Annotated in this window: 52 protein-coding genes and 1 other annotated feature (1 of these 53 only partly in view); of the genes, 4 read left to right on the top strand and 48 right to left on the bottom strand. The window is 48.4% G+C overall.

Going from position 1 to position 53,971, the window contains the following annotated elements:
* Positions 1-115: 115 nt before the first annotated feature.
* Together ACQ5DJ_RS19395 and ACQ5DJ_RS19390 are read right to left on the bottom strand one after the other, a co-directional pair.
* Positions 116-712 carry an Hsp20/alpha crystallin family protein gene (locus tag ACQ5DJ_RS19395; protein ID WP_429843893.1) on the bottom strand — a complete coding sequence of 199 codons (597 nt, stop codon included), beginning with the start codon at positions 710-712 and terminating at the stop codon, positions 116-118.
* A gap of 84 nt (positions 713-796) precedes the next feature.
* On the bottom strand, positions 797-2,158 hold the full coding sequence (locus ACQ5DJ_RS19390) for an LCP family protein (RefSeq protein WP_429843892.1): 1,362 nt from the start codon (positions 2,156-2,158) through the stop codon (positions 797-799).
* A gap of 237 nt (positions 2,159-2,395) precedes the next feature.
* Here ACQ5DJ_RS19390 and ACQ5DJ_RS19385 point away from each other — a divergent pair, with 237 nt between their 5' ends.
* Both ACQ5DJ_RS19385 and ACQ5DJ_RS19380 read left to right on the top strand, forming a co-directional pair.
* A complete protein-coding gene (locus tag ACQ5DJ_RS19385; protein WP_429843891.1) occupies positions 2,396-3,325 on the top strand; it encodes an NAD(P)/FAD-dependent oxidoreductase in 930 nt (309 codons plus the stop codon).
* A gap of 14 nt (positions 3,326-3,339) precedes the next feature.
* Positions 3,340-3,822: an NUDIX domain-containing protein gene (locus ACQ5DJ_RS19380; RefSeq protein WP_429843890.1), complete on the top strand. Its 483-nt coding sequence runs from the start codon at positions 3,340-3,342 to the stop codon at positions 3,820-3,822.
* A gap of 65 nt (positions 3,823-3,887) precedes the next feature.
* On the opposite strand, the gene ACQ5DJ_RS19375 is transcribed toward ACQ5DJ_RS19380, so the two are convergent.
* The 34 genes from ACQ5DJ_RS19375 to ACQ5DJ_RS19210 form a co-directional block, all read right to left on the bottom strand.
* Positions 3,888-5,261, bottom strand: a complete 1,374-nt coding sequence (locus ACQ5DJ_RS19375; RefSeq protein WP_429843889.1) for an MFS transporter — start codon at positions 5,259-5,261, stop codon at positions 3,888-3,890.
* A gap of 15 nt (positions 5,262-5,276) precedes the next feature.
* Complete coding sequence (locus ACQ5DJ_RS19370; RefSeq protein ID WP_429843888.1) at positions 5,277-6,428, bottom strand: mandelate racemase/muconate lactonizing enzyme family protein; 1,152 nt, start codon at positions 6,426-6,428, stop codon at positions 5,277-5,279.
* On the bottom strand, positions 6,415-7,188 hold the full coding sequence (locus tag ACQ5DJ_RS19365) for a TraR/DksA C4-type zinc finger protein (protein WP_429843887.1): 774 nt from the start codon (positions 7,186-7,188) through the stop codon (positions 6,415-6,417). Before ACQ5DJ_RS19365 ends, ACQ5DJ_RS19370 begins: the two co-directional genes overlap by 14 nt.
* Before the next feature lie 153 nt (positions 7,189-7,341).
* The gene (ileS, locus tag ACQ5DJ_RS19360) at positions 7,342-10,119 is read right to left on the bottom strand and encodes an isoleucine--tRNA ligase (RefSeq protein WP_429843886.1); all 2,778 of its coding nucleotides are present in this window, start codon (positions 10,117-10,119) and stop codon (positions 7,342-7,344) included.
* A 46-nt stretch (positions 10,120-10,165) separates the two neighbouring features.
* Positions 10,166-10,433 (bottom strand) — a binding site (T-box leader).
* Between the two features lie 70 nt (positions 10,434-10,503).
* Entirely contained in the window at positions 10,504-10,995 is a 492-nt protein-coding gene (locus ACQ5DJ_RS19355) for a DivIVA domain-containing protein (RefSeq protein ID WP_144614106.1), read from the bottom strand.
* Between the two features lie 100 nt (positions 10,996-11,095).
* A complete protein-coding gene (locus ACQ5DJ_RS19350) occupies positions 11,096-11,869 on the bottom strand; it encodes an RNA-binding protein (protein ID WP_429843885.1) in 774 nt (257 codons plus the stop codon).
* 12 nt (positions 11,870-11,881) lie between these two features.
* Complete coding sequence (locus ACQ5DJ_RS19345) at positions 11,882-12,145, bottom strand: YggT family protein (RefSeq protein WP_376897558.1); 264 nt, start codon at positions 12,143-12,145, stop codon at positions 11,882-11,884.
* A 31-nt stretch (positions 12,146-12,176) separates the two neighbouring features.
* Positions 12,177-12,602 (bottom strand): cell division protein SepF, encoded by a 426-nt coding sequence (locus tag ACQ5DJ_RS19340; RefSeq protein WP_017249548.1) that lies wholly within the window; start codon positions 12,600-12,602, stop codon positions 12,177-12,179.
* A 42-nt stretch (positions 12,603-12,644) separates the two neighbouring features.
* On the bottom strand, positions 12,645-13,343 hold the full coding sequence (locus tag ACQ5DJ_RS19335; protein WP_429843884.1) for a YggS family pyridoxal phosphate-dependent enzyme: 699 nt from the start codon (positions 13,341-13,343) through the stop codon (positions 12,645-12,647).
* Between the two features lie 20 nt (positions 13,344-13,363).
* Positions 13,364-14,194: a peptidoglycan editing factor PgeF gene (gene pgeF / locus ACQ5DJ_RS19330; RefSeq protein WP_429843883.1), complete on the bottom strand. Its 831-nt coding sequence runs from the start codon at positions 14,192-14,194 to the stop codon at positions 13,364-13,366.
* An 81-nt stretch (positions 14,195-14,275) separates the two neighbouring features.
* Complete coding sequence (locus ACQ5DJ_RS19325) at positions 14,276-14,554, bottom strand: YlmC/YmxH family sporulation protein (RefSeq protein ID WP_017249551.1); 279 nt, start codon at positions 14,552-14,554, stop codon at positions 14,276-14,278.
* A 160-nt stretch (positions 14,555-14,714) separates the two neighbouring features.
* The gene (sigG, locus tag ACQ5DJ_RS19320; RefSeq protein ID WP_007717728.1) at positions 14,715-15,494 is read right to left on the bottom strand and encodes an RNA polymerase sporulation sigma factor SigG; all 780 of its coding nucleotides are present in this window, start codon (positions 15,492-15,494) and stop codon (positions 14,715-14,717) included.
* Positions 15,495-15,643: 149 nt separating this feature from the next.
* On the bottom strand, positions 15,644-16,366 hold the full coding sequence (gene sigE, locus ACQ5DJ_RS19315; RefSeq protein WP_007717727.1) for an RNA polymerase sporulation sigma factor SigE: 723 nt from the start codon (positions 16,364-16,366) through the stop codon (positions 15,644-15,646).
* A gap of 2 nt (positions 16,367-16,368) precedes the next feature.
* Positions 16,369-17,331, bottom strand: a complete 963-nt coding sequence (gene spoIIGA / locus ACQ5DJ_RS19310) for a sigma-E processing peptidase SpoIIGA (protein WP_429843882.1) — start codon at positions 17,329-17,331, stop codon at positions 16,369-16,371.
* Between the two features lie 235 nt (positions 17,332-17,566).
* Positions 17,567-18,715, bottom strand: a complete 1,149-nt coding sequence (gene ftsZ / locus ACQ5DJ_RS19305; protein WP_015892088.1) for a cell division protein FtsZ — start codon at positions 18,713-18,715, stop codon at positions 17,567-17,569.
* A gap of 126 nt (positions 18,716-18,841) precedes the next feature.
* A complete protein-coding gene (gene ftsA / locus ACQ5DJ_RS19300) occupies positions 18,842-20,095 on the bottom strand; it encodes a cell division protein FtsA (RefSeq protein ID WP_429843881.1) in 1,254 nt (417 codons plus the stop codon).
* A 142-nt stretch (positions 20,096-20,237) separates the two neighbouring features.
* Positions 20,238-20,585, bottom strand: coding sequence for a small basic family protein (locus tag ACQ5DJ_RS19295; protein ID WP_007717721.1), 348 nt, complete (start codon positions 20,583-20,585; stop codon positions 20,238-20,240).
* 2 nt (positions 20,586-20,587) lie between these two features.
* A complete protein-coding gene (locus tag ACQ5DJ_RS19290; RefSeq protein WP_144614090.1) occupies positions 20,588-21,334 on the bottom strand; it encodes a DUF881 domain-containing protein in 747 nt (248 codons plus the stop codon).
* A gap of 20 nt (positions 21,335-21,354) precedes the next feature.
* On the bottom strand, positions 21,355-22,065 hold the full coding sequence (locus tag ACQ5DJ_RS19285) for a DUF881 domain-containing protein (protein ID WP_429843880.1): 711 nt from the start codon (positions 22,063-22,065) through the stop codon (positions 21,355-21,357).
* Positions 22,066-22,087: 22 nt separating this feature from the next.
* Positions 22,088-22,873, bottom strand: a complete 786-nt coding sequence (locus ACQ5DJ_RS19280) for a cell division protein FtsQ/DivIB (protein ID WP_429843879.1) — start codon at positions 22,871-22,873, stop codon at positions 22,088-22,090.
* A 132-nt stretch (positions 22,874-23,005) separates the two neighbouring features.
* A complete protein-coding gene (gene murA, locus ACQ5DJ_RS19275; RefSeq protein ID WP_429843878.1) occupies positions 23,006-24,262 on the bottom strand; it encodes a UDP-N-acetylglucosamine 1-carboxyvinyltransferase in 1,257 nt (418 codons plus the stop codon).
* A 15-nt stretch (positions 24,263-24,277) separates the two neighbouring features.
* Positions 24,278-25,183 (bottom strand): UDP-N-acetylmuramate dehydrogenase, encoded by a 906-nt coding sequence (gene murB, locus ACQ5DJ_RS19270; protein WP_144614082.1) that lies wholly within the window; start codon positions 25,181-25,183, stop codon positions 24,278-24,280.
* Positions 25,184-25,285: 102 nt separating this feature from the next.
* Positions 25,286-26,389 carry an undecaprenyldiphospho-muramoylpentapeptide beta-N-acetylglucosaminyltransferase gene (gene murG / locus ACQ5DJ_RS19265; protein ID WP_429843877.1) on the bottom strand — a complete coding sequence of 368 codons (1,104 nt, stop codon included), beginning with the start codon at positions 26,387-26,389 and terminating at the stop codon, positions 25,286-25,288.
* A 79-nt stretch (positions 26,390-26,468) separates the two neighbouring features.
* Positions 26,469-27,563 carry a stage V sporulation protein E gene (gene spoVE, locus ACQ5DJ_RS19260; protein ID WP_429843876.1) on the bottom strand — a complete coding sequence of 365 codons (1,095 nt, stop codon included), beginning with the start codon at positions 27,561-27,563 and terminating at the stop codon, positions 26,469-26,471.
* Between the two features lie 65 nt (positions 27,564-27,628).
* Positions 27,629-28,993 (bottom strand): UDP-N-acetylmuramoyl-L-alanine--D-glutamate ligase, encoded by a 1,365-nt coding sequence (murD, locus tag ACQ5DJ_RS19255; RefSeq protein ID WP_429843875.1) that lies wholly within the window; start codon positions 28,991-28,993, stop codon positions 27,629-27,631.
* Entirely contained in the window at positions 28,990-29,961 is a 972-nt protein-coding gene (gene mraY, locus ACQ5DJ_RS19250; RefSeq protein ID WP_429843874.1) for a phospho-N-acetylmuramoyl-pentapeptide-transferase, read from the bottom strand. Before mraY ends, murD begins: the two co-directional genes overlap by 4 nt.
* A gap of 42 nt (positions 29,962-30,003) precedes the next feature.
* Positions 30,004-31,482: a UDP-N-acetylmuramoyl-L-alanyl-D-glutamate--2,6-diaminopimelate ligase gene (locus ACQ5DJ_RS19245; protein ID WP_429843873.1), complete on the bottom strand. Its 1,479-nt coding sequence runs from the start codon at positions 31,480-31,482 to the stop codon at positions 30,004-30,006.
* 152 nt (positions 31,483-31,634) lie between these two features.
* Positions 31,635-33,563, bottom strand: coding sequence for a stage V sporulation protein D (locus ACQ5DJ_RS19240; protein WP_429843872.1), 1,929 nt, complete (start codon positions 33,561-33,563; stop codon positions 31,635-31,637).
* A gap of 64 nt (positions 33,564-33,627) precedes the next feature.
* Positions 33,628-36,099, bottom strand: a complete 2,472-nt coding sequence (locus ACQ5DJ_RS19235; protein ID WP_429843871.1) for a penicillin-binding transpeptidase domain-containing protein — start codon at positions 36,097-36,099, stop codon at positions 33,628-33,630.
* Between the two features lie 138 nt (positions 36,100-36,237).
* Positions 36,238-36,651 (bottom strand): cell division protein FtsL, encoded by a 414-nt coding sequence (gene ftsL2, locus ACQ5DJ_RS19230; protein WP_429843870.1) that lies wholly within the window; start codon positions 36,649-36,651, stop codon positions 36,238-36,240.
* A gap of 33 nt (positions 36,652-36,684) precedes the next feature.
* On the bottom strand, positions 36,685-37,629 hold the full coding sequence (gene rsmH, locus ACQ5DJ_RS19225; RefSeq protein WP_429843869.1) for a 16S rRNA (cytosine(1402)-N(4))-methyltransferase RsmH: 945 nt from the start codon (positions 37,627-37,629) through the stop codon (positions 36,685-36,687).
* Positions 37,630-37,646: 17 nt separating this feature from the next.
* A complete protein-coding gene (gene mraZ, locus ACQ5DJ_RS19220; RefSeq protein WP_007717680.1) occupies positions 37,647-38,078 on the bottom strand; it encodes a division/cell wall cluster transcriptional repressor MraZ in 432 nt (143 codons plus the stop codon).
* A gap of 151 nt (positions 38,079-38,229) precedes the next feature.
* Entirely contained in the window at positions 38,230-39,489 is a 1,260-nt protein-coding gene (locus ACQ5DJ_RS19215; RefSeq protein ID WP_414852106.1) for an adenosylhomocysteinase, read from the bottom strand.
* A gap of 67 nt (positions 39,490-39,556) precedes the next feature.
* Complete coding sequence (locus tag ACQ5DJ_RS19210; RefSeq protein ID WP_429843868.1) at positions 39,557-40,492, bottom strand: LysR family transcriptional regulator; 936 nt, start codon at positions 40,490-40,492, stop codon at positions 39,557-39,559.
* Between the two features lie 110 nt (positions 40,493-40,602).
* Between ACQ5DJ_RS19210 and ACQ5DJ_RS19205 the strand changes: the two genes are divergently transcribed.
* Positions 40,603-41,865, top strand: a complete 1,263-nt coding sequence (locus ACQ5DJ_RS19205) for an APC family permease (protein ID WP_429843867.1) — start codon at positions 40,603-40,605, stop codon at positions 41,863-41,865.
* A 39-nt stretch (positions 41,866-41,904) separates the two neighbouring features.
* Here the strand turns inward: ACQ5DJ_RS19205 and ACQ5DJ_RS19200 are convergent, their stop codons facing one another.
* The 10 genes from ACQ5DJ_RS19200 to ACQ5DJ_RS19155 all read right to left on the bottom strand — a co-directional run bounded on the left by ACQ5DJ_RS19200 (position 41,905) and on the right by ACQ5DJ_RS19155 (position 51,930).
* Positions 41,905-42,957 (bottom strand): S-layer homology domain-containing protein, encoded by a 1,053-nt coding sequence (locus ACQ5DJ_RS19200; RefSeq protein WP_429843866.1) that lies wholly within the window; start codon positions 42,955-42,957, stop codon positions 41,905-41,907.
* A gap of 161 nt (positions 42,958-43,118) precedes the next feature.
* Positions 43,119-44,741 (bottom strand): bacillithiol biosynthesis cysteine-adding enzyme BshC, encoded by a 1,623-nt coding sequence (bshC, locus tag ACQ5DJ_RS19195; protein WP_429843865.1) that lies wholly within the window; start codon positions 44,739-44,741, stop codon positions 43,119-43,121.
* A gap of 123 nt (positions 44,742-44,864) precedes the next feature.
* On the bottom strand, positions 44,865-45,422 hold the full coding sequence (locus ACQ5DJ_RS19190) for a helix-turn-helix domain-containing protein (protein ID WP_429843864.1): 558 nt from the start codon (positions 45,420-45,422) through the stop codon (positions 44,865-44,867).
* Between the two features lie 52 nt (positions 45,423-45,474).
* Positions 45,475-45,873, bottom strand: coding sequence for a DUF3397 domain-containing protein (locus ACQ5DJ_RS19185; protein ID WP_376897580.1), 399 nt, complete (start codon positions 45,871-45,873; stop codon positions 45,475-45,477).
* Positions 45,870-46,835 (bottom strand): ketopantoate reductase family protein, encoded by a 966-nt coding sequence (locus tag ACQ5DJ_RS19180; protein ID WP_429843863.1) that lies wholly within the window; start codon positions 46,833-46,835, stop codon positions 45,870-45,872. Before ACQ5DJ_RS19180 ends, ACQ5DJ_RS19185 begins: the two co-directional genes overlap by 4 nt.
* Positions 46,836-47,007: 172 nt before the next feature.
* Positions 47,008-48,546, bottom strand: a complete 1,539-nt coding sequence (locus ACQ5DJ_RS19175) for an acyl-CoA carboxylase subunit beta (RefSeq protein ID WP_429843862.1) — start codon at positions 48,544-48,546, stop codon at positions 47,008-47,010.
* 17 nt (positions 48,547-48,563) lie between these two features.
* Complete coding sequence (locus ACQ5DJ_RS19170; RefSeq protein ID WP_429843861.1) at positions 48,564-49,337, bottom strand: enoyl-CoA hydratase-related protein; 774 nt, start codon at positions 49,335-49,337, stop codon at positions 48,564-48,566.
* Between the two features lie 38 nt (positions 49,338-49,375).
* On the bottom strand, positions 49,376-50,275 hold the full coding sequence (locus ACQ5DJ_RS19165; protein WP_429843860.1) for a hydroxymethylglutaryl-CoA lyase: 900 nt from the start codon (positions 50,273-50,275) through the stop codon (positions 49,376-49,378).
* A 51-nt stretch (positions 50,276-50,326) separates the two neighbouring features.
* Positions 50,327-50,539: a biotin/lipoyl-containing protein gene (locus ACQ5DJ_RS19160; protein ID WP_015892116.1), complete on the bottom strand. Its 213-nt coding sequence runs from the start codon at positions 50,537-50,539 to the stop codon at positions 50,327-50,329.
* Between the two features lie 35 nt (positions 50,540-50,574).
* A complete protein-coding gene (locus ACQ5DJ_RS19155) occupies positions 50,575-51,930 on the bottom strand; it encodes an acetyl-CoA carboxylase biotin carboxylase subunit (protein WP_429843859.1) in 1,356 nt (451 codons plus the stop codon).
* 276 nt (positions 51,931-52,206) lie between these two features.
* On the opposite strand from ACQ5DJ_RS19155, the gene ACQ5DJ_RS19150 reads away from it, so the two are divergent.
* Positions 52,207-52,674: an N-acetyltransferase gene (locus tag ACQ5DJ_RS19150; RefSeq protein ID WP_007723302.1), complete on the top strand. Its 468-nt coding sequence runs from the start codon at positions 52,207-52,209 to the stop codon at positions 52,672-52,674.
* Positions 52,675-52,766: 92 nt separating this feature from the next.
* On the opposite strand, the gene ACQ5DJ_RS19145 is transcribed toward ACQ5DJ_RS19150, so the two are convergent.
* Positions 52,767-53,408: an RsfA family transcriptional regulator gene (locus ACQ5DJ_RS19145; RefSeq protein WP_429843858.1), complete on the bottom strand. Its 642-nt coding sequence runs from the start codon at positions 53,406-53,408 to the stop codon at positions 52,767-52,769.
* Positions 53,409-53,542: 134 nt separating this feature from the next.
* A protein-coding gene (locus tag ACQ5DJ_RS19140) for an enoyl-CoA hydratase/isomerase family protein (protein WP_429843857.1) crosses the window boundary here: on the bottom strand, positions 53,543-53,971 show its 3' portion. 339 nt of this gene lie beyond the right edge of the window; only the last 429 of its 768 coding nucleotides appear in the window; the start codon falls outside the window, past its right edge; the stop codon is at positions 53,543-53,545.

Here is a 53,971-nt window from a genome sequence, read left to right as displayed (position 1 = left end):
TAGTGGCCTAACGGCCCGGGTTTTTCTTACTGTCCACTAAACGGGGCCTTGACCAGATATCCAGGTTCTTTTTTGATTTCCCACGAACGAAACTGTCCTGCACACCCATTCTTTTTTACAAACTCGCTTTAAATGTTGTTTTTCGTTCGTTCCCAACTCCATCACGCATCAAAAAGATCTCTAACACCCCATCCTGATACTGGGCCCTCATCCCTCTTGAACTAACGGAAACCGGTAGAGGCAGCTTACGATAAAAAGGGCCGTAGCTTCTTTCCCCTTGTGTACGGAGCCCCTGGTGCCCACTTTCTTTGATGATCCCCTTCACCTCCAGCAACCGTTGGTCGGAGAGAGTAATCTCCAGACTATCGCGATCGAAGCCCGGGAGTTCACAGGAAACAATGACCATTTGCTCTGATTGGAAGATATCCGAGACTGGAGAAAAATGCGAATCGTCTACCTTCCCGAAACGCATCGATTTTTCCTTCGACTTTTTTTTCGCCTTTTTCACGGGTGGTACATTTGGCGCAGCGGCGGAGGCCGTCTTTTGTGCTGCTTGCTTATTGAGCGTCGCGATATTCTCCCAAAAATTCGTATCCAGCACCTGTCCCATCTGACTCAATGCTTTCCACGGATGATCTGGGTCAAAGCCGAGCTTGGACAAGCTTTCAGATGCTTTTTGCAACTGCTTCATGGTCTCTTGTAGGTTTTTCATAAGTTCCGCACTCCCTTCCCAGCAAAGGCAAGACTGTCTATGTATGATAGAATATGTGCTTTTGCCTGGGGGGTGTGCTCAAGATCATCCAGTTTGCCCGATGTCAGCACTATCTGTCGCCGGTGCAGGCGGGGCCAAAATATCGGGTGGTGGCATATTACTATCCGACGGTTCAGGATTAGGTTCGCCGCCATTTCCATCTGGTACAGTCGGCGATGTTACAGGCTGCTGTGTTGGATCTGGAACTGTATTTGGTGGTGGTGTGGCTGGTTTTTTTGTTTTTGGCTGCTCTTTTACACCTGTCGTGGGCTTGGGATTCGGAGCTGGTGTTCTCTTCTCCGCTTTCATTTCGACCTTGGCTACTTCCGCTACCGCTGCATCACTAAGCTGTTCGCCAGGTCCAGCTGCTCCCACTTCTGTTTGCAGGGCAGTTCGAACAGCTTGCATGTTCTCCCTCGGCCATAAGGAATAAGGAGAGCTCCAGATCGCCCCATTATCCAAAGTAACCATGTTGCTTGACGAAAAGCTGGCAAAATCAAGTGCCAAACCTTTTATTTGGTCTTTTGACAGATCGGTTTTGATATGCTGACCAACGGTATCCAGTACGGCTGTCAAACTCGATAATCCATCCATGGACATGCTCTTTTCTGCTACAGCCCGAATCACCTGCTGCTGTCTGCGATTGCGATCAAAGTCGCTCGAGTTGTAAGCGTCTCCACGTCTGTCGATGCGATGACGGACGAAGCCAAGTGCCTGCTCCCCGTTCAATACTTGTTTCCCTTTTTTCAAACTACGGTATACACCTTGCTTCGGCAATTCGTATACGAGATCGCGATCTACGTCAACCGTAATCCCGCCTAGCTTGTCAATGACCGCTGTGAAGCCCTCAAAGTCAAGCTGCACGTAATGCTCAACCGAGATCCCCAGCATGTGATTCAATGTTTTTTTGAGCATCGTCATGCCATTTTCTGTAACAGGCTTCCCTTTGATTTCCGCATCCTTCCTGATATTTTCCCCTAATGCAAACACTTCATTTACTTTGTGAAAGCCTGGATATCCTGGGATTTGAACGCGGGTATCACGGGGCAACGATACCATGCTCAGCTTTTGCGTAACAGGATTGGCGACTGCGACGACCAGAACATCCGTGTTTAACATACCGATGTTTTTGCGCGTGTCCACCCCTACGATGGCAAAGGCGATTGATTTCTTTTGTTCGTACGGCTTCTCCACCACGGGCTGATCCGGTAGCTTGTACGGGTCTACCGTTACAACGTCCAGTGTCTTGTCTAACTGGTTGAGGGCGAAACCTGCTCCTACGGCCAACAAACAGAGGAATAAGCAACTCGCCAAGAGCAGATACATCCGCTTGCTTCGCTGACCACGCTTGATCCGTTTACGCGGCTGTTTTGCAGGAGCTTGAGGCTTGTCATTCTTGGCTTGCACGTTCGGTTCACTCCTTTTTAAAATCACGGGGTCTATAGTGCTTTGGGCTTTTCATTTTTCAATATATTCTGGAAAACTTTCGTCCCATTTTACCACAATTTGCCGCCAAAATGTAGAATTCTGCCGATTCAGCTCGATCGGTTTTCCCTGAGAGTTCTTGCACTTGCGAATCGAAACAGGTAGTCTAAAACTGAGGAAAATCAGATAGATGAATAAGGGAATCGGAGGGACTTGAGAGTGGAACACATACAGGTGCTGATCGCAGGTGGCGGCATCGCAGGGTTGTCCGCAGCAATATGGTGCCAACGATTAGGTCTTTCTTGTCTTCTTATCGAAAAAACGGATAGACTCGGCGGCCAATTGCATCACATTTACAACGAGATTACCGACTTTCCGCCCCATGTATATGACCAGGGAGCTGCCCTTGTAAAGGTACTGATCGCACATCCTTTCATCCAGCAGCCAAACATACGATTGAACGAAGCCATTCTTTCCATTGATCGGGAAACGAAACAGGTCATTACTTCGAAATCTGTTTATCGTGTCGACTATCTACTCATCGCCACAGGAGTTGGCTGCAATGAAATACCGGCCTTAGCTGATTGTCCGAGCGTCCTGTCGCCTTGGTTTTCTACAACTGCCCAAGCGCACACCATCGCCGGGCAAGATATCGCCGTTATAGGCGGTGGAGATCGTGCATTAGAGAGTGCAGCAAATTTGAGCTTGCATGCCCGACAAGTTTATCTGTTGGTTCGGAGCAGTGAGTGGCGTGCTCGTCCCGAATGGCAAAAGAAAATCACAGGCCTACCCAACATCCAAGTCCTGTGGGAAACACAAGTAAGTGACTATCAGGAGGAAGAGGCACGGACGGTTCTGGCACTCACCTCTACTCGCACAGACAATCCGGAGACGATCATAGTCGATTGGATTCTGCCACGAATTGGTGTTCATGGAAACACAGCTGGTTTCGATGGCTTGGACACGTTTGGCGATGACTATTTGCAAACAGATTCGTCTCAACGAGTCAACTCTCCATGGATATACGCAGTCGGAGACGTGAGCAACGGAGCCGCTTATGCGAGTTTGTCACTGGCAGTTGGTCAAGCGATGAAGGCAGTCAAGCATATTTCCTTGCAAATTCAAAACAACAGATCAATGAGCCTGTAGAAGGAGAGCTTTGCATGTACGCTTTTTACGACGGTTTCGGCTTACCTGTCAAGCTAACCTTTTCCCCCGAAGAGTATCGTAACCACCAAGCAGGTCACGTGCTGATCTTCGCTTTTTATCAAGGAAAGCTGTTATTTACTCGCCATCGTACACGTGGTGTGGAGCTACCAGGGGGAAAAGTAGAAGCAGGTGAAAACAGCCTGGCAGCAGCAGTGCGCGAAGTTTATGAGGAAACCGGTGCCATTCTGGAAGGGATTGAGCGCATCGGACAGTACACCATCGACGACTCGATGCGAAAAGACATTTATATCGCAAGAGTAGCGCAATATACAAACCAGCCAAGCGGCTCAGACGTGCTTGCCACCATTGTGTTTGAGGATATCCCGCGAGATGTAAAAGGCAATCAGGAGTTTAGTCGCATTCTGCAAGATGATGTGTATCCCCTCGCACTCGAACGAGCCCTACGTCATCCCTTTGCGGGGTCCCAGCCATCATAAACAGGCCCGTCTCTGTCGCTCCCCGGCATCGTATCCGGTGAGAATGATCGACAGAGACAGCCTGTTTATTGTTTTTCCTTTTCCTTCTTTCCTGACAACACACGCTTGACGAGCTCATTTGGATCAAAGCCATACTTTTCGATGGCACTCTCACGTTGTGCCTCGTGTACCGTTTCTGGTTCAATTCCCAGTACCTCTGATATTTGCCGCCACCCTTTCGTTTCGCTGTCTTTTGCCCCTTGTTCTTGCTGCTCGACCTGCTTGGGCTTTAAGAAAAAGATCGCAAGCACAGCGAAAACGAGCGATAAACCTGCGATTGATAGAAACATGACCGTTCGAGAAATCCCGAGCAACCAAGTAAAAATAGGTGGACCGATCGCAACACCGATAAAACGGACTCCGCTATACAAAGAAGTAATCATGCCCCGCTCTGTTTTTTGCACGGCCCCAACGATCATGGAGTTCAAGCAAGGTAAAATCATCCCGGTCCCCATGCTGCCGATGACCAAAATACCAATCAGGACATAAGCCCCTTTGACAAAGCTAGCCAGAATGTAAGACGTAGCCAGCAAAAACATACCGATAATCACAAACAGACGCATCAGCTTCAGCTTCTTTTTTATGATGATTCCTGTTACATACGCCGCTATACTCATTACGAGCAAGGGAATCGCCAAAAAGAAACCTTTGATGACACCATCGATCTTGTATTTTTCTTCCAATAAATCGGACAGGTAAAACAGTACACCAAACAACGTGAACAAGCAGATGCTCCCGATAAAAAATGCGGGGACAAGCCATTTCCCATGCTGTTTAAACACTTGTGCGATCGAATGCATGTACTGCTTGACGGGGAGCGGCTTCTTATCCTGCTTCTTTTCCTTGGTCAGAAATAAAAACACCAGGAGAACGACACCGCAAATAATCGGAAAAGCTAAAAAGACCATGTACCAAGAAATGAGAGCAAGCAAGGAGCCAAAGATCGGACTTAATACTTTTCCCATCCCGTTTGATGTTTCCAAGAGCCCCAATGCCCTACTCTCCGAAGCGCCATCGAACAGATCCCCTACCAATGCCATCGCGATGGGGGCTGTCCCAGCTGCCCCGATCCCCTGCAAGACTCGCCCTCCCATGATAGCCATATAGGGTTGATCCAGCCACAGCGCGGAAAGCCCTGCGACCAAACCACCCAGACCGTACAGGGCAAGGGAGATGATAATGACAATTTTTCTCCCAAATCGATCTGACAGATAGCCGGCAAAAGGGATAACAATACCTGCTGCAATTGAAAAAGCGGTGATCAACAGGCTCGTCTGTAAGGCAGTGAGCTTCATTTCCGTTTTCATTGTAGGTAGTACAGGGATCAGCATCGAGTTGCCCAGTACCATCACCAATGGAACCCCGACAAGCCCAATTAGGTTTTTCGCATTTTGTGCCATACGAAACTCCTTGTCTTACGCATAAGCGCTACCGTCCCAGCGCAACGCGTTAATAATCTCCCAATCAGGCTCGACGCCAGTTCCAACTCCAGTTGGTAGCGTCACTTCGCCATTTATGGGTCGCAGCGGAAACAATTGTGTAAACGGGTTCTCCATGACATCCCATTCGACAGGCTCAATCGGATGACTATCCATTTTGGTCCATGCCAGCAAGCAAGCTTGTGCAAATAACGTATACAATCGTGCCAGCGATCCGTCAAAGGAATGTGGAGACACGCGATAGCCAAACTGACGGGCCATTTGTAGATGCGTTCGATAATCGTCAATGCCCCCCGTATGCATCAGGTCAGGCTGAGCAATATCGATGGCGCCACCCTCATACAAGGGCAAAAACTGTGTACAACGAATCAAGTTTTCTCCGCCAGCAAGCGGAATGGATAATGACGAACGAAGCTTCACATACTCGTGTGTACGATCCATAGGCATCGGCTCCTCCAGCCAAAGCCAATTGCCATAACGGGAAAAAAGCCCTTCCCACTTCCTTGCAGTCGCACAGTCGTAGCTCTGATTGGCATCTACCGCTACTTGAACTTGTTCGGGAAACAAATTCATCAGTTTTTCGATATGCGTCTGATCCTCTTGAACAGAGCGGCCGCCAATCTTTACTTTCACCATCTTGAAGCCATCGTCTACTTGCTGGGTGACTTGCTTCCATGACTGTTGCATCCAGTCTTCTGTTTCACGGTAGGATTGGAGGGAGGCATATACCGGGATGCCCGAATGTATCTGACCTCCCCACAGTTGACACACAGATAACCCCGCCGCTTTCGCCAAAATTTCCGTAAGTGCCATACTGACACCTGAAGCCGATCGCTGATGCCACTTTCCAATGACATCGACAATGGCTACTCTGTTATCCACCTGCTTACCTAGCAAGTACGGAATGATGCGCTCACTAAAGCCCTTATGAAGCGTCGGCAGCCAATCAATAATTTCTCCCCAGCCATCTATACCAGTCCGTGTGATAATCCGAATGAGATAACTGGTTCGATAACGCTTATACCCATTCGCATCACCGTAAGCTTGCGATAGACGATGGAGTAGCGGATACGTTTCCACGCGCTCAATTTGCAGGTCCAAGACCGCTACCTGTTCATGAGTAGTCATCCATGCCCTCTCGCTCTGCCTGCTCTCCCTCGTAATCATCATAGGAGAGGAAGTTTCCTTTCCCTTCTCCTTTTCTCATGTACTCCTCATACGTCCCGCTTCTCATAAAATGCACACTATCCGGTCCTTGATAGCCTTCAATATCGGTATAACCGATTTCCTCTACGGCTTCTACAAAGCCATCCGGCTCATTGCTCTCGATATACATTTCGTCGTAATCCGTTTTGTCGGGTTCCTGGTACGAAAAAGGCGTGCTGGATGTCCCCCAAGACTCGACAATTTGCCAAGCATCCTCACCGTCAAATCCGTTCTGTCCTTCTTTTTCATCCAAAGATGTACGTCCGAACGGCGGCTGCAAAAACTGTTCCTCGATCGGACGTGACTCGTTGACTGACGGCGCTGGTGCATGCTCCTTGCACGTTTGTGCCTGAGGCAGTGCTTCCAGTCGCTCCACGGGTATTTGCTCTCCACAAACCGTACACAGGCCGTAGGTGCCTTCCTCCATACGCTGTAGCGCCTGATCAATCTCTTTTAGAGTCTCACGATCGAGACTATCTAGGGCCAAATCTTTTTCCCGTTCAAACATCTCACTGCCGATATCTGCCGGATGATTATCGTACATGGCAAACTCCTGCAAAGAGGTTGTCATCGGTTCTCTCATACCATAATGGTCCTGTACGCGGTCTTCCAGTTCTTTTTTCTGTTCCAGCAGCTTTTCCCGGAAGCTGGCCACCATTTTTTGGTCCACGCTGTACACCACCTTTGTTTGGTTTCCTCAACAGGTAGTATGTCTTGCTCCCGTAGGAAATATGACCAACAAAACGTCATGACCGTTTCCCCCAATGAGAGGAACGTTTTTCACAGCAAAAAACCTGCCATCCTCAAAGAGAATGACAGGTTGATCAACCAATTTTTATTCTGTTACATGTGCGTAGTGTTCTTCTACGATATCTGCGCAACGTACGCAGAGTGACGCGTGCGACTCGCGAGTGCCAACATCAGGTTTCACTACGCGGCAACGCTCGCATTTTCCACCGTCTGCGGCAGAAACCACAGCAGCAATGCCTTCGAGTTGTACTGCTTCTGCTGGAGCAGACTCGCTGTGTACATCCACGTGAGCCACGATGAACAGGTCAGCCAGATCGTCCATTGCTGCCAATGTTTTCGCAACTTCTTCCGTTTGTGGGTACAGAGCCAGCTTCGCATCAACGGAGTTACCGAACACCTTGTTGCGGCGAGCTTCTTCCATGGCTTTGAGCACTTCGTCTCGGATCGCCAGGAACGCATCCCATTTGCTCTCTGCTTCTGCTGCAAAGCTGAGATGTTGTTCGTCACCTTCTGGCATATCCGTCAACTGCACACTCTTCTCTTCCACGCCTGGAATGAACGCCCACACCTCATCGGCTGTATGCGGCAACAGTGGAGCAACCAGCTTCACCAGACTGAGCAAGCAATCGTACATCACTGTCTGTGCAGCACGTCGTTTCAAACTATCTGGCGCTTCTACATACAAGCGATCCTTGCAAATATCCAGATAGAACGCGGACAAATCAATGACGCAGAAGTTGTGAACGGCATGGAAAACGGTATGGAACTGATATTCATCGTACGCTTTGCGTGTACGCTTCGCCACTTTTGCCGCTTTCGCCAGAACATAACGGTCCAGCTCTCCCAGCTCTTCGTATGCTACGCGGTCTGTTGCTGGATTGAATCCATCCAGGTTACCCAACAGGAAGCGGAACGTATTGCGGATTTTGCGGTACACCTCAGCGATCTGGTTCAGAATCGCATCGGAAATGCGCACATCAGCCTGATAATCAACGGAAGCTACCCACAGACGCAAGATGTCTGCGCCCATCTTGTCAATAACTTGTTGAGGCACGATGACGTTACCGAGGGATTTGGACATTTTGCGTCCTTCTCCATCCAATGCAAAACCGTGGCTCAGGACGGATTTGTAAGGAGCTGTGCCATACACGGCAACACCCGTCGAGAGAGAAGAGTTGAACCAGCCACGATACTGGTCAGAGCCTTCCAGATACAAGTCGGCTGGCCAAGCAATGCCTCTTTCGCGCAATACAGCCTGGTGGCTTGAACCGGAGTCGAACCAAACATCCATAATATCCGTTTCTTTGCGGAAATCCTTGCAATCGCATTTGGTGCAAGAAAGCCCTTCTGGAACCAGTTCATTTGCTTCACGGGAGAACCATACTTTCGATCCTTCTTTACGGAACAGATCAGCAACATGGTTGATCGACGTGTCGTTAATGATCGGTTCGTTACACGATTTGCAATAGAAGATTGGAATCGGTACACCCCATACACGCTGACGGGAAATGCACCAGTCGCCACGATCCGCAATCATGTTTGCCAGACGAGTTTCTCCCCAATGAGGAATCCATTTTACATTTTTAATCGCTTCGAGCATTTGCTCTCGGAATCCGTCGATAGACGCGAACCATTGCTCTGTCGCGCGATAAATAACCGGTTTTTTTGTACGCCAGTCATGTGGATAGGAGTGCGTGAAGAAATTGAGCTTCAAGAGTGCTCCGGTTTCTTTCAGCTTTTCTGTAATCACTTTGTTGGCATCTTCGTAGAACAGACCTTCAAAGCCTGGAGCCTCATTGGTCATTTTACCTTCGTGATCTACTGGGCAAAGGACACCCAAATTGTACTTTTGACCAATGTTAAAGTCATCTTCCCCGTGTCCTGGAGCAGTATGAACGCAACCAGTACCTGCATCCAAGGTTACATGCTCACCGAGGATGAGTGGAGACTTGCGATCGTAGAACGGATGCTGCGTTTCTACGCCTTCCAGATCTTGACCTTTAAAGGTCGCGAGAATCTCTACGCCTTCCCAGCCAATTTCTTTGCTCGCGGCTTCAATCAGACCGTTGGCTACCAGGAATTTGCGACCATCTACCTTCACTACGTTGTACTCGAGTTCAGGGTGCAGGCTGATTGCAAGGTTTGCTGGCAATGTCCAAGGAGTCGTTGTCCAGATAACAACGCCTGTTTCTGTGTCCAGCTTACCTTTTCCATCTGCTACCTGGAAGCTAACGTAAATAGAAGGAGAGCGCTTATCTTTGTATTCGATTTCTGCATCAGCCAGAGCAGTCTCAGAAGACGGAGACCAGTACACGCAGCGCAGACCTTTGTAAATATAACCCTTTTTCGCCATTTCGCCGAATACGCGAATTTGGTTGGCTTCATACTCAGGCAGCAGTGTCACATAAGGGTTTTCCCAATCTCCGCGAACGCCCAGACGCTTGAATTGGTCGCGTTGCTTGTCGATATAGGACCACGCATACTCTTCACAGCGTTGGCGGAAATCGTTCACTTCGATGCTGCGACGATCCAACCCTTGTGCGTTGATAATCGCTTGCTCAATCGGCAAACCATGTGTATCCCAACCTGGGATGTACGGCGCATAAAATCCTGCCATGGATTTGTAGCGAACGATGAAGTCCTTGAGAATTTTGTTCAGTGCGTGACCGATATGGATGTCTCCATTCGCATATGGAGGGCCATCATGCAAGACAAAAGACGGGCGGTCTTTTGTACGATCTAGCACTTGTTGATAAATATTTTGCTCTTCCCATCCCGCTTGCATCTGTGGCTCGCGGCTTGGCAAATTTCCGCGCATCGGGAAATCTGTTTTTGGTAGCGCTAAGGTTTTGCTGTAATCCATGGCCTGATTCACTCCTTAAATAAATAAAAGCTTTCACTCATCCCCAAAAAGGGACGAGAGAAAGCTCCCGTGGTACCACCCTGATTGAACAAACCCGTACGACAAAAAAGCCTGTATCGGATTCGTTCCACTCACTCATTCGTAACGGGAATGACGCGCTCACTTACTCACCTGTTTAACCATCAAGGTTTTCTGGGCTTTCGGATATTGAACTCCCGGGTGATTTTCTGCGAAAGCAACTGGCCGGGTTTTCACCTTTTCCCGACTCTCTAGACAGTGCTGACTCACATACTCTTCCCGTTCATCGTCTATGATTTGGATAAGTGCCTATTTCGAAAAAGTTGTCTTTCATTATAGTACCATCATTGGTCGAACGTCAATGATTTATTCAACGGTGACAGCCGAATCTGCCTGAGGCTGTTCAATATTGTCCCAATCGCCATTCTCCAGCATTTCCAGCTGTGCTTCCAAAAGCGTCCGAAAGCGCATACGGTAAACCGAAGCACGTTTTTTTAATTCTTCGATTTCGATTGCGATTTTGCGCGACTTCGCCAATGCTTCATTGACGATTCGATCTGCATTTTTCTCGGCTTCTTTTAAGATGAGCTGCGCTTCCTTGCGGGCATTCGACTTCACGTCCTCCGCTGTCTCCTGCGCCACCAGAATCGACTTGCTCAAATTTTCTTCCAAGCTCTTATAGTAATCTACGCGCTCATTCAAAATGGCTACGCGCTCTTCCTGTTCTTTTTTCTCTTTTATCAAGAGCTCAAAATCTTTGATCACCTGATCGAGAAACTCGTTCACTTCGTCAATGTTATACCCACGAAAGCCTGTGCTGAATTCCTTATTGTGTATATCCAACGGCGTTAATGGCACATGAACCCCCCACTTTTCCCGATAATTCGTCTTCAATCATTTCGACAGGATTAGCTGTGTTTCCTGCCGTATTTTACAATTTTTTGCGCCTTGGTCCATCTTATGTAACCAGTCCGACAATCATGCGAAGTCTTCCGCTGCGTGTTGGACCTGCTACCTCAAGAACTTTGAACCGACCATAACCTGCAAGAGAAACCATATCACCCATCTGGAGTTGATAAGATGGGTCTTCGATTACTTTCCAGTTGATTTTTACTTTTCCTGCTCGAATTGGCACCAGTGCTTTTGCGCGAGACATATTGTGTACTTCTCCGATGATCGCGTCAATTCGCGGTGATGGCACGGTGATCGTTTTCTCTACAAGCTTCGTTGCAGGTGGCGTAAACGCCTCCCATGCTACCCGCTCAAACTGAACAGATGTCCGATGAATTTGCGTCACCTGCGCACAGACAAAATCAGCGACTTCTTCTGCAACAATCGCGTAGCTGCCAGCTGAATCTGTCAGCATATCTCCGAATTTCTCCCGCTTCATCCCGACGCCCAGCATCGCCCCCATTACATCTCGATGCTCCAGCACATGAAAGCGCTGATCACCCTTGATTGCCAATAAGGTAAGGCGATAATCCTCAGGCTCGACTGGGAGGTACTCCGGATGGATGATGATACGTACACGCTCGGCACCCTCGTAGCCTCCATAAGGAGAAACCTTCACATCTCTTACTTGTGAAGATAGACTCTGAAAAATCATCAACTGCCTAGGGTCTACAAAATCAGTAAGGCGCATGGCCTGCTTCCGCTCTACTTGCGTCAGCATTTCCAGCGCCCGTTCAACAAAGGGACGTTCTTCTTTTGAAAAATGGTCAAATATGCTCATCGTTTCACTCGCCTACAGGATTTGTTGCAAAATGGCGTACAGGCCAGATTGGGCAAAGCGCAATGCAATCAATGCGACAATCGGGGAGATATCGATGAAGCCGAGCGGTGGAATAAACCGGCGAAATGGTGCCAAATAAGGCTCAACCAATCTTTCCAGTAACTGTCCGATGCCTGTACCTCTCATTTGAGGAACCCATGACATCAAAATGTAAGCAATAATCATGTATTGATATACCGTAAAGGCAAAATTTAAAATCGAAATGACAGCAGTCATTGGCTCACCCTTTTAATTTCGTCTTAATTGGCTACTCTTCCAACACACTGGAGATCGTACCCTGAATATCTACATGGTCAGGCGTGCACACGAAGATCGTGTCTCCGACCTTTTGGATATCGCCGTTTAATGCGTAGACCGTCCCGCTCAAAAAGTCGATAATTCTCTTGGCTTGGTCTTTTTCCACGCGATGGAGGTTGACCACAACGGGTCTACGATGACGCAGGTTGTCTGCGATATCCTGCGCGTCACTGTAATGACGGGGTTCACAGAGAATCAAACGGATTCCCTCCTTTTCCCGTGCTTGAAACGGTACCACGTTATTAGCTCGACCCGTCGGCTGGCGTTTGTGCGAGGATTCTTGCTCTTCTCTTTCCTCTTCAACCGTTGTTGTCTCTTCGATGTACTCCTCGTTTTCTAACCCCAGAAACCCCATCAATTTATTCATAACACCCATACTCTTCCTCCTCTCTTACTCCGTGGTTTGGTCTGTTTTCCTTTACTCCGGCTTGACCAATACCGATCCCAAACGAATATATGTAGCTCCCTCTTCAATGGCTACTTCAAAATCACTAGACATGCCCATAGACAGCTCTTCCACCTGTGCGTGCGGGAATGCCATTTCGTTAATCCGTTGCTTCCACTCATATAAGCCACGGAACACCTGTCTGGCTTCCTCTTCGTTTTCGACAACAGGCGCCATCGTCATTAATCCGACGATACTTATATGTTTCATATTACTGGTTTCGCGCAAAAAAGCCAATACGTCATTGGGACTAAGCCCAAATTTTGTCTCTTCGCCGGATATATTGATCTGCAAAAAGCATTTTACGACATGATCCAACGCTTCACCGCGTCGATTCAGCTCTTGTGCCAAAGAAAGTCGGTCCAGAGAATGGATGTACGGGAATCGTCCCACGACTTCTTTTGCCTTATTCGTCTGGAGGTGCCCGATAAAATGCCAGATCCCTTTATCCCCGTGTAGCTGGTGCTTGGGCAGGGCATCCTGCACGCGATTTTCCCCGATATTCTCTACGCCTACAGCGAGCAAGTCCCCAATGGCATCTGCGTCGACATACTTGGTCACGGCAATAATTTTTACTTCTTCACGTTTGCGGTTCGCCCGATCGCAAGCAGCCTGAATTCTCGCTTCGATGGAATGCAGTCGTTCTTTTAACAGTTCTTGTTCCTTGGTCATAACGAACCCTTCCCTTTCTTCTACAAGTTTTCCTTCCAGCCGATATAGGAAGCCATGCGTCCGGTAGTTCCTTGTATCCCGGCTTCCTTGCGGTGAGAGAAAAACAAGTCTGTTCTGCAGCTTGTACACCAATCCGTGGATAAAATATTCCCTGAAGAAATTCCTGCTTCGAGCAATATCTCTGTATTCAGCTGACGAAGGTCCAGCATATACCGCTCCCCTGTGGAGGAAATGACTGCTTTTTCCCAATCGGCTACACAAGTGCGTACTTGCATCATGATTCGCTCATCGACTTCATAGCAACAGCCGCTAATGGATGGGCCAATTGCGACTCGAATGAATTCTGGCTTTGCCTGATAGTGCTTCGTCATGGCTTTCACCATTTCCTCGGCAATACGGCCTACTGTTCCCTTCCATCCTGCATGCGCAAGTCCGATTGCTCCCGATTGGGGATCTAGAAAATAGAGAGGAACGCAATCTGCATAAAACGAGGTCAGCAAGACTCCTTTTTCAAGGGTAAACAAACCATCCGTTGCAGATATGACGTCCTCTAGGCTTTCTTTTCCCGCACCGCCTGCTGTTACCTGGCATACCCGATTACCGTGCACTTGATCAGCGCATGTCCACGCCGTAAAAGACATTCCGACTTGTTCTGCCAGCTTGCGTCTATTGGCTACTACGTTCGCAGATTCATCACCCACATGCAATCCCATATTAAAAGACCCGTACGGTTGTTCACTTTCCCCGCCTGAGCGAATCGTAAACCCCGCCACTAAGCCAGGAAATTGTTGCTCCCACTCTGTTACCGATAAGATTGACTTATCCTCTACCCTGACAAATGGTTCTCTCATGTTGTCACCTTCCTCATATGGCTAATCATACCATAGCCGAAAAGAAAAGAAAGGCTATCCATGCCTTTCTCCCTTTACTCGTTAGTATTCTTCTCCACCTGAAGTTTTTACTTCAACTTTAAGTGCTTCTTCCATCCGAACAAGCACCACATCTTTCCCGATCTTCACAATATTGCGCCAGGGTATGACATAATCGTTCCCGGCAGAAAAGAAGCCGAGAAACTTGCCTGGTCCCGGTACGACGATAGCCTCTACACGACCGTGACGCAGATCGATCTCCAAATCTGAAATTTGCCCAAGCCGTTTCCCATCGAGAATATTTACCACTTCTTTGGTCTGGAAGTCAGAGATTTTTACCATTCTTCCTCACCTTCTTTTCTCCGTTACTTTCAGTATATGAGTCCAAAGAGGAATATGTCCGCTTCTTTGCCAAAAAGTAAGGCGATTGAAATCTAACTTGTCCACTCGTACAAAAAACCCGAACGGTACAAGACCGCCGGGTCGCCTATTTGGTTTCTCCTTACGATTGAACGTGCTTTTGCATATGGGCAATTGCCGCTTTTTCTAATCGAGAGACCTGTGCCTGAGAGATACCGATTTCCTCTGCTACTTCCATCTGCGTTTTTCCTTCGTAAAAGCGCATGGATAATATCATTTTTTCTCGGTCACCTAGCCGCTGCATTCCCTCACGAAGCGCAATTTCCTCTACCCACGTGACATCTTTGTTCTTCTCGTCACTAATCTGATCCATTACGTAAATCGGATCGCCGCCATCCTGATAAATCGGTTCAAACAATGAGACCGGATCTTGGATCGCATCAAGTGCAAACACGACGTCTTCTTTGGCTACGTTCAATTCCTGAGAAATCTCGATAATGGTAGGCTCTCGCGAATGTTTGTTGGTCAGATTGTCACGCACCTGCAAGGCCTTGTACGCGATGTCTCGCAAAGAGCGGGAAACACGAATCGGATTGTTGTCCCGTAAATAGCGTCGAATTTCTCCGATGATCATCGGTACGGCATACGTGGAAAACTTCACATTTTGTCCGAGATCAAAGTTGTCGATCGCTTTCATCAATCCGATGCAACCCACTTGAAACAAGTCATCCACGAACTCTCCGCGATTGTTGAATCGTTGGATTACGCTAAGCACCAGTCGCAAGTTGCCGTTGACCAGCTTCTCGCGGGCAGCCAGCTCCCCACTTTGCAGGCGCTCAAACAATTCCCGCATCTCTTTGTTTGTCAACACCGGAAGCTTGGAGGTATCTACCCCGCATATCTCTACCTTATTGCGCGTCACGTCTTTCCCTCCTCGAAGCAAGAAAAAAGTCCCTAACCCGGTTGTCTTGAAAGGCCGCGTAACTGACGCGTAGCCGACCAAGAAGGTGGCAAAAACCACCATCTGTTTCGGTTTAGGAACAGTATCCCCCCAAGCTGGGAAAATATGCGTTAGACCATCTTGTTGAATTCTTTTCGCAACCGTTTTATAATTCGCTTTTCCAAACGCGAAATATACGACTGTGAGATTCCCAACAAATCTGCTACATCCTTTTGTGTCTTTTCCTCTTCCCCAGCTAAACCGAAGCGCAACTCCATGATAATTCTCTCGCGGTCAGACAGCTTATCCAGTGCTTTTTTCAGAAGCTTTCGATCCACTTGGTCCTCGATGTTTTTATAGATCGTGTCATTCTCCGTACCCAAAACATCTGAGAGCAACAGCTCATTGCCATCCCAATCAATGTTAAGCGGTTCATCAAAAGATACCTCTGAACGAATTTTATTATTGCGGCGAAGATACATGAGGATTTCGTTTTCGATACAACGAGAAGCATACGTTGCCAGCTTGATGTTCTTGTCTGGATCAAAGGTGTTCACTGCCTTGATCAAGCCGATAGTGCCAATACTGACCAAGTCCTCAATATTGATTCCCGTATTCTCAAACTTGCGGGCGATGTATACGACCAGACGAAGATTGCGTTCAATTAGCATACCGCGGACAGCCGGATCACCAGACGGCAGTCGTCCGAGCAGCAGCTCCTCTTCTTCTCTGGTCAACGGTGGAGGCAATGCTTCACTCCCGCCAATATAATAGACTTCTTCGGCGCGTACACCAAGCCAGAGCAAGATTCGGTACCAGGTCAATTGGAGTTGTAGGCGAAGTTTTACATACATGATTAGCCCTCCTGTTTGAGAATAAAGGTTGATTCTTCCGTATAGGTTTCCATCATGGCTGGGTGCACGATGGCCTGATACTTGCCATCAGCGGCCAATGGGATCGGGTTAAGCCCGATTAACACCCGTTCTGTTTCAAAACGAATCCCGTCTTGCACGACCATGACATGGTCTGGTTTGATTGCGAGTAAGAAATCCATACCTCTTGACACGCTGCGATACGGGATCAAGCGTACCCGAGACTGCCATTCCAATGACAAATGGTCCCAAGATCCGTCCAGCTTCTCCCACACTCCACCGTTTTCATCGGCCTGTCGGAGAAGCGACGGCGGAAGCAAATGAGCGAACATGCGATTCTCCATAATCATAACGGGTATGCGTGTAATTGGCTCGTGTAACTGATTTCCTGTATCCACAAGTCCACGGCAAATGACTTTTTCCCCTGCCAACGTAACGACGACATCGACGAGAAAGGTTTCGATTCTTCGCGGCTCCTGAATCGCACGATAGCTCTTTTTCCCGAGGAAAAAGATCAGGATAAAACCGATCAGGACAATCCCCAAGGTTGGTTTGAAACCAACGCCAAATCCATCATTATGCGTAACAACCAGTCCATTCACAATTTCATTGCGCGGTGCCAAAAAATACTGTAGCCCAAGCACTCCCCCTCCGAACACAAATGCGACAAAGTAAAAAATGATCAAGTTTTGCGCAAACGACAACAACCTCCTGTTCCCAAAAGCAATCCACAGCATGATGACAGAAAAGAGCAGTTTGACCCACCATTGATACATCGGGGAAAACACAGGAAAAAAGAAAAACACCAGATACGCGGAGCCAAACAGAGAGGCAAGTATCATTCTCCACCACACCATGCGCTCTTTGCGAAAATAAGCAGTAAACCAGAGTAACAAGGTATCAATAGCCACATTCAGGAGTAGAATGATATCAAGATACACAACCACTTGCTTTCCCCCTCATCTTTTGACCGACTTGGCAGCAAGCATGTGTCCTAGCAAAAATGGTAAATAGTAGGACGACTTCTATCAGTAAAAGCAGTATATATCAATGTGTATGTAAAGTCTGTCAATTCTTGACGGTGTTTTTTTGGTTTTTTTGTCTAACATTTTTCATCGATTCAACGAAAAAAAGCCTTGTTCCCACTGACGGGAACAAGGCTTTTGACAGTCGTTTATCACTTTAGTTTTTGTTGCGGCGGCGATTGCGCAGGAATGCTGGAATATCCAGATTATCCAGGTTGCCCATGGAGAAGAAGGACTTGTCTTCCTCTTCTTCTTTCGCACGGCTGTTATTCGTATTGGAAACTGGTGTCGGACGATTGCCAGGCGTGTTGATCGGCTGTTGTTGACGACGAGGAGCTTCCGCCGCGCGTTGACTATGCTCGAAGCCTGTGGCAATTACGGTCACTACCAATTCATTTTTCAGATCCTCATTAATCACCGCACCGAAAATCATGTTCACATCTGGGTCCGATGCAGAAGATACGATGTCCGCTGCTTCGTTTACTTCGTACAAGCTCAGGTTAGTACCACCTGTGATGTTCATGAGAACACCGCGTGCACCATCAATCGCAGTTTCGAGCAGTGGGCTGGAAATAGCACGACGAGCTGCTTCAGCCGCACGATTTTCGCCGCTGCTTACACCGATACCCATAAGAGCAGAACCGCGCTCAGTCATGATCGTCTTCACGTCAGCGAAGTCCAAGTTGATCAGTCCTGGTACCGCAATCAGATCGGAAATACCTTGAACCCCTTGTCGCAGTACGTTGTCAACTTCGCGGAACGCTTCGAGCATTGGCGTATTTTTGTCAACGATTTCCAAAAGACGGTCGTTAGGAATCACGATCAGTGTGTCTACTTTTTCTTTCAGAGCAGCAATACCGATCTCACCATGCTGGGAACGTCTGCGACCCTCGAAGGAGAACGGACGGGTTACTACACCAACGGTAAGAGCACCCATTTCCTTAGCGATCTCTGCAACAACTGGTGCTGCACCTGTACCCGTACCACCGCCCATACCGGCAGTTACGAATACCATGTCAGCTCCACGCAGAGCGTTTTCAATCAAATCACGGCTTTCTTCCGCCGCTTTTTTACCGATCTCAGGATTCGCACCTGCTCCAAGTCCACGTGTCAGCTTTTCCCCGATTTGCAGCTTGATATCTGCACTAGAGAGCTGAAGTGCTTGCGCATCGGTGTTCAAGGTGATGAATTCTACACCCTTTACTCCACCTGCGATCATGCGGTTTACTGCGTTGCTACCTCCGCCCCCGCAACCGATGACTTTAATTCGTGCAAAGGATTCCAAGTCCATATCAAATTCCAGCATATTGCTAGTCCTCCCCAATTCAACATAAGAAAACTTCGTGGCTACAGAAGCCTGTCAACTAAACACAATGGAACGAAACGATCCCCGTCTTCGTCATTGTAGTTAAACTCGGTAAAGCGAACTCCCTTAAATAAATTCGCTAAACCAGTTTTTTACTTTTTCCATCAAACCGCCGCCTTCTTTTGGCTTAGACGAGACGGTTTGCTTCTGAGTGCTCTTGAATGAGGGGGTGACGCGAATGCTGCGGCGCTCCATCAACTGCAAGGCATATTGAATCAAACCTACCCCGGTGGTGTAGGCAGGATCTCGCACTCCGATGTAATCAGGAATCGCAATTCGAACAGGTGCGTCCAATTCTTCTTTTGCCAATTCCAACATGCCCGGCATGGCTACGGTACCACCCGTAAGAACATAGCCCCCTGCAATTTCGTCGCGGAAGCCCAATTTGTACACAGCATCCTCGACTAATTGGAATATTTCCGCAGCGCGCGGCTCGATAATATTGGCCAAATCCACTTGCGTAAATTGCTTTTCAACTTCGCTACCAATCCGGTTCACCTTAAACTTCACATCTTCGGATGCTTCGTCAATAAGGGCACAGCCGTTTTTGGTTTTCACTCGATCTGCCACATCTGTATGCGTGCGTAGTCCCAGTGAAATATCGCTCGTAATGTGGTCGCCACCGATGCCGATCACGGTGGTCGCTGCCAGTTTTCCTTGCTCGAATACACCGATCGTGGTAGAACCCGCACCGATGTCGACAAGAACGACACCCATATTTTTGTCATCTTTGGATAGAGCAACAGTGCTAGCCGCAAGCGGTTGCAAGAATATTCCAGCTACACGCAGATTGGTTCGTTGAGCACAGCGAACGATATTATGTACGACCGTTTTCAGCCCGGTCACAATGGTCCCTTCCATTTCCAGTCGGACACCAATCATCCCACGCGGGTCCTTAATGCTCCCTTGTCCATCAACGATGTACTCCTTTGGGACTACCTCGATGATTTCGCGGTCTGGAGGAATAGCCACAACCTTCGCTGCCTGAATTACGCGTTGAATATCTTCTTCTCGTATCTCACGGTCTTCGCTGGATACAGCGACAACCCCTTGGGTTTCATGCAGATCGATATGGTTTCCAGTGATCCCCACATACACTTCTTCGATTGAAACGCCAACCATGCGCTCCGCATGATCAACCGCTTCTCGGATGGCATGCACGGTTTGGTCGATGTCTACAATCACGCCCTTCTTGATGCCTTCTGAGTGTGATTGTCCGACGCCGATGATGTTGATGGAACCATTGTTGATCTCGCCGATCATGACGCGTACTTTGGATGTTCCAATGTCTAGGCTGACTATGAGTTCATTGCTTACCAAACCTGTGACACCTCCCCTGCTACGTCTTTTTTCTTGCTAAAATGAGAACACCTGCATAAATTATTCCACACAGGACAACCATTCCCTTTTTTTCTTATTGATTTTTTGTAAAAAAATGACCATCTTCCCATTTTTCTTCGCGTTACTCTTGCTGATTGATCCATTTGGATAGAACAATTCTCCTAATGACTGCGAGATTGTTGAACAAGCGGACCCCGAAAGCCACGATCGCAGCCAAATACAGATCAATCCCCAAGAACCCTCCGATGAAGGCCAAGCCTGCTGCAAAAAGTGTGTTGAAAAAGAATCCAGACATGAAAATACGAACGTTAAAAGTACGTTCTAAAAACGAACGAATCCCCCCAAAGATCGTATCCAATCCAGCCAAGAGGGCTATTGATAGATAGCTGCTATACTCCTGGGGCACACGCCAATCCAGCAGGAAGCCGACAACAAGACCGACAATCAGTCCGATAAGCGGGAGCCACATGGTTACGAATCTCCTTTTTCTTTCACAGGTTTCATAAATTGAATGACACGTGTTTCGTTATTCGCTGAAATCATCAGCTTGTCCCGTTTTTCTGCCAGCACCTTTTTATTCGCCAGTTGGAAGTTCTCTTCTACGCCCTCCAGCTTTAATGCGGACAACAATACTTCAGGCTCCCCCAATGCTTTTATCTCATACGGAGCCCTGATCGTCCTGGTATCGATTTGGATGACGTCTCCCACATTTCGGATCGCAGTGGTAGCAATCAGTCGATGGCCATTAATGGAAACAGCTTGTGCTCCGTTTGCAAACAGGATATTTACCAACCAGCGCAAATCTTCATCGTCAATCGTATAGTCTCCTACAACAGGCACAGGCATATGCTCATCCATAGCTGGTTGTTCAGGCGTATGGGCATCGACAACATCAATAACGATGCCTTCTCCCTCCATCCCTACCATACCAGCCATTCGGCGAGTCCGTGCCAACTCCTCTTTCATAACGGAGATACTTTCATCTTCACTGAGTGAGGTTTCGTATTGGTAGTACAGCTGATTATACTTTGAAATGTCTGCGAGCAGGTTTTTGTGTTTCTCCAGTTCTTTTTGCAACGTGGTCCGAAGTTCCGCGATGCTGCGAGACTCTTTATGAACAGGATGAAGACTGCTTCGTAATTGCACAGTCAACATCACACCTATGATAGCACTAATAATGGCAAGAATAAATGTGATTTTACGGCTTTTTTGTAACATAGGTAAACGCATCCTTTTATTTAGGAGTGTTTCGTTTTCGCGTCACCAACAAAGGCAGGCAGCTCGACCCGTTCTTTTTTGGCTACGCTTATATGGACAAAATCTTGCAAGGAGTGCAAAACACCTCCCGGCAAGTTCAAAGCACTGTCTAGTGTGTCGGGATTTCCGATCGCTGTTACGACAAACGGAGCGGCAGACTTGATGCCGTTTACGATGATCGTTGGTCCAATGCAACGAATCTCGGAATTGCTCACCACCCGCTGTCCGTTAATGCTGATCGCCTCTGCTCCTGCTGCACGCAGTTCATTGACGACTAGGCGCACATCCTGCTCATGCACGATGTAGTTCGCGATGTCTGCGCTGTTCGCTGCGTTCTGGCTATCCTGCATCGTTATGACGATACCCGGCCCTGCGACAGCGACTACCCCTGCCAACATCCGCGCTGCATCCAGTTGACTGAGTGTCTCTGCAGCCTCCGATTTACGCTCCGCCATCGCTTCTTCCACTTTTCCCACCTGACGCTGCAAATCGAGCAGTTGATTTTCCAGATGCCGATTTTGCTCCTTCTCAGCCAAAATTCGGTCATTCAATTGCGTTTCCTGTTGGAACAGCTGATCATTCATCCGCTCTTTGCGCGTAAGCTTGTTCGTTTCGAAGGAAGTGGCCACTAGAAAGCCAGTAGAAAACGTCACGATGGTTAAATACAAATGAAATTTGCGACGACGACTCATTGTCAACTTTCCCCTTTTTCATTTACTGCTGTGGCTGCTCTTGTCCTTCCTGAATAGGAATAGCCCCTTGAGCACCGTACGGAATAAACCATGGCTGCTCAAACAAAGAGAGCACCCCTTTTGTATTTGACGGCAATTCTTTCACGATCCGCGGGTACCAGTTCATCATCTTGTCGAGCTTGTAGATGACGCTTCTTACTTCATTCCCGTCTCGCATGTACAGCGTGACGCGTTGCTTGTCGTAAACCGTTGGCGTCAGTGTAATATCCGAAATTTCCGCGAGTACATCTGGCGATAACTTCGATAGCGACTTCGCAAGATGGGGAAGGAGCTCAGGTGAGGCCCACGAGCTAATCAATGGCCTGTCCACTACGCGCTTGGCGAAATTAACCTGTTTGAGCACATAGCCATTGTCCAGTAAGGCATAACGGCTTCCGTCCTGCACACTCCAAAAAGCGACGCGCTTTTGTTCGGTTATATGTAGCGTGATCAATCCGGGGAAAGAGCGGCTCACCGCCACATCTTTAATGGCCTCTAATGGTTTCAAGTTATTTCGTACACTGTTCTCCCATACGTTTAGAAACTGCATGTCCTTTTTTAAGCCAGATTGTGTAATGATTTGCTCCGTCGTATAAATATCATTACCAATCACTCGAATCTCTTGCACCTTACTGTAAGGGGAACGGATAAAAACGATGATGAGAATGGTTAGAAAAAACAGCACCAGTAGAATGATCAGCTTGCGGTTACCCCTTCTTCTGGGGCGTTGTTGCTTAACTTGCGGAATGCGTTCCTCATATACCGCCATGGCCGTACCCTTCCTCATGTTTTTTAGGCTCATTGCCCAGAGCAAAGTAAATTACTGGATGCCTTTCGAATAAATGTCATGAAACAAAAACAGGGAAAGCGGCATAACATTATGCCGCCCACTCTCCCTCGGTTAAATCGATACTCGCGATATATCGGCTCCTAATTGACGCAACTGCACTTCCAGCCGATCGTATCCGCGATCGATATGATCGATCTGGTTCACCGTGGTAATACCTTCTGCAGCAAGCCCTGCGAGGACTAAGGCAGCACCTGCTCGAAGATCGGTAGCTTCGACATTCGTAGCGGTCAATTTGTTAACACCCCGAATGATTGCGGAGCCAAGATCTACGTATATAGAGGCGCCCATTCGCGCCAATTCATTCACATGTTTGAATCTTCCTTCAAAAATGGTCTCTTTGATGACACTCGTTCCCCTAGCCTGTGACAGAAACACCATCAGCTGCGCCTGCAAATCGGTTGGAAACCCTGGATATGGCGAAGTGATGATCCGGTCGTAGGCACGTGGACGGGAGGTGCTTTTGATTTCCATTATATCATGGCGGGTCTTGATTTCAACACCGCAGCTACGGGCGACCTCAATCAATGCCATCAATTGCTCAGGCAGTGTATTGGTCAATTCGATATGTCCCTGTGAAATACCGACAGCCAGTAGATAGGTTCCTGTTACAATCCTGTCCGGTATGATCCGGTAACTGACGGAACGCAAGCGAGGCACACCACTGATCTCAATCGTATCGGTGCCTGCCCCTCTGATCCGCGCACCCATTGCATTCAGGAAATTTTGGAGGTCGATAATTTCCGGTTCTCGTGCTGCATTACAAATTCGGGTTGTGCCTTTTGCCAGCACAGCCGCCATCATGATATTTTCCGTCGCGCCCACACTGGGGAAGGAAAGAAAGATATTGGACCCACGCAATTGTTTGGCCCGAAATGTAATGTAGCCTTCCGATTCTTCGATCTTGGCTCCTAGCGCAGTCAATCCAGCCAAGTGTAAATCAATCCTGCGCTCTCCAATGTCACATCCACCTGGCCTGGAAATCGTGACCTCACCCAGACGTGCCAGGAGTGGTCCCGCCAAAAAAATCGAAGATCGCATTTGGCTCATTAAATCATCCGGCACCTGCGGGACACAGACTGACGTTGTATCCAGATCGACACATCCGTCCTCATGCTTCGTATTCGCCCCAAGCAGCGTCAAGATTTCGAGCATGACTTTAATGTCTTTTAGATGGGGGACGTCATAGATATAGAATTGCCCTTCCGCGAGCACAGCAGCGGCAAGAATGGGAAGAGCAGCGTTCTTAGCACCTTGGATCCGAAGCGAACCGGACAGAGGTCTTCCGCCTTCGATCGCAAAAGTCTCCAAACTTTCACCTCCGTGTTACCCCTCGCCCACCACCAGGACTTCCGGATGCAGGTCAATCCCATTTTTCTCGAGAATGGTGCTCCGCACGTGATCAATCAAGGTGAGGACGTCGGCAGCCGTTGCTCCTCCGCAATTCACGATGAAGTTGGAGTGTTTTTCTGAAACCTGAGCTCCTCCGACCCGATAGCCCTTCAGCCCAGCCGCCTCAATCAGGCGACCTGCGTGGTCATTTGGCGGATTTCGGAACACGCTGCCAGCACACGGCATCTGGAGTGGCTGCGTATTGCGCCGTCGTTCCTTATTGGCAGCGAGCGTGGCCGCAATCTCCTCGCTGTCGCCCTTCCGCAATTGAAAACGGGCCTCTAGCACGATCCCTTTTTGCTTTTGCAAAAGAGAAGTCCGATAGCTAAAGCTCAGTTCCTCGTTACTCAACACTTTACTTTCGCCGTTTTCGAAAAGGATCTCGGCATCAATAAGAATACGTGAAAGATCAGATCCGTGTGCCCCCGCATTCATATAGACGGCGCCGCCTACCGTACCAGGAATCCCTCCTGCAAACTCCATACCTGTTAATCCCATCTTGCCTGTCTCCACCGCCAGGCGGATCATGGAATATCCGGCACCCACACACACCTCTTCGCCCCTGAACTCACAGTGGCTTAAGCCCTCGGCCACTTTAAGCACGGCTCCACGTATCCCTCTGTCCCTCACCAGAAGGTTTGAACCGCGCCCGATTACACTCCAAGGAATTTCATGACGATGGATGATCTGCAAGGCTTTTTGCAAGGATGCTTTATCCTTGGGTTGGATTAACAAATCAGCAGGACCCCCGATCCGCCACGTTGTATGATTAGCAAGGGGTTCATCGGTCCACACTTTTTCGATTCCTGCTTGCATGAGTTCATCTGCGATCTTTTTCATTTGTGAACCTCCTGATACGTTTGCTAGGTCGGACCTAGTCTTCTCACGTGTTTGCTCCATACTATGCGTTCGCCCAGATCGGCGTGACAATCGCCCATCCGATCATTTTTTTCGTGTAATCGCCTCTAATTGACGGACAATCTCCGTCGCAGCTTGCGGCATCCCCAAGGAAAGAGCACTGTTTTTCATCTCTTCCCATTTCGCTGGATTGGCAAGGATATTTTCCAAGGAAAGCAGCAAGCTCTCTCCGGTAAGCTCCCGCTCTACGATAACATGAGCTGCCCCTGCGCGCTCCAATCCTCTTGCATTTTTCTCTTGATGATTGTTCGTGACATACGGGGACGGAATCAAGATCGAAGGCACACCTAGTGCTGTTATTTCAGCCAAGGTAGATGCCCCTGCACGCCCAACCAATACATGCGTCGCCGCCAAAACATCCGGCATATTATGGACGAAAGGAAGCACAGAAATGTTACTTGGAAGTGTTCCCAGTTCACGAAGCTGTGCCGAAATCGTTTCAAAATGAACGTCGCCCGTCACATATACAAAATGAGTATCGGCATATTTGCCCAACTGTGTAACAACCGAAAGCACCGCCTCATTTATTGCGCGTGCTCCCCTGCTACCGCCAAAGATCAGCACGATTTTTTTGTTGTTATCCACGCCCAAAAAGCTACGACCCGCCTCTGCGTTACCGTGCATAACTTCCGTTGCACGCGGATTTCCGGTCAGTACCGTTTTGGACGGGGGAAAATGGGCAAGCGATTCTTTGAACGAAACGGCCACCCGTGAAGCTGAACGAGAAAGAAACTTGTTGGTCAAGCCCGGCACTACGTTTTGCTCATGGATGAGAGTCGGAATCCCCAATCGCGAAGCTGCATATACGACTGGACCACATACGTAGCCACCTGTCCCAATTACGACATCCGGTTTGAATTCGCGCAGCATTTTCTTCGCATCTCCAACTGCCCGGACGAATTTCCACAAGGTCTTTAGGTTGTCCAACGACAGCTTGCGTTTCAATCCGCTAATTTCCACGGATTGGAAAGGTATATTTGATCTCGGAACCAAACCTGCTTCCAAGCCTTTTTTACTGCCAATATACAAAAAGGCAGCCTGCGGATTTTGGCGGGAAACTTCCCTCGCCACCGCAAGCGCCGGATAAATATGTCCACCTGTGCCACCGCCTGTTAAGACGACACGCATACGTTCACACCCTTTTTTGAGAAGGAGTAGCAATAGGCTGATTTTCTTGCTTATTGCGTACTCCCCGTTGAGGTTTCTATTATCGAGAAAAACGAGAGATGTTCAATAAGACACCTACACCAGTGAGCATCAGTGTCAATGATGAACCACCGTAGCTTAAGAACGGCAACGTGATCCCTGTCACTGGAAACATCCCTGTCACAACACCAATATTGATGACCACCTGGATGGCAATCATGCCGATGATCCCTAGTGCAAGCAGGCTTCCGAACAAATCTGGAGCCGTAATCGCCGTTCGCATTCCCCTCCACAACAAGAGGAGGAAAAGCAGGAGAATGAGCGTGCCTCCGATAAAGCCAAGCTCCTCCGCGACAATCGAGAAAATAAAATCATTGTAAGGCTCAGGCAGATACAAATGCTTCTGTCTGCTTTGCCCTAGACCAAGACCCAACAAACCGCCGGGACCGATCGCATAAAGGGATTGGATGATTTGATAGCCGGTATTGAGCGGGTCAGACCACGGATCGAGGAAGGACGTAATCCTTTTGATTCGGTAAGGTGCTGACAAAACCAAGCCGATGAAGCCAACAACTCCGATCATCCCCAGTCCAACAAAATGACTGATCCGCGCACCTGAAGCAAAAACCATGACAACTGCTGTTCCCATCAAAACCGTCCCTGTACCCAAATCCGGTTGCAGCATGATCAAGCCAAAACAAAGAACTGGGATTCCCAAGGCAGGCATAAGACCTTTTCGGAACAAGACAATTTGCTTCTGATTATCGGAGAGCCATCTGGCGAGGAATGCTACGACACCAAGCTTTGCAAATTCACCTGGTTGAATTCCAAAGGCTCCAAAACCAAGCCAGCTTTTCGAACCATTTACTTCAATCCCGATGATCAGAACCAGAATCAACAAACCGATGCTCACCAAATACCCTGGCTTGGCCCATTGCTTCCACACCCAGTAGTCGATATTCATCGTAATGTACATGGATGTAATCCCTAACAAAGCAAAGATCAGTTGCCGCTTGGCGAAAAAATACGGATCGGAAAATGGCGGCTTTTGCGCCACGATCGCGCTGGCGCTGTACACCATCACGATGCCAATTCCTAATAAAAAAAGTGTTGCAAAAATAATTACGAAGTCGGGGGCAGAGCGTACCTTGCTCATTGTGCCAGGTCATCCTTTCTCATGCCGTCCCGCTTTTGTCATATTCTTGATGGTACAGTGGGACGTTATGCTAGGCTTGTTTTAAGTCTATGCACGCCGTCCTTAAACATGCTCCCCCTCGTCTCAAACGAAGGAAACATGTCCCAACTCGCACAAGCAGGGCTCAGTAAGACCACATCACCTGATTCGGCCAACTGGGAAGCAGCAAGAACGGCTTTTTCCACAGTATCGACATGGATACGCTCATTAATCCCTGCTTCCTGAGCACGTTCCAGTAAAATTGGAGCCGTTTGCCCGAGAGCGATAACTGCTTTTACCCGACCTTGAATCACAGGCAGCAGTTCCCGAAAATCAACACCACGATCGAGCCCGCCGCAAATCCACACGACCGGCTCCTTGCATGCTTGCAAGGCACGTGATGCCGCTTCCGGGTTGGTTGCTTTTGAATCATTGAAGTATTTGACACCGCGAATCGAATCCACGAACTCCATTCGGTGCTCTACCCCTGGGAAGGTAGTAAGAACTTGTATAATCGATTGCTTGTCCGCGCCTGCGAGCTTCGCAACAAGAATTGCTGCCAGAGCGTTGTCCAGATGAGGAACGGTAATGTCCGCTATCGCAACGATTGACTCTGTATTCCCATTCCCATCCGCAAACAGGATCAAACCATCCTTGACAAAAGCTCCCTTTGGCACCTCTTGACTCTTGCTAAAGTAGTAAATGGCTGCAAGGAAGTCTTTGCATATTTCTACGATCTCTGGTTGGTCATATGGCAAAATAGCTACGTCATCTGGCGTTTGGTTGGCAAACATTTTTAGTTTGGCTGCCAAATACTCTTCCATGGTGTGATGGTAATCCAGATGTGCAGGATACAGATTGAGCAAAACACCGATATGCGGGCGGAATTCCCTTGTCCCCATCAGTTGGAAGCTACTCAATTCGGCAACGAGCCATTCGTCAGGACCAGCTTCTTCCGCCAGGCCGCACAACACGGTACCAATGTTGCCTCCTACCTTCGCATCCAGACCCGCTTCTTTGAAAATCAGTCCGACGAGCGTAGTGGTCGTGGTCTTGCCATTGGAGCCTGTAATCCCGATAATCGGTGCCTTGGCAATCTGGGAGGCAAGCTCCACCTCCGTCACAACAGGAATGCCTAGTGCCTGCGCCTGCTTGACGGGTGCTGCTTCGTACGGAATCCCCGGATTTTTGACCACAAGGGATACACCTTCATGAATCAGATCATCTGGGTGATAGCCGCAAATGACCGGAATCCCCAACGATTCCAGTTCTTCTATTCCCACCGCTTCTTCACGTGGCTTTTTATCATTTACGACGACATGAGCACCAAAGCGGTGTAGCAGTTTTGCCACTGCGACACCGCTCTTTGCCATACCAATAACGACGACATGCTTATCTTGAAAACGCATCATCTGATTGTCACCACCTCAAGGTATACACCCAATCCAGCAAAGAACATACCGACGAGCCAGAACGTGACAACCACGCGCCACTCAGACCAGCCTGTTAATTCAAAATGATGATGCAGGGGACTCATACGGAAAATACGCTTTCCACGTGTCTTAAAGGAGACTACCTGCATAATAACAGAGAGCGTCTCGACAACAAATACCCCACCGATAATAGCCAAAAGCAATTCCGTCTTCGTCATGATTGCAATTCCCGCCAGCGCTCCACCCAGTCCGAGTGAACCGGTATCACCCATGAACACGCGTGCCGGATGTGCATTGAAGACGAGGAAGCCAAGTACCCCACCTACAACAGCCGCACTAAAAATAGCGGTGTCATAATCTTGACCAAACCATGCGATGATCGCATAAGCACCAAAAGCAATTGCCCCCGTTCCTGCCAACAGTCCATCCAATCCATCTGTGATGTTAACGGCATTCGTTGTACCTACCAAGAGGAACAACAGGAATGGGAAGTAAAAATAACCAAGCTCTAGCTTCCACGGTGTACCTGGCAGATGGATCGACGTGTCATGCCCCATCATGAGCAGCAAAATATAAGCGCCGATTGCCAAGACAATCTGACCAGCAAACTTCTGTTTGGCGGTCAAGCCGAGGTTGCGTTTTTTCTTGATTTTGATGAAATCATCCAGAAACCCGATTAAACCGTATCCGAGAGTCACCAATAACAAGAAGTAAATTTCCATTTTAGCATTGGCAAACTTCAACACGGTAAATATGAGTGCCAAAAGAATGATGGTGCCTCCCATCGTGGGAGTTCCAGCCTTCTTAAAATGGGATTGCGGTCCTTCCTCACGAATTGCCTGCCCAAATTTCAGGCGGCGAAGGAAGGGAATAAACAATGGGCCAATGAGTACGGCGATGAGAAACGCAGCGACGATCGTGACGATTAGGACGTTGTCAACGAACATGCCCGAGCCTCCTTTCTTTCGATGCAGTGTGTGGCATCTGTTCTATTCTTGGTTGTACCGGGCAATCGCTTCGCGCGCAACTTCACGGTCATCGAAGGGCAACACCTGGTCTTTAATAATTTGATACGTTTCGTGTCCTTTTCCGGCGATCAAGATCACATCGTCCGGCTTTGCAAGCGAAACTGCATGCGCAATTGCTTCGCGTCGGTCTGTCAGTGCCGCATAACGATCAGGTGCCACTTCCGACAAGCCAGCCAGCATGTCATTGAGAATCGCCTGCGGCTCCTCTGAGCGAGGATTATCTGATGTTAAGACGGTCAGATCAGCATATTTCGTTGCAATTTGCGCCATGATTGGGCGTTTGGTTCGATCCCTGTCGCCTCCGCAGCCAACAATACAAAATACGTTACCACGGGCAAATTCCTTGACAGTCATCAACGCATTCTCCAAGCTGTCTGGCGTGTGGGAGTAGTCGACGAGTACCGCAAACGGCTGACCAGCATCTACTGCTTCAAATCGCCCATTTACGCCCGCTACCTCTTCCAAGCTCGCTTTGATCTCTTCTAGTGGAATTCCTTCTGCGAGTGTAACCGCCATGGCTGCCAAAGCGTTATACACATTGAACTTTCCCATCAGCTTCAAATTCAGACGCGCACTGCCAGCGAAGCTTTCGACTGTAAAAGAAGTTCCTTTACTGGTGATTTCGATTTGTTTTGCCCTAACATCTGCAGGTTGATCAATGCCGTATGTAATGACTCGCGCCGTTGTAACGGTAGCATATAATTCGGACGCCTCATCATCCGCATTCAGGACAGCCGTTTTTAGACGGTCTGGGTCATAGCTGTTACCCAGCTGGGAAAACAACAATGATTTGGCGTAGCGATAGTTTTCCATCGTTTTATGATAGTCGAGGTGATCCTGCGTCAGGTTGGTGAAAACCGCTGTATGGATTTCGCAACCGCGTACTCTTCCCAGCTCCAGCGCATGAGAGGAAACCTCAATAATCGCATAGTCTGTGTTTACATCGCACATGCGACGAAAGCTTCTTTGCAAATCTATGGCATCCGGAGTCGTATTTTTGACTTCCTCCGTTACGTCTCCAATTTTCATATGGATCGTTCCGATTAAGCCTGTTTGCTTGCTTTGATCGCGCAAAATTTTGTCGATCAGATGCGTAGTGGTCGTCTTGCCATTTGTCCCCGTTACACCAATGACTTTTACTTCTTTCGTAGGAGATCCGAAAATACGATCAGCCAGCATAGCCATTGCCCGCCGGGTATCCGGTACTTTGACAATAGTCGCTGGCACGTCCAGATCTTGTTCGGATAACACGGCAACAGCACCATTCTTCACCGCCTGGGCCGCGAACGTATGTCCATCCACGGTATATCCAGTCAGACAGACAAACAAGTAGCCGGGCTTTACCTGGCGCGAGTCTGCTGTCAAACCCGTAATCTCCATGCTGTCATCCCCCGAAACCGTTACTGGCAACAAAGGCATGAGCAGATCCCGTAGAAACATGAAACAGGCACCCCATTCTCCAACTAGTATAGACAGAAATTTGAACATTTGTACTTGGCTACGCCGTTCATTTAGGCGCAGTCTTGACGAACAAAGGCAGAGCGAACGTAGACAAGCCTACTCCCCTCCGCCTTCGAAATCTCATTTTATAGCTAATTGGTCAATTTGTCACCAAGGTATATGCGAATTTTTCCGCCCTCATCAATTTTTACTCCGGGTGCAGGGGACTGCTGGATGACGTACTGTCCTTTACCTGAGACGACTAGCGGCAGAGTATCATACGTTGTCACTACGTCTCTCATGGATTGTCCGACCATGTTCGGCACTTCAATTGGCGCCCTTTCTCCAAGTGCTTTGTTAATTTCCTTGGGGATGCCATCTTTACGTTTGGGTACATTCAAATGCTGAAGGGAGGATTCCATGATACTTTTTACACTCGGAGCGGCAATCAATCCACCAAACGCGAGTGCTTTCGGATTGTCTACAGCGAAATATACGACAATCTGTGGATCATCAGCAGGCGCAAAGCCGATGAACGACACGATGTATTCTCCATCGACGTAACGGCCATTTTTTACTTTTTGCGCGGTTCCCGTCTTTCCTCCTACCCGATACCCTTCAATATATGCCTTATTACCCGTTCCTTGAGCAACCACACTTTCCAGCGCATGCCGAACTTTGGCCGAGGTCTCTTCAGTAATCACCTGTCGAACTTCTGTCGGCAAGGTCCTCGCTACGACATCGTGTGTCACACTATCCCGCCATTCTTTGGCAACAAACGGCTTCATTAGTTTGCCACCATTGATAGCAGCTGAGACCGCAGCCATTTGTTGAATCGGCGTTACCGATACACCTTGACCGAAAGAAGTCGTACCCAGCTCTACCGGTCCCACTTTATTCAAGTTGAATAACAGCCCGTTTTCTTCGCCGATCAAATCGATCCCTGTCTTTTGTCCGAAGCCAAATTTTTTGATGTAGTCAAAAAGTCGTTCTTTTTGCAGGCGCTGGCCCATCGTAACAAAGCCTGGGTTACAAGAATTCTCTACCACTTCCAGCATCGTTTCCTGTCCATGCCCCTGCCGCTTCCAGCATCGTAATCGCTTACCTGCCACATTAATGAAACCTGGATCGTAAAAGCCCTCGTTCAAATTGATGACACCTTCATTTAAAGCCGCTGCAAGAGTCACGATCTTGAAAGTGGAACCAGGCTCGTATGTTTTCCAGATAGGGAGATTTCGATTGTACACCTCTGAAGGATAGTCCCTGTACGCATCCGGTTGAAATGTCGGGCGACTTCCCATCCCCAATATTTCTCCTGTCTTTGGATTCATGGCGATCGCCAGCACATCATCAGGCTGATAAGCGACCACCGCCTGATCCAGCTCGCGTTCGATAAACGATTGGATAGTACTGTCGAGCGTTAAATACATGTCCATGCCGTTTACGGGTGCTACGTAGTCTTCTGTACCACCTGGCAGTACGCGCCCTTTGGCATCTGACGGAAATGAGATATGCCCCTCGGTCCCCACCAAGAAAGGATCGTAAATTTTTTCAAGCCCTGTTAACCCTTGATTGTCAATGCCTGTGAAGCCAAGAATATGGGCTGCCATATTTCCATTCGGGTAAAAACGCTTCGTATCTCCTGCCAAGTATATACCTGGCAAATTCAATTCTTGTATTTTTCTCGCCTTTTCAATAGACAGTTTTCTTCCACCTGGAATCTGATTGTTACTCATTTCTTTTTTCGTAATGGCACGAAATACATCTTCTTCTTTTCGCTCCAAAATGACGGCGAGCTGTCTCGCTGTTTCTTTAGGGTCTTTGATTTGCGCCCCTACTGATACCAGTGTAGGAACGGTCATATTCGTCACGAGCTCATTGCCGCTTCTGTCTAGAATGCGACCGCGATTGGGCTGAAATTTAATTTCCCGCTTGAGCAGTTCATCTGACATTTGCGAGAGTTTCGGTCCTTCTATCAATTGAACATAACCCAAACGGGTGACAAGTGCCGAATACAAAACGACTCCGACAATCAAGATGATAAAAATGCGACGGCGTACAGTAGCATTGGATACCCGCAAAGCGAGTCCCCCCTCAAATAGGTTGTCTCTTCTTAACCTTATTCGCAGGGGGGACTAGTTAGAACTATGGACTTGTCGGTGTTTGCGTTGTTTGGTCTCCTGGTTTGTTAGGAGGGGGTGCCTGTCCAGATGCTGGCGGCTGTGCTTCTCCACTTTGCCAAGTTTGCTGACCGGAAGATGGTGGAACCGGATTATTTCCACCTGTTGGATTTGTAGCAGGATTCGACCCCGGATTGTTTGGCGTCGTTGTAGCAGGCACTGTGCTGCCGTCCTGACCTGGAGGTGGTGTTGTCGGTACAGCTGGTTCCGACACGGATTGCAGCGTCACCTGAAGCAGCTCTGTCCCCTGAAGCACCGTTCCCGGAGGAATGCTTTGCTGGGTGACGAAGCCAGTTCCAGTCGATTTCATTGCGAGATTGATCAAAGAGCTGAACTCCATGACGTCACGCAATGATTTTCCTTTGAAGTCAGGCATCTTTGTTCCTTTGACCCTATCTGTTACAATGATGATCTGTTCACCTGGAACGACCTGATCATAGGCTTCCGGATACTGTTTGACGATTTTCGTACCTGTCCCGGCTACCGTGACTGTCAAATTATCCTGCTTCGCTCGCAATTGCGCAGCTGTCGTGGACATCCCTTCAAACTTAGGCAATGTCTTCGGTGTAGCAGGTGAGGATGCTAGTGCTGCCTGCGCTTCTTTCTTCGGCTTTGCCTTTTCATTCGATTTATTCTTTACTACCGACAGATCAGGCTGTTGCTGCATATATTGCAGGCTACGCTCCATAATGGACGTAAACATTGGAGCGAGCATCATTTGCCCCCACAATGCATACCATGCATCTGTTTGCGGATCATCAATAACGACATAAACCAACAGCTTTGGATTATCTTTTGGCGCAAAACCAATGAAGGAAGCTACGTAACGCCCATCCATAATTTTCCCTGTGTTGGGATCATATTTTTGTGCAGTTCCTGTCTTTCCTGCTACTTGGTACCCTTCGATCTGATAGAGTGTACCAGTCCCGGGCTTCTCTGAGACAACCTTACCCAAAATATCTCGTGTCTGTTTCGCAGTCGCTTCACTTACAACCCTCTCCACAGCCTCACGTTGCGTGCGATTGACGACTGCTCCCGTGTGAGGATCGCGCATCTCTTTTAAAATATGAGGTTTTAGAAGCTCTCCTCCATTCGCGATCGCTCCTACAGCCGCCACCTGCTGAATCGCCGTGACCGTCGCTGCTTGTCCAAAGGTAGTTGCAGCCCAGTCACGCGGAGATCTTGGTTTCTCCAGGTTGATCAGATTTCCTTTTTTCTCGTAGGGAAGCTCAATTCCGGTTACTTCACCCATCCCGAATTTTTTGAAGTATTTCTTCAAACCCTCCAGCTTCAACCGTTCATACCCCAACTTAGCGAACAATACGTTACTGGATCGCTGAACCCCTTCCAAAAAGGTAATGTTTCCCCAACCGGCACCATTGTTGTGGTCACGGATCGGAATCTGCCCTTTGATGGTATAAGCACCTGATTGATAGGTTTCATTCTGATTAAACATTTTTTCTTCAATCGCTGCCGCAAGAGTAATAATTTTAAATGTAGAGCCGGGCTCAAACATTGTGGTAACAGCATGGTTATTGTAATTCTCAATCCCGTTGTAGTAGGTATTCGGATTAAACTGTGAGCGGTTGCCCATAGCCAATACCTCACCCGATTGCGGATCGGCCACAATGACCGTCATGCCCTGCGGCTTGTACTGCTGTTCCACCTTATCAAGGGCTTGTTCTACATAATCCTGTATCTGGCGATCAATGGTGAGATATACATCCAAGCCGTCTTCTGCCGGAATGTACTCCCCTTCTCCGTCTGGCAGCTGGTAGCCAGCACGATCCCTTTGGTAGGCAATATGTCCCTTTTTGCCAGCCAATTGTTCGTTCAATTGTAGCTCAATTCCCATTTTCGGTTCATCGTATAAATCCAGATAACCGATCACATGGGAGGCGAAGGCATTATTCGGATAGACCCTGCGAGTCGTTTCAGTCAAATAGATGCCTGGCAGCTGGTTCTTTTTGACTTGCTCTCCACTTGGCAACTTGGGATATTGCAATGCCAGAATGCGGTTCCTCTGCTCTTCACTGATCTTTTGCCCGTAGCGTCCCAATTCCACTACTTTGCTCGATTTGGTCAAATTCTTTACCAATTCTGGAACAGGCGCATTCAAAATAGGAGCCAGCATGTTCGCTGTGTAGTAAGGGTCTTTCACCACATCTTCGTCTCTCGCATCAAGTGGCTTCAGCCTTGCATTTACCGTATATGCCTTACCCTCATACGCCAAAATCTCTCCATTTCGATCATAGATCGCTCCACGCTTCGGCTTCAAAACATGTTCCCTGTCCCACTGCTTTTGTGCAGTTTCCATGATTCTGGCAGCCTCTGCAGTTTGGATCCAATAAATCCGAAAGCTCAACGTCGAAAAGGTCAAGATCAAGCATAAGGCTACCACGAGAATCCGCCAATTTACTTTTCGCTTCCATTCCATCTCCATTCAACTCCGTCGCATCAAAGATCGCCCGCCTCCCAACAAAGGCAGATGGGGGAGACGAACGCAACCTAGCCGAGTCAGGAGCAGACTCGGGCCCAGCTAAGAAAAAATGTTACCGCACGTGAGCAGTAACATTTAAGGTTTTTTGGGTTGTGTTTGTGGCAGAGAACTCGCTTGTACTTCTGGTTTCCCAATCGTATGTACAGCTGCTGGATTGTATACCATCCCCTGCTTCTCTGCTTCTTTTTGCAGGCGATCCCGGTTGGTCATTTGCTCAATTTGCAATTTCAACGTTGCATTATTTTCTGCCGTCACACGGTTTTCATGTTTGGTGCTTTGGATTTCGTAATTCAACTGGGAAATTTGCGAGTAGCGGACACCCACTAGACCCAAGCCAACGACGGTTAACGAGATAAATAAGAGATACAGCAATTTTTCTCCGGTCGGAATCGTTGGCTTGATTCGAACCGTGCGCTTAGTTGTTTTCGTTACAGAGCGGGATTGTTGTTCCAACTCCATAGCTAGATTTCCTCGGTAGTAATAACTCATCGCTTCTCCCTCCCCTTTCTCGTCGATCCCGGTCTACAGCTTCTCCGCTACCCGTAGTTTAGCTGATCGTGCACGCTTGTTTGCTTCTAATTCTTCTTCTGATGGCAAAATCGGCTTCTTTGTAATGACTTTTACTACCGCTTTATTTCCGCATGTGCAAATCGGAAAGGCTGGTGGGCACGTGCACCCTTTTGAAAAGTCTTGATAAATTTGCTTGCAGATTCTGTCCTCTAATGAATGAAACGTGATGACACTTACGCGACCTTCTGGATTCAAAACCTCAATAGCATCGACGACGGCCTCTTTGAATGCATCCAGTTCATCATTGACTGCGATCCGAATTGCCTGAAAGGTACGCTTCGCCGGATGGGGTCCGGTACGGCGCGCAGCGGCAGGAATTCCTTCCTTAATCAACTCAACGAGTTCACCTGTTGTTTGGATCGGCTGCTTCTTCCGTTGTTGAACGATTTGCCGGGCAATTCTCCGGGAAAATTTCTCTTCCCCGTACAGCCAAATGATCTTGGCAATCTCTTCTTCATCCCACTCATTGATAATGTCATAGGCGGACAGTGGTGCTTGTTGGTCCATTCTCATATCCAAGGGCGCATCGGCATTGTAGCTGAAGCCGCGCTCTCCCTCGTCCAATTGCGGAGAGGATACCCCGAGGTCAAACAATATCCCGTCTACGCCAGCCAAGCCTAAATCTCTCACAATGTCTTTGATATGACGAAAGTTGCTCTTTACCAGCGTGACTCTATCCATATAGGAAGCGAGTCTTTCGCGGGCATTATCCAGTGCCCAGTCGTCCTGATCGATGGCGATAAGGCGACCGCCCTCCGTCAGCTTGGAAGCAATCAAGCTGCTATGCCCAGCTCCGCCAAGTGTACAGTCTACATAAATGCCTCCAGGACGAATGTTTAGCCCTGCGACAGCCTCATCCATCAAAACGGTTACGTGATGAAACGACAATGTCGTCACTCCTGTTCTTCTCGCTGCTACAAATTAAAATCAACCAGTTTTTCGGCAATTTCTCCAAAAGAGCCTTCTGACTGGGCAAAATAATCTTCCCAGCGTTCCTTGCTCCATACCTCTACACGGTTTGACACCCCAATGATCACACATTCTTTTTGCATGCCTGCATGCTCACGTAAATTGGGTGGTATGTTTACCCTTCCCTGCTTGTCCCACTCGCATTCGGTGGCACCTGAAAAGAAAAATCGTGTAAATGCCCGAGCATCTGCTTTTGTAAATGGGAGAGACTTGAGTCTTTCCTCTAGTTGTTTCCACTCATCTTGCGGATAAGCAAACAAACATTGGTCCAGCCCGCGGGTAATAACAAAGGAAGTGCCTAGCCCTTCACGGAATTTGGCTGGGATCGTCAGGCGGCCTTTTTCGTCGATGCTGTGCTGATATTCCCCCATGAACACGCCCTGGTCCCCCACTTTCCTGTCGGTTAGCTCCACTTTCCCCCACTTTTCCCCACCTAGTACCTATTTGTTATTATAAAAAAAAATCCTGCGTTTGTATGCAGGATTTTTTCGCTTATTTTTTTGCCGGGAAAAGACGGGATTCGAGTGACTATTCGACCCAGCTTTCCAGGTAGGATTTTTGCTCATTTGTCAATTTGTCGATTCCGATGTTCAGAGCTTCCAACTTGTACTGTGCCACCATTTGATCCAATTCGAATGGTACGTTCAGCACTTTTTTGCCAATGTTTTTGTACTGTTCATTGACATAAGCCAAGGATACCGCTTGCAGAGCAAAGGTCATATCCATGATTTCAGCCGGATGTCCGTCGCCAGCAGCCAGGTTCACGAGGCGGCCTTCCGCGAGCAGATACACTTTTCGACCATCAGTCAAGACAAATTCTTCAATATCTTTCCGCACAATACGGGAAGATGTCGACATTGCATTCAGATCGACCTTGTTTACTTCGACATCGAAGTGACCCGCGTTGGACAAGATTGCGCCATCTTTCATCACAGCAAAATGCTCTTTGCTGATGATATCGCGGTTACCTGTCACGGTTACGAAGTAGTCACCATGCTTCGCAGCTTCGAGCATTGGCATTACTTCAAATCCATCCATGTAAGCTTCTACTGCTTTGATTGGGTCGATTTCGGTTACGATTACTTTTGCGCCCAAACCTTTTGCACGCATCGCTACACCTTTACCGCACCAGCCATAGCCAGCTACAACTACAGTTTTACCCGCTACTACGAGGTTCGTTGTACGGTTGATACCATCCCATACGGATTGACCTGTACCATAGCGGTTGTCGAACAAGTATTTGCAGAATGCATCGTTTACGGCAACCATCGGGAATTCTAGCTTGCCTTCTTTTTCCAGCGCTTTCAGACGCAGAATACCTGTTGTGGTTTCTTCTGCACCACCACGAACTTGAGACAGCAGATCACGACGCTCGCTGTGCAAAATGGTGATCAGGTCGCCACCGTCGTCAATGATCAGGTCAGGACGAGTTTCCAGTGTTTTGATCAGGTGCTCTTTGTACTCAGCAGGATCTGGATTGTATTTCGCAAATACGCGAATGCCGTCTTCCACCAACGCTGCGCAAATGTCATCTTGCGTGGACAGCGGGTTGGAACCAGTAATGGTTACTTCAGCGCCACCAGCTTGAACTACTTTTGCCAGATAAGCCGTTTTCGCTTCCAAGTGCAAGGAGATCGCAACTTTTAGTCCTGCAAACGGCTGCTCTTTTTCAAAGCGCTCGCGAATGCGGTTCAGGACAGGCATGTGTTCTTTTACCCAATCAATCTTCAGATGGCCGTTGTGCGCCAACGCCATATCTTTTACGATGCTTTCAGATACTGTGTTCATGTACGGATGGACCTCCTTTTATCTCATAAAGCAACCTTATCTATCATATCATACGCAAGTTCAACCATCACCTGTTTTTCCTATTTTCGGCATTTTTCGGCTCTGCGGTTTCTATCGTAAGCAACTCCAAAAAGCGCAGCAAAGCCTGTGGCATCCACTTCTTTTTATGGTAGACCAGCTGTCGGAAAACACGGATATCCGGATGGGAAAAGTGGAGTATCACAAGTGTACCATTTTTCACTTCTTCTTGCACGGCAATTTTCGGAAGCAACGCAATGCCTAAATCATAAGCAACACACTGTTTAATCGCTTCTAGACTACCGAATTCAAAAGAAGACTCTACAGTGGCCCCTGTTTCACGCAACACTGATTCCATCATCCCTCGGTAACTGCATCCCTTTTCTGTAAAAATCCAGGTTTCCCCGGCAAAATCATGCGTTTCTACCTTCTCTTTTTTCACAAGCGGATGGGTAGGTGCAGCGACAACAACTAGTTTTTCCTCACCTAAAACGACATTTGTCAGCTCAGATTGATCGTGGAGCCAATCGAGCACAAAGGCGAAATCGAACTTCCCTTCCTTTACCCCTTGTCTCAAGTCTTGACAGATGCCCGGTACAAGCATGATCCGCATTCGTGGCTGCTCCAAGCGAAATTTTTGCAAATAGGGTGGTAAATAAAAGGCTGCCAGTGACTCCACTATTCCGATACTCAACGTTCCCGCCAGATGTGCTTGCTCTGATAGATTCGCTTTTGCTTCATCTAATACGGCTTGCAGCTGTTCGCTGTAGCCGAGAAGCACTTCACCTGCATGGGTAAGCCTGATTTTTTTGCCCCAACGCTCGAAAAGACTGACACCGAACTCCGATTCCAGATTTTGAATTTGGGTCGTCACACTCGACTGCGCATAGCCTAAAATTTCTGCTGCACGAGTAAAGCTCTGGCATTTTGCTACTTCACGGAATGTTTGTAAATAACGAGTATCCAGATTTCCCCCTCTTTTCATCGAAAAAATCGATTTGAATTATCTAATATTATAGATAACTCCGATGATTAAGTCTATGCTACACTTCAGTTACCAACGACTAGGTAAGTAAAAAAGTGAGGGATCTACCAATGGGGAAATTATCCATGCAAGCCCCCGGTCTAGCCAAAACACTGCGACTTCCGCAGATCGTCGCCTTATACATCGGGGCGGTGATCGGTTCCGGCGTACTGCTCATCCCCGGACTCGCAGCACAAAAGGCTGGTCCTGCTTCCATTTTAGCTTGGCTCGTCATGTCTATTCTCGTCCTGCCCATGGCCATTACGATGGGGCTGTTATCTGCTCGTTATCCGAGCTCAGGTGGAGTCTCTACATTTGTACGGACAGCGTACGGAGACCGATTCGGAAACATGGTTGGCTGGTTCTTTCTCTTGTCTGTCCCGATTGGCGCACCGATTCTGAGTGTTACAGGGGCCAACTACATTGCGATCCTGCTGAACTGGAGTGAGTCGCAAGTATATGCGGCGGCGGCTCTGCTTCTTCTCGCTGTCCTTATGATGAATGTTGTAGGCTTGCATGTAGCTGCACGTGTCCAAACGATTGTTGTCTCGCTGATTATTACGATTTTGATTTTGGCCGTTGTCGCAAGCATTCCGCATGCATCTGTCACGCACTTTACCCCTTTTATGCCAAACGGTTGGTTGAGTGTCGTGCAAGCAGCAGGTCTGATGTTCTGGTGCTTCATTGGATGGGAAGCCGTGACGCATCTCTCAGAGGAATTCGTCGATCCAGCGAAAAACGCGATTCGCGGTGTTTTGTGGAGTGCGGGAATCGTCGCTCTCTTGTATTTTGCCGTAGCTTTTATGACTGTGGCTACGCATAGCTACGGAGTCGGCATCTCCGCTGCCTCGCTCAGTGTCATGGTTCAACTCTCCCTGGGTCCGATTGGCGGATGGATCGTAGCCGTAACCGCCTTATTCATTTGTATCGCAACAGCCAACGCTTACATTGGTGCTGCTTCACGCATCGCCTATTCGTTGGCGCAAGAAAAGATCGCTCCTCGCTGGTTTGGCACCCTCCATGCCAAGTACCGGACACCAACCGGCGGACTTCTGTTTCTCTCTCTTTGTTTTGTCCTCGTTCTCGGTGTACTCTATTTCGACGTGATCGACTTGTCCAGACTCATCGAGTTACCCAATGCAACCTTTTTTGCGACTTATATCGGCGGGTGTCTCGCTGGGGTCCGACTCCTGCGCAATAGTCGCGTAGGTCGAATCGCTTCTTGGACTTCTCTCGTCTGTACAGTTGGACTCTATCCTTTTTTGGGATGGTCCGCTCTCTATCCGCTCGTGATTGCACTCGTCCTTTTTATCTGGCAAAAACGTCATGCCTAACACAAAAAAAAGGCTGGGGTCATATCCCAGCCTTTTTTCTTATTCATCTTTTCCAATCAGTCGAAACGTTTTGCCATCGCTCGAGGAAAGGTAAAACGTGCGATCGACGCTTCCACCCAAATCCCCTGCGTAATATTGAACCGTCATTCTGTATTTATTCATTCCGATTTTTGCAAAGTACATCAGCTCATTAAACTGTGGAAACCGGACATAATCATACACTTCATATTGCATAAACGAAAAATGCTCACGTAAAAACGATTCGCTGACAGGCAGATTGTTTTGCTTTACATACGCGACCAAGTCATCAAAGCGACGAATCTTTTGCTTATCCATCACGTCTCCCACAAATGACGAGACGGCTTGTGTCATTGCCTTTTTTTCGCTCTCTGCTACATTGCCAGGGTACAGCTCGTCGATTTTTGTTTCTAAACGATTTAACAGGACGACTGCCTGTGCTCTGTTGATTTTGTCATCAGGACGAAAGCTTCCATCTGGAAAGCCAGCCATAATCCCCATTTTGTAGGCAGGGTAAACCGTCATCACCTGTGTTTCATTTTCGACCGAAAGATCCGTGAAAAATTTCGCTGTCGTTCCCCGATATTTTTCCCCTTCTGATTGATGCCCAATTGCTGCCAGCAACGTTCTTGCCGCTTCCAACCGCGTCATGCTATCCGTCGGTTTTCCAGATGGCATGATACCGGCTGAAGCCAAATGGTGATAGGTTTTTTCCGACCATCGTCCCGCAGCTGCCTGCAAGTAGGTCTCTTTGATAAAGCTGTCAGGCTCGTGACCTGTAAAGGAAGGAATGACGCGTTCAATCAGGGATAAAAACTGTTCTTGCGTCACTGTTTGTTCTGGCTTAAAGGTCCCGTCGGGAAAGCCTTTAATCAATCCTTTTTTGGTAGCAATCCCTATTTCTTTTGCTGCCCAATGTCCATTTGTGTCGATAAATGCAGGTGAATTGGCCACGTATTCTTCCCGTGCGTCGGCCTTATTCAATCCTGCTGTTGCGATGCCCGTCAATAAAACCGACAAGCTTACAACTAGTAGAGTGGCTTTTTTCCCGATTTGTTGTAATGTAATCTGCATCCCGAGTACCACCTTTCCCCAAAAACAATCCATTACTACTAATACGCAGAATTTGTCGGAAAAGTTTCGTCATCATTTAAAGAAAAGTTTTCCAATAGATTAAACAACAAAAAAATAGCCGGGTCCACTTCTAGGACGATCCGACTATTTTGCACTGCAGTTTACAAGTAATAAAGTTGATGAGTACCATCATGCGCGAATGGCGCATCTACTAAACGGTCAACTAAGCCGAGGCCATACTTGTTTGCAAACGGGAAAAACGAATGCTTTCTTTCTTGCAGAGCACCTTCGGGCAACAAAGCCGTCTCAATTCGTTGGACGCGCACATGCTCCATGTCATCTTTTTGCTGTAGCGAACGAATCAGACGCTCTTCCAAAAAGGATACTTGCTCTAACAGCAGCTTACTATTTTTCTCAGCCAGACCACGCAAGCCGCCATCCAGAGAAATAACCTCCTCTACTAGCGGACGATAGATCGACATGATCGACTCTCTTGCCGATGCGAATTGCTGCTCCAACGGATGCGGCGCTTGATTTTTGGACCACTCGGTTTTCCAAGCGGTGAAATCAGTCAAGACTCGTTCAATAGAAAGCCCTAAGCTATCCAGCAGTCTCTGTTGAGCACCTTCCACAAGGGTAATAGACATACGAGGCAATACGATCGGCATCTGCATCCCGAATAGCTCGAATACCTCCCGATAAAACGCCCAATAAGCAATCTCGCCCGGACCTCCAATGAAGGCAAGCGTAGGAAACAGATGCTCCTGCATCAATCCACGAGTAACGACATTTGTGCTAAAACGCTCCGGGGAATCTGCAACCTGCTTGAGCAATTCATCACGACTGTAAGAGCGTCTCCGATTAATAAAGCGCTCCCCGTGACGTTCTAGCAGCAATCGATCATCGCCCTCATAGACGAACAAATTGGCTTGATGCTCTTCCACTTGCAATTGAAGCGGGTAGCCAGCCGTTGAAATCCGATCCGCCGCCCGTAGCATCACCTTCGTCAATTGCTCATTGTTCTCAATGATCTGTGAAAAAATGGGTTGCTGCAGTTCACGAACAAACGGCAACGAGGATTCAACCAGAACAAGACCATGCTTGCCAAACAGTTTTGCCATCAAACGGGCAAACCACTCTGCGACTGTACGCGAATCTGCCGCAGTCTGCGTCAGCAGCTCACGAATCTGTCTGGTTTCGGCAGTCTCTGTTTGTCCCTGGAAAAACTTTTCCAGGAACTGCGTACACAGTTCAGGGTCCAAGGGTAACGCACTTGCCGATTTGCGGCCTTTTTTGTTCAGAGGAAGTCGCTCTTTATGCAGGCGCTTCCCATCGTCCGCTCCCCAGTACACATGATCGATCTCATCGATGTCATGGTCTTCGCCAGCAATCCAAAACACCGGAATGACGTTCGCCTGAAGCTCGGCAGACAGCCTTTTCGCTGCCTGGATCAGATGAACAGCTTTGTTGACCGTATAGAGTGGTCCACCCAGAACCCCTGCTTGCTGACCGCCGATGACCACATATGTGTCTGGCTGTTTGAGCAACTCGATATTTTTCAGTGCTTCAGGGTGTGAACCCATCTCTTTATTAAAACGATATAAACCTTCCACGAGCTTGTTCCGGTGAGGATAGGATTGACTTTGAAGCCATTCCACGCGTTCTCGGTAGGACTGTTCACGGTAGGGATTATGCGCAAAAAACTGTAAAGCAGAGGCATTTTGCTGCTGGTACTCCTGTGCCAGCGGATTCGCCAATGGAAGCGCGAGACATTCAACATTCATGCTAGCTCACCTTTCTTAGGGCCATGGTCAACCAAAATTATACCATGCTCCACAGCCACAAAAAACAAGACAACCCACTTTAATGGGTTGTCAAAGTGTAATACAGGCTCGTTCGCGCTTGCATTAAAATTGTGGAGGGGTGACGGACCAGATTAACAAAGCTTCCGTTTCTCCTGTATTTTCGATTGAGTGTGTTTTGCTGCTGTCAAATGAAATACTGTCTCCTGCTTCCAATACATGCTCTTCATCGTTGAAGCGCGCTGTCACACTACCAGTAATGACCGTGAAGCACTCTTCTCCCTCTGACTGTACGAACTTGTCGACAGCCATTTCTCCAGGCATCAGCCGCACTTCCAGCATCCCCAGCTTGGCACTACCTCCCATCGAGAGCAGCGAATAAGTGCCCGCCGATTCAGGAAAGACCAGTTGTCTGCGTTTTTGCAAGCGAGTCACATGCACCTGCTTTTGATCAATATCTTCGAAAAAATGAATGATAGGTGACTCCAGAGCTTTGGTGATTTTCCACAGCGAATCAAGCGACGGCTGCGAAATTCCACGCTCTACTTGGCTCAGCAAACCTTTGCTTAACCCTGTCTTGCCTGCCATAATTTCCAAGGTAAAGCCGCGTTCTTTCCGAATCATTCGAATCTTATGACCGATGGTCTCGATGGGAAGTCGCATAGTTCCAACCTTCTTTCTTATCGGAATAAATACGATATGTATCAACAGTGCTTTACACGACACCCATCGTTTTGATAATTCCGGTCGTAAACAGCACTATGTAGACGATTCCAAACCAGAGAAACGACAAACGCCAAGCCGAAAATCCTACCTTTTTGAGGGAGAGCCGCCCCTTCCACTTCATCTGTACCCACCCAAGCAGCACGGTTACCACCAGGTAAAAGCAGAATACCCACCACCAAGCGGAGAAGGCCTCGGGCCAGATCAGTTCGTAAGCGGAAACAGCAGAACGAATCACCAAAAGATTCGTGATATTTATCGCGAAGCGGCCTGCCAATTTCTTGTTCCGCGTCGTCACATACAAGATGAAATAAACGAGCGGAAACCCGAGAAACGGCACAACCGTCAGCGTCCCCCACAAATAGGCCCAGACATTCGCCAAAAAGGTCATCTACTGTCGCCTCCCTCCTTCCGTATTCCCATGTCTGACTTAAGAAGGATAACGCGAAGCAAGGTTTCGTGCAGCGGAGTCGGAATCCCAGCCTTTTTTCCTACTTGGACAAGATAGCCGTTGATAGACTGCACTTCCGTCGGTCTGCGCTTCTTTATATCCTGCAACATGGAGGAAAGATTACGGGAAGTATTTCGGCAAATGGAGACAATTTCCTGCAAGTCTGCATCCTCGATTTTTTGTCCGGCATACCCAGCCACTGCAGCTGCTTCTACAAATAAGTCACGCATGAGCTGTTTTGTATGTGAATTTTCGAGGAGAGCACCATTTGGGATTTCAAAAAGCGCGGTTAACGGATTGATCAGCGCATTTGCGATGAGCTTGCGCCAAGCGAAAGGCTGTATTGCCTTTTCATAGACAGCCTCCATGCCTGTTGATAGCGCCCATTCAACAAATGTGCGAATCAGTGGATCATTGCAATCAGAAGTCTCCCAAGAACCTACGCGCAAAGTCCCTGTACCGGTATGCACGACTTCTGTAGGCGACAATCTCCTTGCTCCTTCCGTATTAATCGCAAAGAAGCACTGTGTCTCCGTTAAAACGGTTCGAAGCAATTCGTAATGACCCATGCCATTTTGCAAAGCGATCACTCTTGCCTCAAGGTTTATCCCTTGTAAGGCTGGAAGCACGCTGTGCAAATCTGGCTGCTTTACAGTTAACAGATACAGATTCCCTTCAGGCAATCCTTCTTCAATGGGGCGAGCGGCGACAGGAATAGTAACTGTTTCGCCATTAAGCTTTTGAAAGCTGAGCCCGCGTTCATTTAGCTGATTCGCCTGGAGTGAACTGCGTGTAACAATCGTAACAGGTTGTCCAACGAGTGCGAGCCTTGCTGCATACAGCAACCCGACAGACCCTCCACCTATGACTACCACCTGACACGTCCTTAGTTCTAGCAGCATTTGTTCACCCACATTAATCAATGCTTATTTTTCAAGAATAACAGAGTTTTCAGGATTGTTCAATTGATTGACACAAAAAAAGATCGAAATTATCGAAATATTCCTGGGTTGTCACACATTTTCTGTAAAAAAAATCAGGCCATCGCCTTTTGACGACAGCCTGAACCCTGATTTATACGGGATATACTGCATGCTTTCTGTCCGAAAAAACGTGACGCTTTTCCTTGTAAACCTCGTAGCGCTGGATTAATTCTCGTCTCAGTTCGCTTGGAGGCACAACAGCATCTACAATCAAGTTGGATGCCAGTAAGTACAGATCGATATCTTCTTGATACTCTCTGCGTTTTTCCTGAATAAACGCTTGACGCTCTGTCGGGTCCTCAATCGCCTGAATTTTGTTACTGTAGACGGCATTGACCGCTGCTTCTGGACCCATCACGGCGATTTGGGCACCAGGCAGTGCGAGGCAAGCATCTGGTTCAAATGCAGAGCTGGCCATTGCATACAAGCCAGCACCATACGCTTTGCGTACAATGACGGATATTTTCGGTACCGTGGCTTCTGCCATAGCAGAGATCATTTTGGCCCCGTGTCTGATAATTCCGGCCCGCTCTACTGCTGTCCCGATCATAAAGCCAGGAACATCCGCCAAGAACAGGAGAGGGATCGAAAACGCATCGCACAATGTGATGAATCGAGCCGCCTTGTCAGCCGAATCGACAAACAGGACTCCTCCCTTCACACGCGGCTGGTTGGCAATGATACCGACAGGCTTGCCATCCAGACGTGCCAATCCGGTAATCAGCTCTTGGGCAAATAATTTTTTGATTTCAAAGAACGAATCCTCGTCGACCAATGCTGTAATGACATCATGCATATTGAAAGCTGCATTTTGGTTCTCCGGCACGATGCTCGTGATTTCCTTCGCTGTAGACACAGGGGCTTTCGCCAGTACAGTCGGTGGCGTCAACGTATAGTTCGCCGGGAAGAATCGGAGATAGCTACGTGCCGCTTGAATCGCTTCTTCTTCATTGGCAGCCAGTACGTCGCCGCATCCGCTGACGGAGCAATGCATCCGTGCGCCGCCCAACTCTTCCAAGCTCACTTTTTCTCCAATCACCATTTCCGCCATACGCGGAGATCCCAAGTACATGCTCGCGTTTTTGTCGACCATGATGACAATGTCACAAAAAGCAGGGATATATGCGCCACCAGCAGCAGAAGGTCCAAACAAAATGCACACTTGTGGAATTTTGCCGGAAAGCTTCACTTGGTTATAAAAGATTCGCCCAGCACCCCGTCGGCCTGGGAACATCTCCAATTGGTCAGTAATACGCGCTCCTGCTGAATCGACGAGATAGAGAAGAGGAACACGCATTTTTTCAGCTGTCTCTTGGATGCGAATAATTTTTTCGACGGTCCGCGATCCCCAAGACCCGGCTTTCACTGTCGAATCATTAGCCATCACGCAGACAGTTTGACCATTTACTTTGCCGATTGCGGTCACAACTCCATCCGCCGGCAGATCACCTGCCATGATATTCGCGAACAGCCCATCTTCGACCATGAACTCGTCATCGAACAATAGCTTGAGGCGATCTCGGACGAACAGCTTGTCTTGCTCCTTGAGCTTGTCATGATACTTGGCATCGCCCCCTTGCACTACTTGGGCGATTTTTTCGTGCAATGTGTCTTCCAAATGTTTGGTCATCAGCGTAATCCCCCTTCTCACTCTCCGCGGTATATCGGTTTTCGTTTTTCTTGGAAGGCTGCGAGTCCTTCTAGGCGGTCTTTCGTCGGGACGAGCAGCTTGTACGCATTGCTCTCAATCTGAAGCCCACTAGCTAGCTCGACTTCCACTCCACAATCGATGGCAAACTTGGCTTGCGCTAGGGCAAGTGGCGCATTCACTGAAATTTGCTCGGCCAAAGCAATCGCTGTCGCCATGAGTTGATCAGCGGGAACAATCCGATTGATCAACCCAATGGACAGTGCCTCCTCCGGCAATACACGCCTTGCCGTAAAAATCAGTTCCTTGGCGACGCCTTTTCCAACCAGCCGGGGCAAACGCTGTGTTCCGCCAGCACCCGGGATGATCCCGAGCGATGTCTCCGTTAAACCCATCTGGGCATGCTCACTCATGATCCGCAGATCGCACGCCAACGCCAATTCTGTACCGCCCCCCAGCGCCAGCCCATTAATCGCCGCGATGACGGGTTTCGGTAGCTTTTCCAGCTCTGTGAAGGTATCTCGAATCGTTTGGATATAGACATCGACCTGTTGTGGTGACATGGATCGCCGCTCTCTTAAATCCGCACCAGAGCAAAACGCCTTGTCACCAGCACCTGTCACAATGACCGTTCGGATGTCACGATCATGGCTGATTTCACTGATCAAGCCGCGTAATCTCACGAGCATTTCAAGATTGAGGCAGTTAAAAACTTCTGGCCGTTGCAGCGTTAGTACGCCGATTGTGCCCTCTTTTTGCAGGGAAACCGTCATATTCTATCCCCTCTTTGCGAATGTGTAGAAAATACAGATCATCCAGCTGGTTTGCTTGCGAGCGATGCCCGCAGCACTTTTGAGGGGAGCTCTTTGTCCAACTGCTGCCCAATATACGCACCAGCCTCAATCAACTTCTCGAGATCGACGCCCGTTTCATAGTCCATTCCATGTAGCATGTAAACCAAATCTTCAGTCGAAATGTTGCCTGCAGCTCCTGGGGCATACGGGCATCCACCGAGGCCCCCAATTGAGCTGTCAAAGATCCGGATTCCTTCCTCTAGCGCTGCTGCTACATTCGCCAATCCAGTTCCTCTCGTATCGTGGAAATGGGCGGCTAAGCGCTCGTTCGTAACATCTTTCACAAGTCCTCCAAAAACCTCATGAACCTGCTTTGGTGTTGCAACCCCTATCGTATCCCCGAGAGAAATCTCGTACACTCCCATTTCCAAAAGAGCCTCTGTCACCCTGCGGCTATTGTCCAGCGGAACGTTTCCTTCGTACGGACAACCGAACACCGTTGAGATATATCCGCGAACTCTCATCCCGAGAGTCAGCGCTTCGTGGGCAACCTCTCTCAGGATCGGATACGTGTCTTCTATCCGTTTATTGATGTTTTTTTGATTATGTGTTTCAGAGGCAGACATGAACAGAGCAATCTCTGTCAGTCCGCATTGGCGCGCCCGCTCCAGACCGCGAATATTTGGAACCAATGCGCTAAGCGTTACCTCTTGGCTGCGACTGATTCCCTGCAAGACCTCATCTGCATCCGCCAATTGCGGTATCCATTTCGGATTCACAAACGAACTTGCTTCGATCCGCTTCAAGCCTGCTTCCATCAGCTTATGAATCAGCGTGATTTTTGCTGCCGCTGGAACGATCGCGCTCTCATTTTGCAGCCCGTCACGAGGACCGACCTCCACGATTTGCACACGCACTACAAGGCACCTCCTCGCCTAGCGGTCGCTCAGTTTAAAAGTATTCTAATCCTATTCCAAAACGACAATGATATCGCCATCATTGACAAAATCGCCTATGTTCGCTTTTACTTCCACAACCTTGCCTGAGGCTTGAGCCTGTACAGGAACTTCCATTTTCATCGATTCCAGTACAAGGACGTCTTGTCCTTCATTGATCTCGTCACCTGGCTGCACCAGGACATTAATAACAGTTCCCGCCATATTGGCTGCTACTTGTTTCATGGATGGTCCTCTCCCTTACAGATCATCTTTTTAACTTAGCGTTTTTCCTTGCTTGACGCCGCTCCACGCTCAGTAACGAACCATGTCGTATAGTTACCTGCTCGGAATTGTTCGTCCTGTAATACTTCTTGCAAAAACGGAATGTTTGTTTTAATGCCAGTAATCAGAAAATGATCCATAGCTTTTTGCGCCTGTTGCACAGCCTCTTCTCTTGTCGCCCCTGTTACTATGACCTTTGCGATCATCGGGTCGTAAAAAGGAGTCACCTGTGTACCTGTCTCAACCCCATCATCAATTCGTACATGTTCAAATGAAGGTGGCTGGTACAACGTGATCGTCCCTGGCGATGGCAGGAAGGTGACAGGGTCTTCCGCATAGACACGCAACTCAATCGCGTGGCGCAGTGCCTTGACGTCCTCTTGCTTGATCGACAACGGGTGACCATCGGCAATGTCTAGTTGGAGCGATACGAGGTCAATGCCCGTCATTTCTTCCGTCACGGGATGCTCCACTTGCAAGCGTGTATTCATTTCCAAAAAGTAAAAGTTTTTCTGTTCATCTACGATAAATTCAATGGTTCCAACACCCGAATAGCCCACTGCTTTCGCTGCTGTAACCGCTGCATCGCACAGATGCTCTCTCGTTGCTATGTCCAAAAAGGGTGAAGGGCTTTCTTCGAGTACCTTTTGATGTCTACGCTGTATGGAGCATTCCCGTTCTAATAAGTGGATGACATTTCCATGCTGATCGGCAACGACCTGCACTTCGATGTGATGGGGACGTTCCACGTACTTCTCCATGTACATCGCATCGTTACCAAAATACGCTTTTGCACGACCTTTCGCTGATTGGTAAGCTTGACGCAGCTCAACCTCGTCTCGACAAATGTGCATCCCGATTCCTCCGCCGCCAGCACTGGCCTTTAGCATCACGGGATATCCGATGGACATCGCGATGACAGCTGCTTCATCTGGTGAATCGATAGCCTGTTCACACCCTGGAACGACTGGTACTCCCGCAGCCTCCATAATATGACGAGCAGTCAGCTTGTCACCCATTTGACCGATGACCTCCGGGGTTGGACCAATGAAAAGAAGACCTTCCTCCAGAACGCGGCGGGCAAAAGCTTCGTTTTCTGACAAAAGACCGTAGCCCGGATGGATGGCATCGGCACCCGTGCTTTTTGCTGCTGCAAGAATGGCCTCTACGTTCAGGTAGCTGTGTGGCACAGGCGGTGGACCAATATGGACCGACTCATCTGCTTCACGAACAAACGGCAGATCCTTGTCTGCATCCGAATAGACAGCAACCGTAGCCACTCCTCTTGCCTTGCATGTACGGATAATTCGTCTGGCAATCTCACCACGGTTTGCGATTAATACCTTGCGCATGGCAACGCTCCCCTCTTTGACAAACCGACTACAACCGTAAGCGCTTCCAAATTGTTTGCCTGGTTTGTATCATGTGATGCTACTTTCTATTTTGCCACGAGAATGATCATAGTTCTAGGATGAAATTTTAAATTTTCCCAAGAAAGCGAAATCATTTCCTGACAATCCCTCCAATAAAAAAAGAAAAACACTTCGGAAAAGCCAATCATCGTGTATAATAAAGGGGCGGGGCCGAAAGGTGGCCAAGGCAAAGAGCTGTGAGAGGAGTGGCTAACCATGTTTGAAGTAAGACGTTTGCAAATCAACTATAAGACACTGGAGGAATTCCAGAAGTTTCGCGAATTTGGCCTGGAGGAGCTTTCTATGAAGGAAGACCTGGAGGCGAACATCGTGGAAAACGATTCGGAATCTCCATTTTACGGTATTTATGACAACGATCTTATGGTAGCACGTATGAGCCTCTACAAAATTGACGGGAAATACGATCGTTACTTCCAACCTGCGCAAGACTATTATGAGCTGTGGAAGCTCGAAGTCCTGCCTGACTACCGTCACAAAGATTACGGAACTGCTTTGGTCAACCACGCGAAGAGCTTTGGAGCTCCTATTAAAACCAACTCCCGCTGTCGCGCAGACGATTTTTGGTTGAAAATGGGCTTCACGCCTGTGAAATACAACCTCATGCGTGATCGTGGTGAAAACCCGTACGTATGGTTGCCAGAGAGCGTAGAGCTGCAAGACTAGCTCTCCCTTTCCCAACACGAATGACAAATGAATGCGTAAACAAAAAGAAGCGGATCAATGACCGCTTCTTTTTTCATTCCTGATTTCTACGCTTATTTTTCTACGCGCTCCAAATTTCCGTTTTCGTCCATTTTGAAGATCGCTTTGTTGGAATCCTCTTCCTGTAAAAAAGCAAGCTTGCGTGCACGTTCCATGATCTGTACCAACGCACGGTAGTCATCATTGACCCCCTGAACCTGATCTAGCTCTTTTCTAGCGCGTTCGTGGGCATCTTTCAATTCTTTTAACTCCAACTCTTTTCCTTCCAACTCTTGTTCCAATTGTCGCAAACGACGAGTCATTTCTTTTTGATTGACGAGCATTCGAATGACTGATTCAATCTGCTGCTCCTCTACATCTGCGTACTTTTGTACCTCTGCTACTGGTGTTTCAGATCGTTTTGTGTGCAACGCAACGACCTCGATCTCAGCCACCACAGGAGGCGGTGCTTGGATCCTCCCGAGCTTTTTCAGCTGCTGTCTTTGGCTTTTCGCAATCGAAATAGCCGCATCGTACCGTTTGCGCACGCAACTGTTCCAGCGGAAGCCGCACGCAGCTGCTGTCCTTCCTAACCTTTGACCCACTTCTTCAAATGCAGCAAGCTGTGTGCCGCCTTCGCGTATGTGGCGCAAGGTGACTTCCGCCAACACTAGATCGTCATCTTCGGTCCATGCGTCTTGTCTGGAAGCTACCATATGAGTCCCTCCCGTTACCTTTAAAAAGGATGATGTAATTCATCCTATGCTTTTCCCTACTCTTGTAGAATCGCTTTCTACTAGAAAAAGTATGTCCAAGCAAATAAATGTTTAAACGAAAAGGACTACATCGATCAGGACGTTGGGCGCTTTGTCAGGAAGCTTTCCACTACGGCGACGTGTTCAGGGCTCCCCCAAAGATGCGCACATTGACTCACTTCGCGCCGGATTCGTTCTTCTTGCGGAATGCCCATACGCTTCCACTGCAAAATCTTCATGTACGCCTCAATGCCAGCTAGCGGCTGGGCAGCGATTTTTCGAGCGAAACGATATACTTCCTCATGCAGCTTCTCTTCTGTGTATACCTCGTCAACAAAACCGTAGGACTTGGCTTCCTCTGCACGCAATCTGTCGCCAGTCAACAGGAGAGCGAGTGCTTTTGACTCTGGCAGCAAGTCCAACAGCCGACTTCCTCCACCCCAGCCTGTCGTAATATGCATGCTGATTTGTACAAACCCGAAGGTCGCCCGGTCACTGGCAAAACGAAAATGACACGCGCCCGC

The organism is Brevibacillus sp. FIR094 (genome assembly GCF_050477165.1).
Taxonomy (GTDB): Bacteria; Bacillota; Bacilli; order Brevibacillales; family Brevibacillaceae; genus Brevibacillus.
Note: the sequence above shows the minus strand (reverse complement) of the source record. Positions and strands in the feature narration are given on the sequence as shown.

Excerpts from the sequence above, each read along its gene's own strand:
- ACQ5DJ_RS19395 (WP_429843893.1), bottom strand. The coding sequence starts at position 712 with ATGAAAAACCTACAAGAGACCATGAAGCAGTTGCAAAAAGCATCTGAA.
- ACQ5DJ_RS19380 (WP_429843890.1), top strand. The coding sequence starts at position 3,340 with ATGTACGCTTTTTACGACGGTTTCGGCTTACCTGTCAAGCTAACCTTT.
- ACQ5DJ_RS19375 (WP_429843889.1), bottom strand. The coding sequence starts at position 5,261 with ATGGCACAAAATGCGAAAAACCTAATTGGGCTTGTCGGGGTTCCATTG.
- ACQ5DJ_RS19370 (WP_429843888.1), bottom strand. The coding sequence starts at position 6,428 with ATGACTACTCATGAACAGGTAGCGGTCTTGGACCTGCAAATTGAGCGC.
- ileS (WP_429843886.1), bottom strand. The coding sequence starts at position 10,119 with ATGGATTACAGCAAAACCTTAGCGCTACCAAAAACAGATTTCCCGATG.
- ACQ5DJ_RS19350 (WP_429843885.1), bottom strand. The coding sequence starts at position 11,869 with ATGAGCATATTTGACCATTTTTCAAAAGAAGAACGTCCCTTTGTTGAA.
- ACQ5DJ_RS19345 (WP_376897558.1), bottom strand. The coding sequence starts at position 12,145 with ATGACTGCTGTCATTTCGATTTTAAATTTTGCCTTTACGGTATATCAA.
- ACQ5DJ_RS19340 (WP_017249548.1), bottom strand. The coding sequence starts at position 12,602 with ATGGGTGTTATGAATAAATTGATGGGGTTTCTGGGGTTAGAAAACGAG.
- ACQ5DJ_RS19335 (WP_429843884.1), bottom strand. The coding sequence starts at position 13,343 with ATGACCAAGGAACAAGAACTGTTAAAAGAACGACTGCATTCCATCGAA.
- pgeF (WP_429843883.1), bottom strand. The coding sequence starts at position 14,194 with ATGAGAGAACCATTTGTCAGGGTAGAGGATAAGTCAATCTTATCGGTA.
- ACQ5DJ_RS19325 (WP_017249551.1), bottom strand. The coding sequence starts at position 14,554 with ATGGTAAAAATCTCTGACTTCCAGACCAAAGAAGTGGTAAATATTCTC.
- sigE (WP_007717727.1), bottom strand. The coding sequence starts at position 16,366 with ATGTATGTAAAACTTCGCCTACAACTCCAATTGACCTGGTACCGAATC.
- ftsZ (WP_015892088.1), bottom strand. The coding sequence starts at position 18,715 with ATGCTGGAATTTGATATGGACTTGGAATCCTTTGCACGAATTAAAGTC.
- ACQ5DJ_RS19295 (WP_007717721.1), bottom strand. The coding sequence starts at position 20,585 with ATGTGGCTCCCGCTTATCGGACTGATTGTCGGTCTTGTTGTCGGCTTC.
- ACQ5DJ_RS19290 (WP_144614090.1), bottom strand. The coding sequence starts at position 21,334 with ATGTTACAAAAAAGCCGTAAAATCACATTTATTCTTGCCATTATTAGT.
- ACQ5DJ_RS19285 (WP_429843880.1), bottom strand. The coding sequence starts at position 22,065 with ATGAGTCGTCGTCGCAAATTTCATTTGTATTTAACCATCGTGACGTTT.
- ACQ5DJ_RS19280 (WP_429843879.1), bottom strand. The coding sequence starts at position 22,873 with ATGGCGGTATATGAGGAACGCATTCCGCAAGTTAAGCAACAACGCCCC.
- murB (WP_144614082.1), bottom strand. The coding sequence starts at position 25,183 with ATGAAAAAGATCGCAGATGAACTCATGCAAGCAGGAATCGAAAAAGTG.
- murG (WP_429843877.1), bottom strand. The coding sequence starts at position 26,389 with ATGCGTGTCGTCTTAACAGGCGGTGGCACAGGTGGACATATTTATCCG.
- spoVE (WP_429843876.1), bottom strand. The coding sequence starts at position 27,563 with ATGAGCAAGGTACGCTCTGCCCCCGACTTCGTAATTATTTTTGCAACA.
- murD (WP_429843875.1), bottom strand. The coding sequence starts at position 28,993 with ATGATGCGTTTTCAAGATAAGCATGTCGTCGTTATTGGTATGGCAAAG.
- mraY (WP_429843874.1), bottom strand. The coding sequence starts at position 29,961 with ATGTTCGTTGACAACGTCCTAATCGTCACGATCGTCGCTGCGTTTCTC.
- ACQ5DJ_RS19245 (WP_429843873.1), bottom strand. The coding sequence starts at position 31,482 with ATGTTTCTACGGGATCTGCTCATGCCTTTGTTGCCAGTAACGGTTTCG.
- ACQ5DJ_RS19235 (WP_429843871.1), bottom strand. The coding sequence starts at position 36,099 with ATGGAATGGAAGCGAAAAGTAAATTGGCGGATTCTCGTGGTAGCCTTA.
- ftsL2 (WP_429843870.1), bottom strand. The coding sequence starts at position 36,651 with ATGAGTTATTACTACCGAGGAAATCTAGCTATGGAGTTGGAACAACAA.
- ACQ5DJ_RS19215 (WP_414852106.1), bottom strand. The coding sequence starts at position 39,489 with ATGAACACAGTATCTGAAAGCATCGTAAAAGATATGGCGTTGGCGCAC.
- ACQ5DJ_RS19210 (WP_429843868.1), bottom strand. The coding sequence starts at position 40,492 with ATGAAAAGAGGGGGAAATCTGGATACTCGTTATTTACAAACATTCCGT.
- ACQ5DJ_RS19205 (WP_429843867.1), top strand. The coding sequence starts at position 40,603 with ATGGGGAAATTATCCATGCAAGCCCCCGGTCTAGCCAAAACACTGCGA.
- ACQ5DJ_RS19200 (WP_429843866.1), bottom strand. The coding sequence starts at position 42,957 with ATGCAGATTACATTACAACAAATCGGGAAAAAAGCCACTCTACTAGTT.
- bshC (WP_429843865.1), bottom strand. The coding sequence starts at position 44,741 with ATGAATGTTGAATGTCTCGCGCTTCCATTGGCGAATCCGCTGGCACAG.
- ACQ5DJ_RS19190 (WP_429843864.1), bottom strand. The coding sequence starts at position 45,422 with ATGCGACTTCCCATCGAGACCATCGGTCATAAGATTCGAATGATTCGG.
- ACQ5DJ_RS19185 (WP_376897580.1), bottom strand. The coding sequence starts at position 45,873 with ATGACCTTTTTGGCGAATGTCTGGGCCTATTTGTGGGGGACGCTGACG.
- ACQ5DJ_RS19180 (WP_429843863.1), bottom strand. The coding sequence starts at position 46,835 with ATGCTGCTAGAACTAAGGACGTGTCAGGTGGTAGTCATAGGTGGAGGG.
- ACQ5DJ_RS19175 (WP_429843862.1), bottom strand. The coding sequence starts at position 48,546 with ATGACCAAACATTTGGAAGACACATTGCACGAAAAAATCGCCCAAGTA.
- ACQ5DJ_RS19170 (WP_429843861.1), bottom strand. The coding sequence starts at position 49,337 with ATGACGGTTTCCCTGCAAAAAGAGGGCACAATCGGCGTACTAACGCTG.
- ACQ5DJ_RS19160 (WP_015892116.1), bottom strand. The coding sequence starts at position 50,539 with ATGAAACAAGTAGCAGCCAATATGGCGGGAACTGTTATTAATGTCCTG.
- ACQ5DJ_RS19155 (WP_429843859.1), bottom strand. The coding sequence starts at position 51,930 with ATGCGCAAGGTATTAATCGCAAACCGTGGTGAGATTGCCAGACGAATT.
- ACQ5DJ_RS19150 (WP_007723302.1), top strand. The coding sequence starts at position 52,207 with ATGTTTGAAGTAAGACGTTTGCAAATCAACTATAAGACACTGGAGGAA.
- ACQ5DJ_RS19145 (WP_429843858.1), bottom strand. The coding sequence starts at position 53,408 with ATGGTAGCTTCCAGACAAGACGCATGGACCGAAGATGACGATCTAGTG.